This is a genomic window from Actinomycetospora sp. CA-101289, assembly GCF_050955895.1.
Taxonomy (GTDB): Bacteria; Actinomycetota; Actinomycetes; order Mycobacteriales; family Pseudonocardiaceae; genus Actinomycetospora.
Map to the genome: position 1 here is coordinate 3762778 of NZ_CP192093.1, position 54831 is coordinate 3817608.

59 protein-coding genes, 1 other RNA gene and 1 pseudogene (1 of these 61 only partly in view) are annotated in these 54831 nt (G+C 74.0%); 32 read left to right on the plus strand and 29 right to left on the minus strand.

The window, feature by feature from the left end:
- Positions 1-358, plus strand: the 3' portion of a protein-coding gene (locus tag ACQPX6_RS18710; protein WP_433781899.1) for a class I SAM-dependent methyltransferase. It extends 272 nt beyond the left edge of the window; only the last 358 of its 630 coding nucleotides appear in the window; the start codon falls outside the window, past its left edge; the stop codon is at positions 356-358.
- A gap of 1 nt (position 359) precedes the next feature.
- Here ACQPX6_RS18710 and ACQPX6_RS18715 read toward each other — a convergent pair whose 3' ends face one another.
- Positions 360-1019 (minus strand): heme oxygenase (biliverdin-producing), encoded by a 660-nt coding sequence (locus ACQPX6_RS18715; RefSeq protein ID WP_433781901.1) that lies wholly within the window; start codon positions 1017-1019, stop codon positions 360-362.
- Positions 1020-1152: 133 nt separating this feature from the next.
- Here ACQPX6_RS18715 and ACQPX6_RS18720 point away from each other — a divergent pair, with 133 nt between their 5' ends.
- Positions 1153-1644, plus strand: coding sequence for a pyridoxamine 5'-phosphate oxidase family protein (locus ACQPX6_RS18720; protein ID WP_433781903.1), 492 nt, complete (start codon positions 1153-1155; stop codon positions 1642-1644).
- Positions 1645-1653: 9 nt separating this feature from the next.
- Here the strand turns inward: ACQPX6_RS18720 and ACQPX6_RS18725 are convergent, their stop codons facing one another.
- Entirely contained in the window at positions 1654-2475 is an 822-nt protein-coding gene (locus ACQPX6_RS18725; protein ID WP_433781905.1) for a polysaccharide deacetylase family protein, read from the minus strand.
- 224 nt (positions 2476-2699) lie between these two features.
- Between ACQPX6_RS18725 and ACQPX6_RS18730 the strand changes: the two genes are divergently transcribed.
- The 4 genes from ACQPX6_RS18730 (at position 2700) to ACQPX6_RS18745 (ending at position 5347) form a co-directional block, all read left to right on the plus strand.
- Positions 2700-4340: a dihydroxyacetone kinase family protein gene (locus ACQPX6_RS18730; protein WP_433781907.1), complete on the plus strand. Its 1641-nt coding sequence runs from the start codon at positions 2700-2702 to the stop codon at positions 4338-4340.
- 5 nt (positions 4341-4345) lie between these two features.
- Entirely contained in the window at positions 4346-4669 is a 324-nt protein-coding gene (locus tag ACQPX6_RS18735; RefSeq protein ID WP_433781909.1) for a DMT family transporter, read from the plus strand.
- Between the two features lie 72 nt (positions 4670-4741).
- A complete protein-coding gene (locus ACQPX6_RS18740; protein ID WP_433781910.1) occupies positions 4742-5131 on the plus strand; it encodes a nuclear transport factor 2 family protein in 390 nt (129 codons plus the stop codon).
- Between the two features lie 45 nt (positions 5132-5176).
- Positions 5177-5347 carry a hypothetical protein gene (locus tag ACQPX6_RS18745; protein WP_433781912.1) on the plus strand — a complete coding sequence of 57 codons (171 nt, stop codon included), beginning with the start codon at positions 5177-5179 and terminating at the stop codon, positions 5345-5347.
- A gap of 3 nt (positions 5348-5350) precedes the next feature.
- On the opposite strand, the gene ACQPX6_RS18750 is transcribed toward ACQPX6_RS18745, so the two are convergent.
- The 4 genes from ACQPX6_RS18750 to ACQPX6_RS18765 form a co-directional block, all read right to left on the minus strand.
- Complete coding sequence (locus ACQPX6_RS18750; protein ID WP_433781913.1) at positions 5351-5620, minus strand: hypothetical protein; 270 nt, start codon at positions 5618-5620, stop codon at positions 5351-5353.
- 95 nt (positions 5621-5715) lie between these two features.
- A complete protein-coding gene (locus tag ACQPX6_RS18755) occupies positions 5716-6378 on the minus strand; it encodes a DUF4190 domain-containing protein (RefSeq protein WP_433781915.1) in 663 nt (220 codons plus the stop codon).
- Between the two features lie 76 nt (positions 6379-6454).
- Positions 6455-6772, minus strand: coding sequence for an SMR family transporter (locus tag ACQPX6_RS18760; RefSeq protein WP_433781917.1), 318 nt, complete (start codon positions 6770-6772; stop codon positions 6455-6457).
- Positions 6769-7101, minus strand: coding sequence for a DMT family transporter (locus ACQPX6_RS18765; protein WP_433781918.1), 333 nt, complete (start codon positions 7099-7101; stop codon positions 6769-6771). Before ACQPX6_RS18765 ends, ACQPX6_RS18760 begins: the two co-directional genes overlap by 4 nt.
- A gap of 117 nt (positions 7102-7218) precedes the next feature.
- Between ACQPX6_RS18765 and ACQPX6_RS18770 the strand changes: the two genes are divergently transcribed.
- Positions 7219-8145, plus strand: a complete 927-nt coding sequence (locus tag ACQPX6_RS18770) for a LysR family transcriptional regulator (RefSeq protein ID WP_433781920.1) — start codon at positions 7219-7221, stop codon at positions 8143-8145.
- A gap of 7 nt (positions 8146-8152) precedes the next feature.
- Here ACQPX6_RS18770 and ACQPX6_RS18775 read toward each other — a convergent pair whose 3' ends face one another.
- The 3 genes from ACQPX6_RS18775 to rnpB form a co-directional block, all read right to left on the minus strand.
- Complete coding sequence (locus ACQPX6_RS18775; RefSeq protein WP_433781922.1) at positions 8153-8893, minus strand: dienelactone hydrolase family protein; 741 nt, start codon at positions 8891-8893, stop codon at positions 8153-8155.
- A gap of 498 nt (positions 8894-9391) precedes the next feature.
- Entirely contained in the window at positions 9392-10378 is a 987-nt protein-coding gene (locus tag ACQPX6_RS18780; protein WP_433781925.1) for a hypothetical protein, read from the minus strand.
- Positions 10379-10673: 295 nt separating this feature from the next.
- Positions 10674-11082, minus strand: an RNA gene (gene rnpB / locus ACQPX6_RS18785) — RNase P RNA component class A.
- Between the two features lie 77 nt (positions 11083-11159).
- On the opposite strand from rnpB, the gene ACQPX6_RS18790 reads away from it, so the two are divergent.
- A complete protein-coding gene (locus tag ACQPX6_RS18790) occupies positions 11160-11918 on the plus strand; it encodes a sulfite exporter TauE/SafE family protein (protein ID WP_433781927.1) in 759 nt (252 codons plus the stop codon).
- Positions 11915-13156, plus strand: a complete 1242-nt coding sequence (locus ACQPX6_RS18795) for an SLC13 family permease (RefSeq protein WP_433781929.1) — start codon at positions 11915-11917, stop codon at positions 13154-13156. The genes ACQPX6_RS18790 and ACQPX6_RS18795 overlap by 4 nt, the downstream gene beginning before the upstream one ends.
- Here the strand turns inward: ACQPX6_RS18795 and ACQPX6_RS18800 are convergent.
- Positions 13110-13988: a helix-turn-helix domain-containing protein gene (locus ACQPX6_RS18800; RefSeq protein WP_433781931.1), complete on the minus strand. Its 879-nt coding sequence runs from the start codon at positions 13986-13988 to the stop codon at positions 13110-13112. The two genes, ACQPX6_RS18795 and ACQPX6_RS18800, sit on opposite strands and share 47 nt — an antisense overlap.
- 101 nt (positions 13989-14089) lie before the next feature.
- Here ACQPX6_RS18800 and ACQPX6_RS18805 point away from each other — a divergent pair, with 101 nt between their 5' ends.
- Positions 14090-14941, plus strand: coding sequence for an oxidoreductase (locus ACQPX6_RS18805; protein WP_433781933.1), 852 nt, complete (start codon positions 14090-14092; stop codon positions 14939-14941).
- A 56-nt stretch (positions 14942-14997) separates the two neighbouring features.
- Positions 14998-16116, plus strand: coding sequence for a DUF2332 domain-containing protein (locus ACQPX6_RS18810; protein ID WP_433781935.1), 1119 nt, complete (start codon positions 14998-15000; stop codon positions 16114-16116).
- 12 nt (positions 16117-16128) lie between these two features.
- Here ACQPX6_RS18810 and ACQPX6_RS18815 read toward each other — a convergent pair whose 3' ends face one another.
- Genes ACQPX6_RS18815 through ACQPX6_RS18825 form a run of 3 tightly spaced genes read right to left on the minus strand, consistent with a single transcriptional unit; the run spans position 16129 to position 18364 of the window.
- Entirely contained in the window at positions 16129-16794 is a 666-nt protein-coding gene (locus tag ACQPX6_RS18815; protein WP_433781936.1) for a histidine phosphatase family protein, read from the minus strand.
- Positions 16791-17528: a zinc ribbon domain-containing protein gene (locus ACQPX6_RS18820; protein WP_433781939.1), complete on the minus strand. Its 738-nt coding sequence runs from the start codon at positions 17526-17528 to the stop codon at positions 16791-16793. The genes ACQPX6_RS18815 and ACQPX6_RS18820 overlap by 4 nt, the downstream gene beginning before the upstream one ends.
- Entirely contained in the window at positions 17525-18364 is an 840-nt protein-coding gene (locus ACQPX6_RS18825; RefSeq protein WP_433781943.1) for a Nif3-like dinuclear metal center hexameric protein, read from the minus strand. The genes ACQPX6_RS18820 and ACQPX6_RS18825 overlap by 4 nt, the downstream gene beginning before the upstream one ends.
- Positions 18365-18426: 62 nt before the next feature.
- Here ACQPX6_RS18825 and ACQPX6_RS18830 point away from each other — a divergent pair, with 62 nt between their 5' ends.
- From ACQPX6_RS18830 to ACQPX6_RS18840, 3 genes are read left to right on the plus strand one after another with little or no spacing between them, the layout of a single operon-like run.
- Positions 18427-18876, plus strand: coding sequence for a low molecular weight protein-tyrosine-phosphatase (locus tag ACQPX6_RS18830; protein WP_433781945.1), 450 nt, complete (start codon positions 18427-18429; stop codon positions 18874-18876).
- 44 nt (positions 18877-18920) lie between these two features.
- Positions 18921-19688: a fructosamine kinase family protein gene (locus tag ACQPX6_RS18835; protein ID WP_433788302.1), complete on the plus strand. Its 768-nt coding sequence runs from the start codon at positions 18921-18923 to the stop codon at positions 19686-19688.
- Between the two features lie 31 nt (positions 19689-19719).
- Positions 19720-20556, plus strand: a complete 837-nt coding sequence (locus ACQPX6_RS18840) for an SURF1 family cytochrome oxidase biogenesis protein (protein ID WP_433781947.1) — start codon at positions 19720-19722, stop codon at positions 20554-20556.
- 68 nt (positions 20557-20624) lie between these two features.
- Here the strand turns inward: ACQPX6_RS18840 and ACQPX6_RS18845 are convergent.
- A pseudogene (locus ACQPX6_RS18845) lies at positions 20625-21596 on the minus strand (cobalamin biosynthesis protein); the annotation flags it as partial.
- A gap of 156 nt (positions 21597-21752) precedes the next feature.
- On the opposite strand from ACQPX6_RS18845, the gene tenA reads away from it, so the two are divergent.
- The gene (gene tenA / locus ACQPX6_RS18850) at positions 21753-22415 is read left to right on the plus strand and encodes a thiaminase II (RefSeq protein ID WP_433781949.1); all 663 of its coding nucleotides are present in this window, start codon (positions 21753-21755) and stop codon (positions 22413-22415) included.
- Positions 22416-22419: 4 nt separating this feature from the next.
- Here the strand turns inward: tenA and ACQPX6_RS18855 are convergent, their stop codons facing one another.
- Both ACQPX6_RS18855 and ACQPX6_RS18860 read right to left on the minus strand, forming a co-directional pair.
- Positions 22420-22743, minus strand: a complete 324-nt coding sequence (locus ACQPX6_RS18855; RefSeq protein ID WP_433781951.1) for a hypothetical protein — start codon at positions 22741-22743, stop codon at positions 22420-22422.
- A 50-nt stretch (positions 22744-22793) separates the two neighbouring features.
- Complete coding sequence (locus tag ACQPX6_RS18860; protein ID WP_433781953.1) at positions 22794-23171, minus strand: hypothetical protein; 378 nt, start codon at positions 23169-23171, stop codon at positions 22794-22796.
- 124 nt (positions 23172-23295) lie between these two features.
- Here ACQPX6_RS18860 and ACQPX6_RS18865 point away from each other — a divergent pair, with 124 nt between their 5' ends.
- From ACQPX6_RS18865 to ACQPX6_RS18880, 4 genes are all read left to right on the plus strand, one after another.
- Positions 23296-23535, plus strand: coding sequence for a hypothetical protein (locus tag ACQPX6_RS18865; protein ID WP_433781955.1), 240 nt, complete (start codon positions 23296-23298; stop codon positions 23533-23535).
- A 13-nt stretch (positions 23536-23548) separates the two neighbouring features.
- Positions 23549-24103, plus strand: a complete 555-nt coding sequence (locus ACQPX6_RS18870) for an N-acetyltransferase family protein (protein WP_433781956.1) — start codon at positions 23549-23551, stop codon at positions 24101-24103.
- 557 nt (positions 24104-24660) lie between these two features.
- Positions 24661-26073: an MFS transporter gene (locus ACQPX6_RS18875; protein ID WP_433781958.1), complete on the plus strand. Its 1413-nt coding sequence runs from the start codon at positions 24661-24663 to the stop codon at positions 26071-26073.
- A gap of 48 nt (positions 26074-26121) precedes the next feature.
- Positions 26122-27540, plus strand: a complete 1419-nt coding sequence (locus ACQPX6_RS18880) for a glucose-6-phosphate dehydrogenase (protein WP_433781959.1) — start codon at positions 26122-26124, stop codon at positions 27538-27540.
- 43 nt (positions 27541-27583) lie between these two features.
- On the opposite strand, the gene ACQPX6_RS18885 is transcribed toward ACQPX6_RS18880, so the two are convergent.
- The 3 genes from ACQPX6_RS18885 to ACQPX6_RS18895 form a co-directional block, all read right to left on the minus strand.
- Entirely contained in the window at positions 27584-28354 is a 771-nt protein-coding gene (locus ACQPX6_RS18885) for a hypothetical protein (protein ID WP_433781960.1), read from the minus strand.
- A gap of 62 nt (positions 28355-28416) precedes the next feature.
- A complete protein-coding gene (locus ACQPX6_RS18890) occupies positions 28417-30792 on the minus strand; it encodes a xanthine dehydrogenase family protein molybdopterin-binding subunit (protein ID WP_433781961.1) in 2376 nt (791 codons plus the stop codon).
- Positions 30789-31700 (minus strand): FAS1-like dehydratase domain-containing protein, encoded by a 912-nt coding sequence (locus ACQPX6_RS18895; RefSeq protein ID WP_433781962.1) that lies wholly within the window; start codon positions 31698-31700, stop codon positions 30789-30791. The genes ACQPX6_RS18890 and ACQPX6_RS18895 overlap by 4 nt, the downstream gene beginning before the upstream one ends.
- Positions 31701-31856: 156 nt before the next feature.
- On the opposite strand from ACQPX6_RS18895, the gene ACQPX6_RS18900 reads away from it, so the two are divergent.
- A complete protein-coding gene (locus tag ACQPX6_RS18900) occupies positions 31857-32705 on the plus strand; it encodes an SCO6745 family protein (RefSeq protein WP_433781964.1) in 849 nt (282 codons plus the stop codon).
- Between the two features lie 3 nt (positions 32706-32708).
- Here the strand turns inward: ACQPX6_RS18900 and ACQPX6_RS18905 are convergent, their stop codons facing one another.
- Both ACQPX6_RS18905 and ACQPX6_RS18910 read right to left on the minus strand, forming a co-directional pair.
- Entirely contained in the window at positions 32709-34763 is a 2055-nt protein-coding gene (locus ACQPX6_RS18905; protein WP_433781966.1) for an NAD(+) synthase, read from the minus strand.
- 65 nt (positions 34764-34828) lie between these two features.
- The gene (locus ACQPX6_RS18910) at positions 34829-35110 is read right to left on the minus strand and encodes a PspC domain-containing protein (RefSeq protein WP_433781967.1); all 282 of its coding nucleotides are present in this window, start codon (positions 35108-35110) and stop codon (positions 34829-34831) included.
- A gap of 239 nt (positions 35111-35349) precedes the next feature.
- Between ACQPX6_RS18910 and ACQPX6_RS18915 the strand changes: the two genes are divergently transcribed.
- The 5 genes from ACQPX6_RS18915 to ACQPX6_RS18935 all read left to right on the plus strand — a co-directional run bounded on the left by ACQPX6_RS18915 (position 35350) and on the right by ACQPX6_RS18935 (position 38706).
- Positions 35350-35745, plus strand: a complete 396-nt coding sequence (locus ACQPX6_RS18915) for a hypothetical protein (protein ID WP_433781968.1) — start codon at positions 35350-35352, stop codon at positions 35743-35745.
- Between the two features lie 181 nt (positions 35746-35926).
- Positions 35927-36382: a hypothetical protein gene (locus ACQPX6_RS18920; protein WP_433781969.1), complete on the plus strand. Its 456-nt coding sequence runs from the start codon at positions 35927-35929 to the stop codon at positions 36380-36382.
- A 69-nt stretch (positions 36383-36451) separates the two neighbouring features.
- Complete coding sequence (locus ACQPX6_RS18925) at positions 36452-37891, plus strand: multicopper oxidase family protein (RefSeq protein WP_433781971.1); 1440 nt, start codon at positions 36452-36454, stop codon at positions 37889-37891.
- 72 nt (positions 37892-37963) lie between these two features.
- Positions 37964-38302: a hypothetical protein gene (locus tag ACQPX6_RS18930; RefSeq protein WP_433781972.1), complete on the plus strand. Its 339-nt coding sequence runs from the start codon at positions 37964-37966 to the stop codon at positions 38300-38302.
- Positions 38303-38508: 206 nt separating this feature from the next.
- A complete protein-coding gene (locus tag ACQPX6_RS18935; protein ID WP_433781974.1) occupies positions 38509-38706 on the plus strand; it encodes a hypothetical protein in 198 nt (65 codons plus the stop codon).
- Between the two features lie 14 nt (positions 38707-38720).
- Here ACQPX6_RS18935 and ACQPX6_RS18940 read toward each other — a convergent pair whose 3' ends face one another.
- Positions 38721-40145: a serine/threonine-protein kinase gene (locus ACQPX6_RS18940; protein ID WP_433781976.1), complete on the minus strand. Its 1425-nt coding sequence runs from the start codon at positions 40143-40145 to the stop codon at positions 38721-38723.
- Positions 40146-40445: 300 nt separating this feature from the next.
- Between ACQPX6_RS18940 and ACQPX6_RS18945 the strand changes: the two genes are divergently transcribed.
- Positions 40446-41642 carry a fatty acid desaturase family protein gene (locus ACQPX6_RS18945; protein WP_433781978.1) on the plus strand — a complete coding sequence of 399 codons (1197 nt, stop codon included), beginning with the start codon at positions 40446-40448 and terminating at the stop codon, positions 41640-41642.
- Positions 41643-41697: 55 nt separating this feature from the next.
- On the opposite strand, the gene ACQPX6_RS18950 is transcribed toward ACQPX6_RS18945, so the two are convergent.
- The 3 genes from ACQPX6_RS18950 to ACQPX6_RS18960 form a co-directional block, all read right to left on the minus strand.
- Positions 41698-42714 (minus strand): NAD-dependent formate dehydrogenase, encoded by a 1017-nt coding sequence (locus ACQPX6_RS18950; protein ID WP_433781980.1) that lies wholly within the window; start codon positions 42712-42714, stop codon positions 41698-41700.
- A 47-nt stretch (positions 42715-42761) separates the two neighbouring features.
- Positions 42762-43625, minus strand: coding sequence for an SDR family oxidoreductase (locus ACQPX6_RS18955; RefSeq protein ID WP_433781981.1), 864 nt, complete (start codon positions 43623-43625; stop codon positions 42762-42764).
- A gap of 76 nt (positions 43626-43701) precedes the next feature.
- Positions 43702-44214: a hypothetical protein gene (locus tag ACQPX6_RS18960; RefSeq protein WP_433781982.1), complete on the minus strand. Its 513-nt coding sequence runs from the start codon at positions 44212-44214 to the stop codon at positions 43702-43704.
- A gap of 195 nt (positions 44215-44409) precedes the next feature.
- Here ACQPX6_RS18960 and ACQPX6_RS18965 point away from each other — a divergent pair, with 195 nt between their 5' ends.
- From ACQPX6_RS18965 to ACQPX6_RS18985, 5 genes are all read left to right on the plus strand, one after another.
- Positions 44410-46344: a molybdopterin oxidoreductase family protein gene (locus ACQPX6_RS18965; RefSeq protein WP_433781983.1), complete on the plus strand. Its 1935-nt coding sequence runs from the start codon at positions 44410-44412 to the stop codon at positions 46342-46344.
- A gap of 3 nt (positions 46345-46347) precedes the next feature.
- Positions 46348-48264: an NAD(P)H-dependent oxidoreductase subunit E gene (locus tag ACQPX6_RS18970; protein ID WP_433781984.1), complete on the plus strand. Its 1917-nt coding sequence runs from the start codon at positions 46348-46350 to the stop codon at positions 48262-48264.
- Entirely contained in the window at positions 48261-49475 is a 1215-nt protein-coding gene (locus ACQPX6_RS18975; protein WP_433781985.1) for a 2Fe-2S iron-sulfur cluster-binding protein, read from the plus strand. The genes ACQPX6_RS18970 and ACQPX6_RS18975 overlap by 4 nt, the downstream gene beginning before the upstream one ends.
- A 160-nt stretch (positions 49476-49635) precedes the next feature.
- The gene (locus ACQPX6_RS18980) at positions 49636-49866 is read left to right on the plus strand and encodes a hypothetical protein (RefSeq protein ID WP_433781986.1); all 231 of its coding nucleotides are present in this window, start codon (positions 49636-49638) and stop codon (positions 49864-49866) included.
- Between the two features lie 61 nt (positions 49867-49927).
- The gene (locus ACQPX6_RS18985; RefSeq protein ID WP_433781988.1) at positions 49928-50392 is read left to right on the plus strand and encodes a hypothetical protein; all 465 of its coding nucleotides are present in this window, start codon (positions 49928-49930) and stop codon (positions 50390-50392) included.
- A gap of 11 nt (positions 50393-50403) precedes the next feature.
- On the opposite strand, the gene ACQPX6_RS18990 is transcribed toward ACQPX6_RS18985, so the two are convergent.
- Together ACQPX6_RS18990 and ACQPX6_RS18995 are read right to left on the minus strand one after the other, a co-directional pair.
- Complete coding sequence (locus tag ACQPX6_RS18990) at positions 50404-51048, minus strand: hypothetical protein (protein WP_433781989.1); 645 nt, start codon at positions 51046-51048, stop codon at positions 50404-50406.
- 89 nt (positions 51049-51137) lie between these two features.
- Positions 51138-52139: a ferritin-like domain-containing protein gene (locus tag ACQPX6_RS18995; RefSeq protein WP_433781991.1), complete on the minus strand. Its 1002-nt coding sequence runs from the start codon at positions 52137-52139 to the stop codon at positions 51138-51140.
- A 141-nt stretch (positions 52140-52280) separates the two neighbouring features.
- Here ACQPX6_RS18995 and ACQPX6_RS19000 point away from each other — a divergent pair, with 141 nt between their 5' ends.
- On the plus strand, positions 52281-53000 hold the full coding sequence (locus tag ACQPX6_RS19000; protein ID WP_433781993.1) for a DUF4383 domain-containing protein: 720 nt from the start codon (positions 52281-52283) through the stop codon (positions 52998-53000).
- An 8-nt stretch (positions 53001-53008) separates the two neighbouring features.
- Here ACQPX6_RS19000 and ACQPX6_RS19005 read toward each other — a convergent pair whose 3' ends face one another.
- Both ACQPX6_RS19005 and ACQPX6_RS19010 read right to left on the minus strand, forming a co-directional pair.
- Entirely contained in the window at positions 53009-53938 is a 930-nt protein-coding gene (locus tag ACQPX6_RS19005; protein WP_433781994.1) for a DUF389 domain-containing protein, read from the minus strand.
- 10 nt (positions 53939-53948) lie between these two features.
- Positions 53949-54692, minus strand: a complete 744-nt coding sequence (locus ACQPX6_RS19010; protein WP_433781996.1) for a HemK2/MTQ2 family protein methyltransferase — start codon at positions 54690-54692, stop codon at positions 53949-53951.
- Positions 54693-54831 lie beyond the last annotated feature (139 nt).

The following is a 54831-nucleotide window of genomic DNA, read 5'->3' on the forward strand; positions in this document are numbered from 1 at the left end:
GGCCGACGCCCTGGACCCGACGGGCCTGCGCGGGTTCGACACCGTGCTCGACAGCGCGCTGTTCCACATCTTCGACGCCGACGACCAGGCCCGGTACGCCGACGCCCTGCGCGACGTCGTGGTCGACGGGGGCCGGATCGTGCTCCTGGGTCTCGCCCCGGGGCCGGCGTTCGGTCCCGAGGTCACCGACGACGCCATCCGCACCGCGTTCTCCCGGCCCGGCTGGGCGGTCGAGCAGCTGCGCGAGAGCACCTACCGTGGCCGCGTCCCCGACCAGGCGCAGGCCGACCTGCTGGGCGTGCCGGTCGGCGGGCACGTCGACCTGCCCGCGTGGCTGGCGGTCGCCCGCCGGAGCTGAATCAGGCCGCCAGGTGCTCCGGCGGCACCGTGCCGGCGAGCTCGACGAGCATCGCGATGTTGAGCTCGAAGGCCCGGCACGCCTCGTCGGCGATCCGCGCGCGCTCGACGTCGTCCCAGGCGGCGGCGTCGAGCAGCGCGCGGTAGTGCGCCCGGAAGGGCGGCACGGGCCCGAGGCCGCCGAAGTCGTAGAACCGCGAGCCGTCGCCGGAGACGCCGTAGGTGCGGCGCAGGAGCCCGCGCACGGCCTGGCCGCCGGCGAGGTCGCCGAGGTAGCGCGTGTAGTGGTGGGCCACCCAGCCCGCCGACCACTCCTCGACGGTCTCGCGGATGCGCTCCACGTAGGCCGCGGTGGCGGGCAGCGCCTCGAGGTCGTCGGCCCAGCCGGGGCCGCGGAGGAAGGCGAGGTCGGCGGCCAGGGCGTCCCGGCGCCGCAGGGCGTCGACGGCGAACCCGCCGACCACCGGGTCGGCGCCCAGCAGGTCGGCCCCGTCCTCGAGCGCGCCGTAGACGTGCCAGTACTGCACGACCAGCGTCGCGTAGTCGTCGAGCGCGAGGCGCCCGCCGAGCAGGGCGTCCATGTACGTGGAGTGGTGCGCACGCTCGTGGGCCTCGGCGGTGGCGCGGCGCAGGACCTGGGAGAAGGGCTGGTGCTCGCTCACGGTCCGCCTCCGGCGTCGCTGGGCTACCGGGGACGACACTAGGGTCCGGCGGCGGGTGAGGCTACCCTCACCCGCGACGACCTGAGCTCTCGCGACCGTCGCCGTTGTCGGGGGTCGGCCCTACCGTCCTCGCATGGCTCTCTGGACCGACTTCGCCGACGCCGCGCCCCGCATCGCCGAGGTCTTCACCCGCCGTCACGCCGCCGCCGGGAAGCTGTGCATGCTCGGGACGCTGCGGCCCGATGGCTGGCCGCGCATCAGCCCGATGGAGCCCCGGTTCCTCGAGGGCGACCTGTGGCTGGTCGGCATGCCGCACACCGCCAAGTTCGCCGATCTGGGTGCCGACCCCCGGTTCACGCTGCACACGGCCACGGTCGACACGCAGGTCACCGACGGCGACGCCAAGATCTGGGGCCGGGTCGAGGACGTCCGCGACACGGCGCTGCACCAACGCTTCGCCGAGTCGGTGTACGAGGACATCGGGCTCGACCTGCGGGGTCAGGAGTTCGACCAGTTCCTGCGCGCGGACATCGTCGGCGCGGCGTCGGTGGCCGTCGGCGACGACCACATGGACGTCACCACGTGGCGCGAGGGCGCCCCGGAGAAGGTGATCCGCAAGCACTGACCGCCGGGGTCAGTTCGGCAGCGTGAACTCGTACCCCTGCTCCTGCAGCCAGGGCAGCAGCTGGCGCACGGCCTCGACGGTCTGCTCGCGGGGTCCGCCGCCGTCGTGGAACAGGATGATCGCGCCGGGGTGCACCGACTGCTGCACGCTGGCGACGATCGCGGCGACGCCGGGCTGGGTCCAGTCGAGGGTGTCCACCGACCACCCCAGCGGGCGCATCCCGGTGCGCGCGGCCACCTCGTCGAGCTGCGGCGTCCACGCACCCTCCGGGGCGCGGAAGTAGTCCACCGGTGCGGGCGGCTGGAACACCGTCGCCAGCGACGAGTGGCTGGTGTCGAGCTGGCGGCTCATCAGCTCGGGGTCGTGCATGCCGACGGTGGCGTCGTGGGACATCGTGTGGTCACAGAGCCGGTGTCCCGCATCGACCACGCGGTGCACGAGGTCGGTGTGGACGGCGGCCTGGTTGCCGATCATGCAGAAGGTCGCTGGCGCCCGGTACTCGGCCAGCAGCTCGAGCACCTGCGGCGTGTACTGCGGCGTCGGCCCGTCGTCGAAGGTAAGCGCCACGGTCGGCCGCTCGGTGGTCGTCGACGTGACGGACAGCCGCGACGAGGTGATCGCCGGGCGTGCGACGCCGGGCATGCCGCGCACGGGGGCGTCCTCGGCGGTGCGCGCCCGCGGGCCGGCCGCCGACGCGGCCACCGCCGGGCCCTCGCTGGTCGCCAGCACCGTCGGCGCTCCCACGTCGGAGAGCACGACGGCGGCCACCCCGACGATCAGCCCGACCGTCGTGAGCAGGCCGGCCCAGCGGTAGATGTAGGGCGGACTCACGATCTGGCGCAGGATGACGCGTTGCCGAGGAGTGAGCATCCGCATCAACCGTCCCATTCGTCACATGAGCCACACACGTCACAGCCGTCGGCCACCATAGAGGCCCGTTCGTTCGATCCGGCAGTGACCCTCTAGGTCTGATCGAGTGAATGTGCGCTCGTGCGACGACCGGACCCGCGCGGGAGCCCCGTTCGTCCGGAGGCCCTGCGGGGAAGTCACCACGCGTGAAGAAGCTGATCAACGACGCCGGCCGCGTCGTCCAGGAGGCCCTGACCGGCGTCGCCCGGGTCACCGAGGGTGCCGCGTTCGTCGACGGCCACCACGTGCTCGTGCGCGCCGACCGGGAGGCGGGCCGGGTCGCCGTCCTCTCCGGCGGCGGGTCGGGCCACGAGCCGGCGTTCAGCGGCTACCTCGGCCCGGGGCACCTCGACGGCGCCGTCTGCGGCGAGGTCTTCGCGTCGCCGGGCGTCGATGCCGTGCTCGCGGGCATCCGCGCCGTCGACGACCCCACGCTGCTCGTGGTCATGAACTACACCGGCGACCGCCTCAACTTCGGTCTCGCCGCACAGCTCGCCCGCGCCGAGGGCCGCGAGTGCACGATGGTGACGGTCGCCGACGACGTCGCCCTCGACGCCGACGACGACGTCACCGCCGGGCGCCGCGGGCTCGCCGGCACCGTGCTCGTCACCAAGGTGGCGGGTGCCGCCGCGGCCGCGGGGTGGTCGCTGGAGAAGGTCACCGATGCGGCGCAGCGCGCGGCCGAGGCCGTCGGGACGATGGGGCTCGCCCTGACCCCGGCCACCGTCCCGGGCGGCGAGGCCGGCTTCTCCCTCGGCGAGGAGGAGATCGAGATCGGGCTCGGCATCCACGGCGAGCCCGGGGTGCGGCGCGAGTCGCTACGGCCCGCGGACGACCTGGTCGACGAGCTGGTGGAGAACGTCTGCGCCGACCGCGGCATCGGTGAGGGCGACCGGGTCGTCGTCCTCGTCAACGGCACGGGCGCGACGCCGCCGATGGAGCTGTCGATCGTGCTGAGGCGCGTCCTCGAGAACCTGGGCGAGCGCGGTGTGCGCGTCGAGCGCGGCTGGTCGGGCACGTTCCTGTCCTCGATCGACATGGCCGGCGTCTCGGTCGCCCTGCTGCCCGTGGACGACGAGCGCCTCGAGCTGATCGACGCGCCGGCACGGTCGGCGGGCTGGCCGTCGGGCTCGGGGCGGCTGTCGGGCCCGGCGTCCGAGCCCGTGCCGACCGTGGAGGTGCCGGAGGACGAGCAGGTCGTCTCGGGTGACGGCAGCGGGCGCCTGCGCGCGACCGTCGAGGCGGTGTGCCGCGCCGTGCAGGAGGCCGAGGACCACCTCACCGAGCTCGACACGGCCACCGGCGACGGCGACCTCGGGACGTCGCTGACCCGCGGGGCCTCCGGCGTGCTCGAGGGCCTCGACACCGCCGACCTCGACGACCCGGTCGCCACCCTGCGCTCGGTGGCGGCGTCCGTGCGCCGCGCCATCGGCGGCACCTCGGGCCCGCTGCTCGCCACCGCCCTGCTGCACGCCGCCGAGCACCTGGACGCCGGCGGCGCACCGGAGGAGGCGCTGCGGGCCGCGGCCGACGGGATCGCCGACCTCGGCGGCGCCCGCCGCGGCGACCGCACGCTGCTCGACGCGCTCTACCCCGCCGCCGACGAGCACGCCTCGTCCGGCTCCCTGTCGTCGGCCGCGTCGGCGGCGGCCGAGGGCGCGGAGGCGACGGCGGAGATGACGCCCCGCCGCGGCCGGTCGAGCTACCTCGGCGAGCGCGCGCACGGGCACCGCGACGCGGGCGCCGAGGCCGTGGTCGTCGTCCTGCGCGCGCTCGCGGAGGCCTGAGCCCGGTGGCCTGGGTCTACCTCGTCGTCGCGGGCCTGCTCGAGGCGGTGTGGGCCGCGGCGCTCGAGGCCTCGCGGGGCTTCAGCCGGCTCGTCCCGTCGATCGTGTTCGTCGTGGCGCTCGTGCTGAGCATGCTCGGCCTGGCCATCGCGCTGCGCGACCTGCCGCTGGGCACGGGCTACGCGGTGTGGGTCGGGATCGGCGCGGTCGGCACGGTGATCTACGGGGTGGTCGCGCTCCAGGAGCCGCTGGGCGTGGCCCGGATGGCGTGCCTGCTGGCGATCGTCGCCGGGGTCGTCGGCCTGCGACTGGTGGGCGGCGGGCACTGAGCCGTCCCGCGCAGCCGTCGAGGAGGGCTACCGTCAGCACGCGGGACGGGGGCAGATTTCGGAGGCCGCGTGATGAGCGATCCCGGTGGTGCATCGGTCGAGACGTTGCGGGCGATGGCCGACGCGTTCAACGCCCACGATCTGGACGCGATCATGGAGTTCTTCGCCGACGACTGCTCCCTGGACATGCCGAGGGGACCAGAGCCCTGGGGTACCCGCCTCGAAGGCCGGGCGGCGGTGCGCGAGGGCCTGGCCGCGCGCTTCGCGGGCCTGCCGGACGTCCACTACGGGGACGGCCGGCACTGGGTCAGCGGCGACCTCGGTGTCTCCGAGTGGCTCCTGACGGGCACGCGGCCCGACGGCGAGCACGTGCGCGTGCGGGGGTGCGACCACTGGGAGTTCCGGGACGGCGAGATCGTCCGCAAGGACTCGTACTGGAAGATCGTGGAACATCCCTCGTGAAGGCGCGGACCGATTGTCCGGGCGACCAGACGGGCAGCCCCCACCATGACCGGACCGAAGAGCGATTCCTCCACCCAGCACGAAGGTTCGACCGCGCGCGGCGAGGCCGCACCCGAGGCCACCTCCCCGATGAGCGACGGCCAGGGCGAGCAGGCCGACCAGGAAGGTCGCCACGTCGAGCGCGACGTCGAGGACAACGCCGACCTCGACGGTTGAGCCTCAGAGCGTCGTGAAGTACCGGACGACGGGCAGCGCGGTGAAGCCGCACTCTTCGTAGAGCCGGCGCGCGGGCTCGTGCCCGGGGTCTCCCCCGGTCTCGACCACCACCGCGCGCTGGTCGGCGCGCCCATCCGGATGCTGGCGCTCGAAGACGCCCGACCCCGCCAGCTGGCGCTCGATCGACGCGAACACCGGCGCCCAGACCCGCAGCGCGAGGTCGACCAGCGGGGCGAGGTCGCGCGCTTCGAGCGGCCTGATCACGGGGTCCACGGCGCCGGATGGTGGCAGGGCGCGCGGCGGCGCGACCACGTCTTTCCGTGGCGGATGCTTCGAGGACCGAAGCATCCGTCACTTCATCGCTCGACCTAGGACGTCGGGGCCCAGGTGCAGTCGCCGGTGAACTCGACGAGACCGTCGCTCGCCCTCACGGTGATGTAGGCGGGCCCGTTGTTGGTCGTCTCGGGCATGCCGATCGACGAGCCGTCGGCACTCTGGCGCGCGGCCATGCACAGCGGGAAGACGCTGTCGTCGGGCGCACCGTCGGTGCGATAACGGCCGGGCGCGATCTCCGAGCCCACCGTGTACGTGCCCTGCCCGAAGCTGCCCGCCGGAGTGGTGGCGGACTCGGCCGCCGCGGACTGCGTGGGCGCCGAGTACGACGGCGCCGAGTACGTGCTGCTGGTGGTGGAACCGCTCGTCGCCGCGGCCATGGCACTCACCCACAGGAAGCAGATCAGGAGCCCGACCACACCGAGCACGATCCCGGCGACGGCGAGGCCGCGGCCGGTGCCCTGGCGCCGACCCGCGGCGGTCATCCCGACGATCGACAGCACGAGCCCGACGGGACTGATCACCCACGCGACGATCCCGAGGAACGGGACGAGGGCGAGGACGGCCCCGACGAGGGCGACCACGAAGCCGGCGGTGGCCAGCCCGTTGCTCGGCGGCGGGTAGGGAGGCGGCGGCCCGTAGGGACCCGGCCCCGGGTACTGGTTGAACGGCTGCGGCGACTGGTACTGCTGCGTCATCGTGATCCCCCGACGGTCGTACTGGACGACCGTGTTTCGCCACCGACCGAACGCCCGTTACGACGAAGTGCCGCCCTCACCCTCCGTACACGAGCAGCACGCCGCCGAGCACCAGCGCCAGTCCGACGACGTGGACGCGCGCGAGGCGGTCGCCGAAGACCAGGGAGCCGGTCGCCGCGGCGAGCCCGATGCCCGCGCCGCTCCAGACCCCGTAGCCGACGGCCAGGGACATGCCCGCGTCCAGGGCCCGGGCCATGAGCAGCACCGACGTCCCCATCGCGGCGAAGGCCACGACGACCCAGGCGACCCGTCGCAGCCCGTCCGAGGCGCGCATCGCCCCGAGCGACAGACCCTGCGCGACCACCGCGCCGGCCAGGAGCACGGTCTCGGTCACGCCGGCACCCCGCGGGCGATCCCGCGGCGCTGCAGCAGCAGCGCGCCGCCGACGATCAGCGCGAGGCCCGCCCCCTGGACGAGGCTGAGCTGCTGGCCGAGCACGACCGCCCCGAGCACCGTCGCGGACGCCAGCCCGAAGCCGGTCAGCGTGCCGTAGGCGATCCCGAGCGTGAGCCCGTGGCGCAGCGCGCGGGTGAACAGCACGATCGCCGCCGCGTACCCGACGACCACGCCCAGGCTCGCGAGCGGCCGCGTCAGCCCGTCCGACGCGGGCAGCGACACCGTCCCGACGACCTCGCTGACGATGGCGGCGCCCAGCAGCACCACGCTCCACGACCTCTGACCACGCACCTCGCGACCTCCTCCTCGATGTGCCTCCATCGTCAGCGCGCCGGGTCGTCAGCGGTAATGGTTTCTGCTCGACCTGTGCGTCACCATGACTGAATGCCCTCGGTCGACCCGCACCGTCTGCTCGTGCTGCGCGCGGTGCACCGCACGGGCAGCGTCCAGGCCGCCGCCGCGGCTCTGCACCTCACGGCGTCGGGGGTGTCCCAGCACCTCACCCGGCTCGAAGCCGAGACCGGGCTCGCCCTGCTCGACCGCACGCGGCGGGGCGGTGGACGATCGGCCCAGCTCACGACGGCCGGCGTGGCCCTCGCGGGCCGGGCCGACGACGTCGCCCTCGCCCTGGCCGAGGCCCAGCGGGAGGCCGACCGGCTGCGCGAGGGCGCCGAGGGCACCGTCCGCGTCGGCGCGTTCTCCACCGCGCTCGGCCGGCTGGTGGTGCCTGCGCTGCTCGAGCTCGTGATCAACGACCCGGCGCTGCAGGTCCAGGTGCGCGAGGTGTCCGCCGACGAGGGCGTCGCCCTGCTGCGGGCCGGCGACCTCGACCTCCTGGTCGGCGAGCGCTACTCCGAGGCCACGGCGCCGGGGGCCGGCCCGGCGCCCGGGCTGGTCGAGGACGACCTGTGCCGCGACCACTTCCGCATCGTCGTGCCCCGCGTGTGGGCGGTGCCCGCGTCGCTCGAGGCCCTGCTCGCTGGGCCGTGGGTGACCTCGCCGGTGCGGCACGGAGCGCGGCGAATCCTCCAGCAGCTCAGCGTCCGGCACGGCGTGGAGACCGGGCACCAGCACGTCTGCACGGAGTCGCAGACCATGCTCGCCCTCGTCGCCGCCGGCGTCGGGGCGGCGATCCTGCCGGACCTGACGTTGTCGTACGTCCCGACCGACGGCGTCGTCACCTACGGCACGGCCGAGGACATCGGCTCGCGGGTCCTGACGGTCACGGGTCCGGACCACCGCACGGCCGCGAGCGACCGCTTCGAGAACGTGCTGCGAGAGATCGCCCTGGGCGGGCGGGCCGCGCCGTGAACTGCGGTCAGGGCGCGAGGTGCGTCGTCAGGAAGGTCGTCAACGTGTCGAAGTGGCGCTGGTCGGCCGCGGGATCGTGGGTGGGGTTGTCCGGGACGGCGAAGCCGTGGGCGGCGGGGTAGGTCTCGATCTCCGCGCGCACCCCCGCCGCGTCGAAGGCCTCGCGGAGCCGCCGCTGCTGGTCGGCGTCGAAGACGGCGTCGTCGGTGGCGCCGGCGACGTATACCGCGCCCCGGATGTGCTCGACGACGAGGTGCGGGCTGTCGGGGTTGTCGACGACCGCGAGGTTCCCGCCGTGGAACGTGGCCGTCACGGCCAACGTCTCCGGGTGGTTCCCGGCCGCGCGCAGCGCCATCCCGCCGCCGAGGCAGTACCCGACGGTACCGAGCCGCGAGTGCGCGACTTCGGGCCGGCCGGCGAGCGCCGCGAGGTAGGCCCTCGCGTCGTCGTCGGCCCTCTCGGGCGTCACGGTCTGCGCCAGGGCACCCAATCGCGCGAACTCCTCGGGGTCGGTGAAGAGGGTCGAGGTGTCGAACGGCGCGTAGGGGGTGCGGTAGTAGATGTCGGGAAGCAGGACGGCAAAGCCTTGGTCGGCGAGCCGGACGGCCATCGTCGCGAAGGTCTCCCGCACCCCGCCGGCGTCCGGGTAGTAGAGGACGCCGGGACGAGGCTGGTCGCCGTCGGGGGTGTGCAGGGTCGCGCGGCAGACCCCGTCGTTCGTCGGGATGTCGAGCTCGGTACGCGCCATGGTTCTCCTCGGTGTCCGACCGCCGGAGGTGATCGTGCCGCGGTGGCGCGCGCCGTTGGCGTAATCTCGCTCGTCGCTGAATGGTCGAGCGCAGACCTCGGATGACGACGCTGACGCCGGGCAGTCCTGGACTACCCGATCGCCCGCCGTCGACCGGACCGCCGAGCTCCCCTATCGGGCCCGAGACCAGCTACAGATCGTGCGCGGCCAGCGTCGACGCCGCGGCGCGGTTCGTCGCAGCTGAGTTCGACCTCATCCTCTCCAGCGAGGTCCTCGAGCACGTCATGGACATGAGGACCTCATGAGAGCCACCGTATAGCCGGTTCGACCGACGATTCCGCGAGCATCTATTCTTGTCATTCGCTTAGTACCCGCGCGGGGCCCTCCACCGCGTCGAGCGGAACCACCTGCACTGTTTGCGTCGGACGCCGTGGGACCAGATGCTGCGACACGACGTAGGACGTGACACCGGACGGGCTGCCGCTCCCGCAGATGGCTCTAGCTCCTTTGGCCCGCCAGTATCTCGTTCACAGCCTTGGTGCCCTCTGGGGCTATCTTGTCGAATCGATCCACCAGCGTGTCCAAAACACTGTCTATCGAATACCCGACAAATAAGAGGAACACACCGCTGAGTGCACCGTTGATGATGGTGAACACGTACGCGGCGATAGGTATAGCAACGGCATAGAAGGCTAGTGACCGCTCGTGTACATGGACCCACATCGAGGGATTTCCCAAGGCGGTGAAAGGGGTTCCGGCATCTGCCGATTTCTGACGGCGCTGCCGTACAGCTGCGAGTAGGACATGGAGCAGTCCTCCTGCATAGGCCGTGAGCACGCCAACGAACCAGAGGCGTCCTTGCGCTCCGAGCAATGCAGGGGGCAGGTTGATGCCCAACAGGGGCAACCACTGAGGAGTAAATCCTGCGAGCACCAGAAATCCAACGGGCGGAATTAGTATAAGGACCCAACTCCACGCTCTACGGAACGGATTCTCTGAAGCAGAGACGATCACTCCTCGCGGCACGTCCACGATGCCATTGATCTCTGAGCTACGGCTTAGTTCCTCGAGGATTGCAACTCGGGCGGTCTTTCCGGGTAGTTCGTCCTTGAAGATTTTGTGAAAGTTCAACTCCAGCCCCACCCGCAATTTTGCCAACCTATTGTTGACAGAGGCCGGCACCGTGACGACTCCGATCGCTCGTATGCAATCGTCGAGCGCATAGGCCAGAGAGACCGTTGGAGCGTTCGAGCGGGCGTGAGTGTCCTCTACTCTATTCCACGAATTTTCGATTCGAGTTATCTCGCTGGCATAATTCATATAGAGGAGCTGGTCCGAGTTCAGCACTCGCTCCGCGCGAGCGAGTGCTTCACCAATACCCACCCGCTCTCGCTCGAATAGAGAGTTAAACGCTTCTCGTTTCTGGCGATCGCTCTTCTCTGCATCATCTAGTGACTCACGTAACTGAACGAGTTCGGTGGCCACCTTCCGAAGGTCACCCAGTACGCGCGGAAGACCCTCAGGAACTACATCGGTTGTCATGGTCGCTCCCCCCTTCGCCGAAAGGAGCTGTCACTCCTTTCGTCGCCACTACGTTACTGCGGGGAGCGGTAGAGGGGGACCCCCATTCGGCTAGTCAGCTCGGCCTAATGCCGATGTCCAGGGCGTAGGGATCGGGCGAGGATGCTGAGCTCTCCTGCAAGTTCGAAGGCCGACGCTCGTGCACCCAGGCGGGCTTCGAGGAGATCGGAGTGATTCCGGGGCAGGCAAGAGTGCGGGGCGGACGAGCCGGCCTGTAAGCCGGATCCTGTCCCCACGGGCCCTCGCGGTCCCGTGGGTGGCGACCATCCATCTCGGCCCACCGTTGCCGGCGGGCTCCAGCGGTCTACCCGCAGGTCTCGGGCGGGCAGCCCTCGAACGACCTGCGCAGTGCCCCGCGAGCGGGACACCTTCTTGACCTTGCTCCGGGTGGGGTTTACCGAGCCGTCCTGGTCACCCAGGACGCTGGTGGTCTCTTACACCACCGTTTCACCCTCACCACCGGACACGAGGCCCGGTGGCGGTCTGTTCTCTGTGGCACTGTCCCGCGGGTCACCCCGGGTTGCTGTTGGCAACCACCCTGCCCTGTGGAGTCCGGACTTTCCTCGACGCACCCTCGTGGGGTCCGCCGCGGTCGCCCGGCCGACTCGTCCGCGTCGAGAAGCCTACCGCGGGCCCGACCCGTGTCCTCAGGACACCGTTCCCCCCGACCGTTAGCGTCGCGCACGTGTCGGACCCGTCGGTGCTCCAGATCGTCCTGCTGGGCGTGCTCGGGCTGGTGGCCGGCGCGGTCAACGCGGTGGCCGGCGGCGGGTCGCTGATCGTCTTCCCCGCCCTGCTCGCGACGGGGATGGCGCCGCTGCCCGCCAACGTCACCAACTCGGTGGCCCAGTGGCCGGGCTACGCGGGCTCGACGCTCAACGCCCGCGACGACCTGCAGGGACAGCGCCGCCGCCTCGTCACCACGAGCATCGTCGCCGCCCTCGGCTCCGCCGTCGGCTGCGCGCTGCTGCTGACCCTGCCCCAGTCGGTGTTCGACGCCGTCGTCCCGGTCCTCGTGCTGCTCGCGAGCCTCACCCTCGGCGCCCAGCCCTGGATCAAGCGCTGGACCAGCAGCGGCGAGCGCACCGCCGACAACCCGAAGGTCCTGCTCCCGACGATCTTCCTCGCCGCCGTCTACGGCGGGTACTTCGGCGGCGCGCTCGGGGTGGTGCTGATCGCCGTGCTCTCGCTGCTCGCCCACGACACGCTCCAGCGGCTCAACGCGGTCAAGGTGCTGCTGTCGCTGGTGACGAGCACGGTGACGGTGCTGCTCTTCGCGTTCTTCGCGCCCGTCGACTGGCTCGCGGTGCTCCTGCTCGCCCCGACCACGCTCGCCGGCGGCTACCTCGGCATGGCCGTCGCCAAGAAGCTGCCCGACGGCGTGCTGCGCTGGAGCGTCGTGGTGCTGGGCGTCGGGGTGGCGATCTACCTGTTCCTGCGGTGACCGCGCTCGCGGTCGGCCTCCTCGCCGCCGTCCTCGTCGTCGCGGTCACCCGCCCGCGCGGGCTGCCCGAGGCGTCCGCCGCCGTCCCCGCGGCCCTCGTCGTCCTCGTTACCGGCCTGCTGACGACCGACGCCGCGTGGACCGAGGTCCGCGAGCTCGCGCCCACGGTCGGCTTCCTCGCCGCCGTGCTCGTGCTCGCCCACCTCGCCGACGCCGAGGGCGTGTTCCACTGGGCCGGCAGCGCGCTGGCGCGGCGGTCGCACGGGCGGCCGCGGCGCCTGTTCGCGCTGGTCGTGGTCGCGGCGGCGCTGACGACGGCCGTCCTCAGCCTCGACGCGACCGTCGTCCTGCTGACCCCCGTAGTACTCGACACCGCCCGGCGCCTCGGCGCGCGCCCGGCCCCGCACGCCTTCGCCTGCGCGCATCTGGCCAACAGCGCGTCGCTGCTCCTGCCCGTCGCCAACCTGACCAATCTGCTCGCGCTGCAGTCCACCGGGCTGTCGTTCCTCGGCTTCGCCGGGCTCATGGCGCTGCCGCAGCTCGCGGTGATCGCCGTCGAGTACGTCGGCCTGCGGTGGACGTTCCGCACCGACCTCGCCACCGACCCGACCGGCGACCCGGCCGACGAGGAGGCGCACCTCCCCCGGTTCGCCGTCGCGGTGCTGGCCGCGACGCTCGCCGGCTTCGCGGTCGCCTCGCCGCTGGGCGTCGAGCCGGTGTGGGTGGCGGTCGCCGGGGCGGTGGTGCTGGCGACGCGGACGCTGCTCACCGGACACACCCGCCCGCGCGACGTCCTCGCCGCCGCGTCGCCGTGGTTCTGCCTCTTCGTCCTCGCCCTGGGCGTGGTGGTGGCGGCGGTGACGCAGCACGGTCTCGGCGACCTCGTCGCCGGCCTCCTGCCCACCGGCACGTCGTTCGTCGCCCTGCTCACGGTCGCCGCGCTCGCCGCGGTGCTGGCCAACCTCGTTAACAACCTGCCCGCGACCCTCGTCCTGCTCGCCGCACTCGGGCCGACGCCGCCGGTGGGTCTCGTGCTGGCGATGCTGATCGGGGTGAACGTCGGCCCGAACCTCACCCCGGTCGGCTCGCTCGCGACGCTGCTGTGGCGCCGGGTGCTGGCGGCGCGCGGGGTGCCGGCGCCGCTGCGGACGTACACGCTCGCCGGGCTCGTCACCGTCCCGGCCGGCGTGCTCAGCGCGACGGCGGCGCTGTGGCTGGTGCTGGCTCTGACGGACTGACGCCCATCGCCTGCGTCCCCAGCGTCGCGAGCAGGTCGAGCCGGCCGCGCGCGTCGCTGCCGGGCGCCGGGGTGAACACGAGCAGGCGCAGGTCGTCCTCGGCGGTGGTGAGGGTGTCGCAGAGGATGTCCACCTCGCCGACCTCGGGGTGGACGATCGTCTTGCGGCTCTGGTGGTGCTCGGCCACGTCGCCGGAGTCCCACAGCGCGCCGAACGCGGGACCGGTGGCGGCGAGGTCGTCGACGAGCGCGGCGAGGTCCGGGTCGTGGGGGTAGCGGCTGGTGCTGCCGCGGAGATCGGCGACCAGGGAGCGGGTGAGCGCGTCGAGCTCCTCACGCGTGTGCCGCACTCGGGGGTTCGGCTCGCCGGTGACGAAGAGGCGCCACAGCGTGTTGCGCTCGCGGTCGGGGAGCGCGCTCGGGTCGCCCATGAGCGCCGCGTAGAGCGGGTTCCAGGCGATCAGCGTCCAGGTCGCGTCGAGGACGCCGACGGGGCTGTCGTGCAGGGCCTTGAGAATCCGGCGCACGCCGACCGGGAGGCGCCGCGAGATGCGCCCGCGATCCGGGGCGTGGCCGGCGAGGCGGAACAGGTGGGCCTGCTCGGCGTCGGAGAGCCGCAGTGCGCGGGCGAGCGACGCGCAGACCTGCGCCGACGGCGTGCTCATGCGGCCCTGCTCGAGGCGCACGACGTAGTCGATCGAGATGCCGGCGAGCAGGGCGAGCTCCTCGCGGCGCAGGCCGGGCGCGCGCCGCGGCGCGTTGACCGCCATCCCGACCTCGGCCGGATCGGTGCGGTCGCGCCAGGTGCGCAGGGCGGAGGCCAGCTCACTCACGCCCCGATCGTGCCCGTCGTTCCCGGGTCGTGGGGGGTACGGGATGTACCAGGACGATCCGTCGCTCCCGCGTCGGACCGGCGTGGCGCAGGCTGGACACCATGACCACCTCGGTACTCAGCGACCGTCTCGCCCTCGCCGACGACCTCGTCCTCACCCGCATGGGCTTCGGCGCCATGCAGCTCGCCGGCCCCCACGTCTTCGGGCCCCCGCGCGACCGCGACGAGGCGATTGCCGTGCTCCGCGAGGCCGTCGACCGCGGCGTCACGCACATCGACACCGCCGACTTCTACGGCCCGTTCGTCACCAACGAGATCCTCCGCGAGGCCCTGCACCCCTACCCCGAGGACCTGCGGATCGTCACCAAGGTCGGCTGCCGGCGTGGGGACGACGGGTCGTGGAACCTCGACACGTCGCGCGAGGAGCTGGTGCGGGAGGTGCACGAGAACCTCGACCGGCTCGGGCTCGACGCCCTCGACGTCGTCAACCTGCGGGTCGCCGACGACCCCGACGCCTCGATCGCCGAGCCGTTCGGGGTGCTGGCCGAGCTGCGCGAGCAGGGCCTCGTCCGCCACCTCGGGGTCAGCACCGTCTCCGCCGCGCAGGTCGAGGAGGCCCGGGCGATCGCCCCGGTCGTGACCGTGCAGAACCACTACAACCTCGTGCACCGCGCGGGCGACGCGCTCGTCGACACCTGCGCGGCGGCAGGCATCGGCTTCACTCCGTACTTCCCGCTGGGCGGGTTCACCCCCCTGCAGTCCGAGGTGCTCGAGGGCGTCGCCGCGCGGATCGGCGCGACCCCGCAGCAGACCGCGCTGGCCTGGCTGCTGCAGCGCTCCCCGACGATGCTGCTGATCCCCGGGACGTCGTCGCGGGCGCACCTGCGGGAGAACCTCGCCGCGGCCGACCTCGTGCTCCCGCCCGACGCGGTGGCCGAGCTGGACGCCATCTGAGGCGAGCCGGGCCGGCCCGTTGCGCGGCCGGCCCGGGTCTCGGCACGCTACGGCCCGTGACGTCCCCCGAGGCCGAGTCCCGTGCCCACGTCCGGGAGCAAGCCCTCGGCATCGCGGCGGGCTGGTCGCCGGCCGACGCGCCCCCGTCGTGGGCGCTCACCGCCGAGCTGTTCCGGGCGATCGCCGCCGAGCCCGAGCTGCTGGCGATCGGCGCCCGCGTCCCGGCCGACCGGCTCCCGCCCCTGCTGCTCAGCGCAGCGATCCGCTCCCTCGTCGCCCGCCGCCGGCCCGAGCCGCTGGCCGGGTACTTCCCGACGCCCGGGTCCGGCCAGCCGGCACTCGACCGCGGGTTCCGCCCGGCGCTGACGGCCTTCGCGCGCGAGCACGCCGACGAGCTCGCCGCCCTGTGCGCCGAGCACCGCTACCAGATGAACGAGGTCGCCCGCAGCGCCGACGTCCTGGCCGTGCTCGGACTCCTCGACCCCGGGCGCCCGATCGCGCTCGTCGACCTGGGCACCGGCGCGGGCCTCGGGCTGCACCTCGACCGCTACCGCTACGTGTTCGGCGAGCGCGCGGTGGGCGACCCCGACGCCGCGGTGACGATCGCGCCCGAGCTGCGCGGACGTCCCGCCCCGATGCCCGCGACCATGCCGGTGATCGCCGACCGGCTCGGGGTCGACGCCGAGCCCCTGGACCTCGGCGACGAGCGCGTGCGCAACTGGCTGGCGGCCTGCATCCCGCCCGAGACGGGCGCGGTCGACCGGTTCGCGGCCGCCTCGGAGGTGGCCCGGGCCCACCCCGCGCCGATGCGCCGAGGCGACGCCGTCGAGGACCTCCTCGAGCTCTGCGGCGGCATGGACCCGGACGCGCTGCTGGTGCTCGTCGACACGTACGTCCACGTGTTCCTCACCGACGAGCAGCGCGCTGCGTTCCGCCGCCGGCTGCCCGAGCTGGGCCGCGAGGTCGCGTGGATCTCGGTGGACCCGCTGACCCCGCTCGGCCCCGAAGGGTCGACGAGCGTTCAGGACCTGCCCGTGCCGCCCCGCGCGCTGCAGGCGTCGCGCGCCGGGGTGACCGGGGTCGTCGGCCACCTGACGGTGGGCCGCGACGGCCGCACGAGCGGCGAGGTCGTCGGCCTCGCCCATCCGGGCGGCGCGTGGCTGGAGTGGTTCTAGCGCTGTGCCGCGTCAGGCCAGGTACGAGGTGTCGTTGACCAGCCGCACCGACGCCCCGCCGTCGGGCCAGAACTCGACCACCGACAGGCACGCCAGGTCGAGGTGCAGGCGGTAGAGCATCTGCGGCCCGGCGTCGAGCGCGCGGCGCAGGATCAGCTTGATCGGCGTCACGTGGCTGACGAGCACGACGGTCTGCCCCGGGTGGTGGCGCAGCAGGTCGTCGAGCCCGGCGTCGACGCGGCGGGCGACGACGTCGAAGCTCTCGCCCTGCGGCGGGCTCACCGCGCTGTCGCCGAGCCAGGCCCGGTGCACCTCGGGGTCGCGCTGCGCGGCCTCGGAGAAGGTCAGCCCCTCCCAGGTGCCGAAGTCGGTCTCGGTGAACCGCTCGTCGACGGTGACACCGAGCCCGAGCACGCCCGCCACCGGCTCGGCGGTCTGGCGCGCCCGCAGCAGCGGTGAGCTGACGACGGCGCGGATGTTGCCGTCGGTCCCGATGTGGCGGGCGGCGAGCGCCGTCGCGGCGGCCGCGGCCTGCTCGAGGCCCTCGCGGGTCAGCTCGGGGTCGCCGCGCCCGGAGTAGCGCTTCTCGACCGACAGCGGGCTCTGCCCGTGGCGCAGCAGCAGCACGCGGGTGGGCACGGTGGCGCCCCGCCCCGTCCAGGATCCCGCCGTCGTCACGCCGCCCCCTTGCCCGTGCGCACCACGATCGCCCCGCACTGCTCGCACCGCACGACCTCGTCGGGGGCGGCCGCGGCGATGTCGCGGACCTCGCTGCGGTCCATCTCCATCCGGCACGCCCCGCAGCGCCCGCCGACCAGCTCGCCGGCGCCGTGGCCGGTGCGGGCGCGCAGCTGGTCGTAGAGGGCGAGGAGGTCCGCGGGCAGCGAGGCCGCGAGCTCCCGCCGCTCGGCGCCGCGCCGCGTCTCGATCACCGCGATGTCGCCGAGCACCCCGTCGCGGCGCTCCACGGCGTCGGCGAGCGTGACCTCGGCCGCGTCGAGGGCGGCCTGCTCGTGGGCAAGGTCGGTCTCGGCGGCGTCGAGGCGCTCCATGGCCTCGAGCTGGGAGTCCTCGAGCACGGCGCGGCGGCGGGCCAGGGTGTCGAGCTCGTGGGACAGGTCGGCGACCTGCTTCGACGACACGCTGCCGGAGTCCACGAGCCCCCGGTCGCGCTGCTCGCGGGCGCTGACCTGGGCGACCTCCTGCTCGAGCTTCGCGACGTCGCGCCCGAGGTCGCTGACCGAGGTGCGGGCGCGCACGACCGCGTCGCGGCAGGTGCGCAGGACGCCCTCGGCCTCCTCGACGGCGGTCTGCTCGGGCATCGTGTGGCGGCGGTGCTCGGCGCGCGACAGCTCGGCGTCGAGGGCGGCGAGGTCGAGCAGCTTGCGTTGGACGGTCGGGTCGGCCTTCACGAGATCACGGCTCCTGCTCCAGCGGGGTCGGGAGAGTCCTGGCCGAGGCTCCACGGGTCGGTGCGCGCCGTGGACACCGCGACCTCGAGCGCGGTGTCGAGCGCGGTCAGCACGGCGGCGGCCTGGGCGCACCAGGGGTGCTCGGAGGCCCAGTGGGCGACGTCGACCAGCGCGGGCGCGCCGGCCTCGGCGAGGTGGTCGGTGGCGGGGTGGTGGCGCAGGTCGGCGGTGACGTAGACGTCGACGCCCGCGGCGCGGGCGAGGTGCAGCATCGAGTCCCCGGCGCCGCCGGAGACGGCGACGCGCCGCACGGTGCGCTGCGGGTCGCCGCCGGCGCGCACGCCCCACGCGGTGGCGGGGAGCGCGTCGGCGACGCGGCGGGTGAAGGCGGCAAGGGTCTCGGGGGTCGCCAGGGTGCCGATGCGGCCGATGCCGACCGTCCCGTCGCCCTGGGGGGCCAGCGGACGGTCGACGGTGACGCCGAGGACCGCGGCCAGCGCGTCGGAGACACCGGGGTCGGCGGCGTCGGCGTTGGTGTGGGCGCTGAACAGGGCGACGCCGTGGCGGATGAGCCGGTGGACCGCCGAGCCCTTCGGCGCCGTCGTGGCCACGGCGTGCACCCCGCGCAGCAGCAGCGGGTGGTGGGTGACCAGCAGGTCCACCCCGGTGGCGATCGCCTCGTCGAGCACGGCGGGCAGGGGGTCGACGGCGACGAGCACGCGCCGGACGGGGGCGTCCGGGTCGCCGACGCTCAGCCCGACCGCGTCCCAGTCCTGCGCCAGCTCCGGGGGGTACGCCGCCTCGAGGGCGGCGACGGCGTCGGCGACGGTGAGCATGGCCCCCCATTCTGCCCACCCCGTCGCCGACGCACCGGTGGGGCGGGCGGGACGATGGCGGCGTGCACGTCGTCTTCGTCTGCTCGGGCAACATCTGCCGCTCCCCCGTCGCCGAGAAGGTGTTCCGCACCCGGCTCGCCGAGGCCGGGCTGGAGGACGCGGTCACGGTCTCCAGCGCGGGCACCGGCAGCTGGCACGTCGGCGAGCCGATGGACCGGCGCGCCGCGGGCACCCTGCGCGACCGGGGCCACGACACCACCCACACCGCGCGCCGGATCGACGCCGACCAGCTCGACGCCGACCTCCTGGTGGCCGCGACCGAGGACCACGTCCGCGACCTCGTCGCCGCCGGTGCCGACCCCGCGCGCGTCGTGCTGCTGCGCTCGTTCGACCCCGACGCGCCCGAGGGCGCCGAGGTGCCCGACCCGTACTACGGCGGGCCCGGCGGGTTCGACGAGGTGATCGACATGGTCGAGGCCGCGATGCCGGGGCTCGTGGAGCGGGTGCGGTGAGCTCGGTCGCGGCGCTGCTGGCGGAGTCGGGCTCCGGCGTCCGGATGGCCACGCTCGACGACGGCACCGAGGTCGTCGTCAAGGCCGGCGAGCCGTCGGCGATCGCCGCGGAGGCGGCCGGGCTGCGGTGGCTCGCCGAGCCCGGCGTCGTCCGGGTGCCCGAGGTCCTCGGGACCGACGAGGGACGGATGGTGTCGACGCGTGTGCCCGCGGGGCGGGCGGGGGACGACGCCGCGGAGCGCTTCGGCCGCGAGCTCGCCGCCCTGCACGCCGCGGGCGCCCCGGCGTTCGGGTCGCCGCCGCCCGACGGGCCAGTGCACGCGTGGATCGGCGGTGCGCGGATGGTCAACGAGACCGGGGACGACTGGCCGTCCTGGTACGCCGAGCACCGCGTGCTGCCCTACGCCCGGCAGGCGCGCGAGCAGGGGACGTTCTCGGTGGACGACGTCACTGTGGTCGAGCGAGCCTGCGCGCGGTTCGACGCCGTCGCCGGCCCGCCCGAGGCCCCCGCCCGTCTGCACGGCGACCTGTGGACGGGCAACGTGCTCTGGGCGGGCGACAGCGCCTGGGTGATCGACCCCGCAGCGCACGGCGGGCACCGCGAGACCGACCTGGCGATGCTCGCGCTGTTCGGCGCCCCGGGGCTCGAGACGATCCTCGCCGCCTACGACGAGGCCGACCCGCTCGCCGACGCCTGGCGCGACCGCGTGGGGCTGCACCAGCTCTTCCCGCTGCTCGTGCACACGGTGCTGTTCGGGGGCGGGTACGGGGGGCGGGCGCTCGCGATATGTGAGCAGTTGTCGACCGCATAGGGGCGGAAAGTGCTCACGTAGATTGGGCGTCGTGCGGTTCCTGCTCCGGCCCGGGTGGATCGCGCTGACGCTCGTCGTGGTCGCGTTCGCCTTCGCCTGCTACTACCTGCTCGCGCCCTGGCAGTTCCACCGCAGCGACGAGCGCGACGGCGTCAACGCCGCGCTCACCCGGGGCGTGGCCACCGCGCCCGTGCCGCGCGGCGAGCTCGTCGCGCCGGGCGCGGCGCCGGCGGCGGACGTGGCCTGGCGCCAGGTCGTCGTCACCGGCGCCTACCGCCCCGAGGGCGAGGTGCTGGTGCGCCTGCGCAGCATCGAGAGCCACCCGGCCGTCGAGGTCATGACCCCGCTGACCACCACCGGCGGCGAGACCGTGCTGATCGACCGCGGGTACGTGCGCGCCGACGACGCCGGCGCGCTGCCGCCCGTCGCGCCCGCCCCGGGCGGGGTCGTGACCGTCGCCGGGTACCAGCGCCTGGACGAGGGCGCGCCGAGCCGGCCCACCGTGGTCGCCGAGGGACGGCGCCAGGTCTACGCCGCCGACGCCCCCACCGTCGTCGCGGCCGGCGGGGTGCCGACCAGCCCGGGCTATGTACAGCTCCTGCCCGCCCAGCCGGGCGTGCTCACCGCGGTGCCCCTCCCCCCGCCCGACCCCAACCCGTCGTACTCCTACGCCTGGCAGTGGCTGATCTTCGGGCTGATGGCGATCGGCGGGTGGATCTACTTCGTACGGCTCGAGTACCGGCGGGCGCACGGCCTCGAGCCGCGACGCGACGACCAGGATCCGCGCGACGCCGCCGACGGGACGCCGTGGGACGCCCGGGCGGCGAGCACGGAGCAGAAGCTCGCGGACCGGTACGGGCGGCGCTGAGTCCTCGGCGAGCGGGGGGCTTTCCTCGCGGTGCGGCGTCCTGGCCGAGCTGGGGCCTTTCCTGGCGTTCAACGGCTGTATCCGGCCTCCGGCGCGGCAGCTCCGCTGCGCTGCGTGCCGCCGCGTGGCCCCCAGGCTGAGACACACGCAACGGCCAGCACCGCCGTCGCGAGCCCGACGAGGCGGGACAGGCGTACGGCGCGGGCGAGGTCCGGCACGATCGGGGCGCGGCCGTCGCCCAGTACCGGGCGGTCCTGGACGCCGTAGGGGTACACCGTGCGCCCGCCGAGGCGCAGGCCCAGTGCGCCGGCGAACGACGCCTCCACGGGCCCGGCGTTGGGGCTCGGGTGGGCGCGGGCGTCGCGGCGCCAGGCCCGCCACGCCCCGCTCAACCGTCCGCCGACCACCGGGGCGCACGCCGCCGTGACCAGCGCCGACACGCGCGCCGGCACCACGCCCGCGACGTCGTCGGCGCGCGCCGAGGCCCAGCCGAAGCGCTCGTAGCGCGGCGAGCGGTGGCCCACCATGGCGTCGAGGGTGTTCACCGCGCGGTGCCCCAGAAGGCCCGGCACACCCGCCAGCGCGCCCCACACCAGCGGCGCGACCACGGCGTCGGCGGTGTTCTCCGCGACCGACTCCAGCGCCGCGCGCGCGAGCCCGTCGACGTCGAGGGCCGAGGGGTCGCGCCCGCACAGGTGCGGCAGCCGGGCCCGGGCGGCGGCGAGGTCGCCGCGCTCCAAGGACGCCGCCATCGCCGCGCCCTCGGCGGCCAGCGAGGTCCCGCCGAGCACCGCCCAGGTGGCGGCGGCGGTCAGCCCGGCGTGCACCGCGGGGCGCCGGGCGCGCTCGGCGACGACGCCCAGGCCCACCGCGCCGCCGACGAGCACCGCGGCGTACGCGACCCCGGGGGCGCGCCGGTCGGCCCACAGGCGCCGCTCCAGCCACGTCGCCGCGGCCCCGAAGCCCGCGACGGGGTGCCGGCGGCGCGGGTCCCCGAACACCGCGTCGGCGAGCACCCCCAGCGCGAGCCCGGCGGCCCGCGTCGCCGCCCGAGGTTCATGGCGACGGGCGCCCCTGGCCCGCCTGTTCGAGCGGAGGTGCCCTTCGCTCGGAACGGGGACGGGGACAGGCGGCGGCACCCGGCGATCATCGCAGGGCGGCCGCGCGGAGCCGGCCGGCGTGACAGGGTGATCGTCGTGGGTCTCAGCGACGAGCTCAGGGACGCGGGCGCCGATGTCTACGGCGCGGTGCGCGCGCACCCGTTCCTCACCGGCCTGTCCGACGGGACGCTGCCCCACGCGGCGTTCCGGCACTTCGTCGTCCAGGACGCGCACTACCTGCGCGGCTACGCCCGGGCGCTGTCCCTGCTCGCCGCCCGCGCACCGGACGCCGCCGACACGGTGATGTTCAGCCAGCACGCCGCCGGGGCCATCGCCGCCGAGCAGGACATGCACGCCGAGCTCGCCGACGCGCTCGGCCTCACCGCGGCGCAGGCGGCCGCCGAGCCCCTCGCGCCGACGACGACGGCGTACACCAGCTACCTGCTCGCCACCTGCCACGGCGGCTCCTTCGCCGAGGGGCTGGGCGCGGTCCTGCCGTGCTACTGGATCTACGCGCAGGTCGGCGAGGAGCTGCTCGCCGCGTCGTCGCCCGACCCGCTCTACGCCCGCTGGATCGCCATGTACGGCGGGGACGAGTTCCGGGCCGTCGTCGACGCGGTACTGGCGGTGACCGACCGCGTCGGGGCGACCCTCGCCGACGCCGAACGCGCCCGCGTGCACACCCACCACGCGACGACGTGCCGCTACGAGTGGATGTTCTGGGACGCCGCGTGGCGGCAGGAGACCTGGCCCGTCTGAGGACCTACTCGGCGAGCCGGCGCAGCACGAAGCGGGTCTCGACGACGTGGTGCGCGGTGCCCGGCGCGCGGCCCGGCGCGCTGGGCACCAGCGCGTTCTGCGGCCCGGCGAGCGCGACGAGCTCCCAGCCCTGGCGCCCGAGCCGGTTGAGCTGCTCGGCGTACACGCGCGCCCACGCCACCCGGTAGGGCCGGTACTCCTCGAGGATCAGCTCGCCGGACGGGCCGATCGCGTAGATCTGCCACTCGGCGGCGTCGCCCCCGGGCGGGTCGCCGTCGAGGCCCACCGCGGAGATCTCCAGCGTCGCGTACTCCCACACGGCGGCCACCGGCCGACCCTAGGACGACGCCTCACGAGCCCCGTCGCCGGACCCGAGGGTCAGGACGCGCGCCGACCCCGTCCCGAGGGGCGCGCGGCCGGCGTCCCCTGCAGGGCGGCGGCGCGGGCGGCGTCGGTGGCGCGCGCCGTGGCCCGGGCGGCGCGGGCGGTTCGGGCGCGACGCAGGGCCGAGGTGCGGCCCGACGTGGCGCTGCCGCGAGCGGCCGATGCCGTGCCCAGCGTCGTCACCGTGCGTCCCGAGCCGGCGGGCGGCGTCGGTCCGGTGTCGCCGGCGAGCAGGCCGGCCGCCTTGACCAGGAGCCCGGCGACGATGAGGGCGGGCCCGACCACGAGCCCCCCGGGCACGCCGAGCGCGATCACCGCGATGCCGGCTCCGAGCAGCACCATGCCGCCGAGCAGGAAGAGGGCGGGCCGCACACGACCACGCTACGTGGCGCTCACGGATTCAGCAGTCGGCCGATCGGGGCAACGCCGCGGTACCGGCGGCGGTGACGACCGCGCGGCGGGGTCGTAGGGTGGCGCGAACCGTCTGGGAGGACACATGGAGTTCGCCGTCCGCTACGTCAACGGCCCGCTGCAGGGCACGGGGGCGATCACCGTCCCCGACGCCGCCGGGGAGGAGCCGCCGTTGCTCCAGCGGATCCCGCTGCCGAACCAGGGGCACGGGCTGCAGCGCACGGTGTCCGACGCGGTCGGCGGGCAGCAGCACGCCGTCTACGAGCGGACCGGCTTCAACGAGCCGAGCGGCGAGTGGGAGTTCTCGCTGGTGCGGGTCGAGTAGGACACTCGGGGTCGTGTCCATCGATCGCACCGCCGCGAGCACCGGGAGCGGCCCGGGCATCCTGCGGCCCGCTGTGGCGTCGGACGCCGAGCGGGTCTCGGCGATCTTCGCCGGCTACGTCCTGCACTCGATCGCGACGTTCGTCGAGGAGCCGCCGTCCGACGAGGTGTGGCGCGAGCGCATCGCGGCGGCGGGCCGCGGCATGCCGTTCCTCGTCGCGGAGATCGACGGCGAGGTCGAGGGCTTCGCCTACATCACGCGGTTCCGGCCGCACGCGGCGTACCGCTACACGGTCGAGGACTCGATCTACATCGCGCCCGAGGCGGCGGGGCGCGGCCTGGGGTCTCGCCTGCTCGCCGGCCTGCTCGACGCGCTGCGCGGCACCGAGGTGCGCCAGGTCGTCGCGGTGATCGCCGCGCTCGCGGGGGCGCGGCACGACACCCCGTCGACGGTGCTGCACCGCCGCCTGGGGTTCACCGAGGTCGGGCGGATGCCGTCGGTGGGCTACAAGAACGGCCAGTGGGCCGACACCGTGCTGATGCAGACCGACCTGCGCCCCGACGGCTAGGACCCCGCCCCCGCCGCACGACGAACGGGCCGCCCCGCGGTGTGCGGGACGGCCCGTTCGTGGTTCTCGTTCTGTGCGGTGATCGAAGTACCGATACGGACGTCGGACGTCAGGAAAGGCACTTCACTGACACCGGGGATCAGGCCTCGGCGGTCGCCGGGCGCCGGGCCCAGTTGCGCTGCGCGTACCGGACGAGGGCGGTGGCCGCCCCGACGCCCGCTCCCGCACTCACGATCATGCCCATGAACACTGCCGCCATGACGGCTCCTCCTCACCACCTGCACGCGCCGGCCCCGGCGACCGGGTCCCGCTGACCCGACATGGGCGCGAACGCTTGCGAATCGGTGGGTGCTGTCTGCACCCATCCCTAGGACGCGTCGATCTCGGGGTGTGTTCCATCGCGGAGCCTCTGGACCGGATGATCCCACTCACAGCGACCGCCCGTGTTCGGGGTGTGTGTCCGCGACCTGCGCAGTAGTGTCTCCGGAGCGGGCGAAGTAAACGGGCGTTAACGACTTTCCGGGCTGTTCCGGTCGAATCGGACGAGCGGGGACGAGATGACTCAGACCGATGCGAGCGGGGAGGGAACGCCCGCGGGCGTGACCGTCACCGACACCGCGACCATGAAGCGCGCCGTCGGCGCGGCCGCGGTCGGCAACATCACCGAGTGGTTCGACTTCGGCGTCTACGCCTACCTGGCGACCACCATCGAGGAGCAGTTCTTCCCGCCCGACAACCCCGCGCTCGCGCAGGTCGGGGTGTTCGCCGGGTTCGCGGTGTCGTTCCTGGTCCGCCCGCTCGGCGGCCTGTTCTTCGGCCCGCTGGGCGACCGCATCGGCCGCACCAAGGTCCTGTCGATCACCGTCATCATGATGGCGATCGGCACGTTCCTGCTCGGCTTCATCCCGCCCTACTCGGCGATCGGCATCTGGGCGCCGATCCTGCTGGTGGTCTGCCGCGTCGTGCAGGGCTTCTCCACCGGCGGCGAGTACGCGGGCGCGATGACGTTCATCGCCGAGTACTCCCCCGACCGCCGACGCGGGTTCTTCGGCAGTTTCCTCGAGTGCGGGACGTTCATCGGGTACGCGCTCGGCGCCACCGTCGCGACGGTCATCCCGCTCGTGTCCACCCCCGAGTTCGCGTCCACCTGGGCCTGGCGCATCCCGTTCTTCATCGCCCTGCCGCTGGGCATCGTCGGGGTCTACCTGCGCGTGAAGCTCGAGGAGACGCCGGCCTTCCAGACGCTGCTCTCGGAGTCCGAGGAGCGCGAGGGCACCCAGGCCGGGGCCGGCATCAAGAAGCTGTTCACCGACTACTGGCCCGCGATGCTCACCGCGGGCGGGCTCGTCGTGGCCTGGAACGTGCCCAACTACATGCTCACCAGCTACATGCCGACCTACCTCGAGGAGAACGTCCAGGACGTCGGCGGCGTCGCCATCGACAGCACGACCTCGCAGATCCTGCAGATCGGCGTGCTCTGGATCGCCGTGCTCGTCATCCCGTTCGTCGGGCGCCTCTCCGATCGAGTCGGGCGCAAGCCGATCCTGTGGGCGGGGGCGATCGGCACGATCGTGCTCGCCTTCCCGATGATCCTGGTGCTCAAGAGCGGGTCGGTGCCGCTCGTGGCCCTCGGGCTCGCCGTCATGGCCGCGCTGCTCATCTGCTTCTCGGGCACCTGCCCGTCGACCCTGCCGGCGCTGTTCCCCACCGAGATCCGCTACGGCGGCCTGTCGATCTCGTTCAACATCTTCGTGTCGGCCTTCGCCGGGACGACGTCGCTGATCATGACGGCGGTCGTGCTGGGCACGGGGTGGGCGTACTGGCCCGCGGTCTACCTGATCATCTTCGCGATCGCCGGGGCCGCGGTCCTGGTCAAGCTCCGCGACCCGGCCGGCAAGCCCCTGCCGGGGTCCAACCCCGCCGTCTCGACCGAGGAGGAAGCCCGGGAGCTGGCGGCGTCCCGGAGCTGACCGGCCGTCGCTGGTGTCGGGCGCGCGGCGCGGGGATACGTTGCGCGCGTGGCCGCACCCGAAGCACCCGACCCCATCGTCTTCGTCCTGTTCGGGGCGACCGGCGACCTGGCCAAGCGCCTGGTGCTGCCGTCGTTCTTCCGTCTCGCGCAAGAGGGCCTGCTGCCCGCGGAGTGGCGCCTGATCGGCAGCGGGCGCCGCAGCAAGACCGACGACGAGTTCCGCGACGACGTGCACGCCGCGGTCGACGAGTTCGGCGCGGTCAAGCCCGCCGACGGGCCGTGGGACGCGTTCGCGGAGCGGCTGCTCTTCGCCGGCGGCGGCTTCACCGCCGACGACCCGGGCGAGCTCCTCGATCGGATCGGCGAGGCCCGCGACGCCGTCGGAACGGACGCCCGGCTCGTGCACTACCTCGGCCTGCCGCCGCAGGCGTTCGCCGACTACACCCGCGCGATCGGGGCGCACGGCCTCGCCGAGGGCGCCCGCGTCGTCTACGAGAAGCCGTTCGGCACGTCGCTGGAGAGCTTCAAGTCCCTCGACGAGGTCGTGCACCAGGTGCTCGACGAGTCCCAGGTGTTCCGCATCGACCACTTCCTCGGCAAGGAGGCGACCCAGGAGCTGCGGGCGCTGCGCTTCGCGAACGGCCTGTTCGGCAGCTCGTGGGACCGCCACCACGTCGCCGCCGTCCAGATCGACGTGCCCGAGACCCTCGACGTCAGCGACCGCGCGCAGTTCTACGACGCCACCGGCGCGGTGCTCGACATGCTCGTCACCCACCTGTTCCAGGTCGCCGCCGAGGTGGCCATGGAGCCGCCCGCCTCGCTCGCCGCCGACGACGTCGCCGAGGCCCGGGCCGCGGCCGTGCGCGCGTTCCGGCCCCTCGACCGCGACGAGGTGGTCCGCGGGCAGTTCGACGGCTACCTGGACATCGACCACGTCGCGGCCGACTCGACCACGGAGACGTTCGTCGCGGCCCGGCTGTGGATCGACAGCGACCGCTGGCGCGGGGTGCCTTTCCTGCTGCGCACCGGCAAGCGGATGGCCGAGAGCCACCAGAAGGTCAACCTGGTGTTCCGCGACCCGGAGAACACGCCGGTGCCCGCCGACGGGCTGCCGCACCGGGGCAACGTGCTGTGCTTCGACCTCGCCGGCGACGGCGCGCTGGCGCTGTCGATGAACGTCAAGACCCCGGGCGCGTCGATGGAGCTGGGCTCGACGTGGACGCAGATCCCGCTCGACGGCCTGTCCGGCGGCGACCCGCTGCCGCCGTACACGCGGCTGATCCACGACGTGCTGGTCGGCGACCGCGCGCTGTTCACCCGCCCCGACGGGCTCGAGGAGGTGTGGACGGCGGCCGCCGCGGTGCTCGACGACCACGACCGCCCCGAGTCCTACGCGCCCGGCACCTGGGGTCCCGACGACGCCGAGCGCCTCGCCGACCCGGTCGGCTGGGTGCTCCCCGGCTGAGCCCCACGTGAGCGATCTTGGGGCCTATAGGCCCCAGGATCGCTCACGTGGGGCGCACCTGGAGGAGCAGCTCGGGCGAGATCGCGAAGTACCCCGCGAACGGCGCGGCCTGGGCACACAGCAGGGTCATCGCCAGCGCCATCGCGGTGGCGAGCAGGCCCGTCGCGACGGCCGCGCGGCGCAGGCGGTCGGCCTGGACGCAGCCGGTCGCGGCGAGGGTGACCACGGCGACGAGGTAGAGCGCGCCGAGGCGCAGCGGGTCGATCGCCGACGTGCTGAGCACCAGGCGGGTGCGCCGGGCCTCCAGCGCCCGGTCGACCGCGTCGACCACGTGTTCCTGGGCGACCCGCTGGCCCTCGGTCGCCACGGGCAGGTCCAGCGCGATCCGCTGCACGGCGACGAGGCCGGCGGGCGCGACCGAGAGCGTCGCCCCGCCGTCGCCCATCTGCGCCCACTCGTCGTCGACGTAGTCGTCGATCTGCTCGCGGAGCAGCGCCTGCACCCGCTCGTGCTCGGCGGGGAACGTCGCCATGAGGAGGTCGACGTCGCGCAGGGCGCTCGCCTCGCGGCTGGTCGCGGCGGAGGCGTCGCCCTGGTCGGACCACACGTCGGCGACGAGGAAGCCGACGAGCAGGCCGAAGATCAGGCCCATCGGGGCGAGGATGCCGGGGCTCAGCGGACCGAGGGTCTCGGCGTGCCCGAGCCGGCTCACCGTCCGCAGCACGACGAGCACCAGCGCCGCGGCGAGGTAGAGCGCGAGGAACACCACCGCCGCCAGCAGGGGCAGCGGAGCGTGAGCCAGCCACTCGACCATCGCCGCAGCCTACGTGCGTGATCTTCTGAGCTATAGCTCAGAAGATCACGCACGTGGAAGGGTCAGTGCTGCGACGCCGGCTCGCCCGCGTACTCCGGGCCCGCGGCCTGGCGCTTGGCCGGGTCCTCGGCGGACGCGCCCTGGATCGCGCGCCACACCGCCTCCGGGGTCAGCGGCATGTCGATGTGCCGCACGCCGAGGTGCGACAGCGCGTCGATCACCGCGTTGTGCACCGCCGGCGTCGACCCGATCGTCCCCGACTCCCCGATGCCCTTGGCGCCGATGGGGTTGAGGTGGGTCGGGGTCTCGGTGTTCGACACCTCGAACGAGCAGAGGTCGGCCGCCGACGGGATGACGTACGAGGCGAGGTTGCCCGAGGTCGGGTTGCCGTCCTCGTCGAACGTCACCCGCTCGAAGAGCGCCTGGGAGATGCCCTGCGCGATGCCGCCGTGCTGCTGGCCGGCGACGAGCATCGGGTTGAGGATGCGGCCCGCGTCGTCGACGGCGACGTGACGGCGCTGGCGCACCATGCCGGTGTCCAGGTCGACCTCGACCACCGCGATGTGCGAGCCGAACGGGAAGCTCGACTGGCCCTGCTTGAAGTCCAGCTCCTGGATCAGCGGGCCGACCTCCCCGCTCTCGGAGCCCGAGCCGTCCTCGGCCGCCGTGGCCACCTGCGACCAGGTGATCTCGCGGTCAGCGATGCCCCGCACGCCGAAGCCGCCGTCGGTCTGCTCTATGTCGTCGACGGACGCCTCGAGCAGGTGCGCGGCGATCTCGCGGGCGCGGGCGACGAGCTGCTCGGAGGCGTTGTGGATCGCGCTGCCGCCGGTCTGCAGCGACCGCGAACCCAGCGTGCCCGCGCCGCTGCGCACCAGCGCGGTGTCGGACTGGACGACCTTGATCTTCTCCATCGGCACCCCGAGCACGCCCGCCGCGAGCTGCGCGTAGGCGGTCTCGTGGCCCTGGCCGTGCGCGCTCGTGCCGGCCATGACGGTGAACGTGCCGTCGGGGTGCGCCTGCGCGGAGCCGAACTCGCCGTCGAGGCCGAGCGGGGCGGTGACCTCGACGTACGAGGCGACGCCGATGCCCAGGGCGGTGTGGCTGCCCTCGGCGCGCCGGCGCTCCTGCTCGGCGCGCAGGTCGTCGTAACCCGCCGCGACCTTGACCGCGTCGAGCGCCTTCTCGTGCTCGGCGTTGTCGTACTCGGCGCCGGTGAGGCTGGTCATCGGGAACGCGTCGGGCTGCAGGAAGTTCATGCGGCGCATCTCGAGCGGGTCGACGCCGATCTCGTCGGCGGCGATGTCGATGATGCGCTCGAGGAGCTGCGTGGCCTCCGGGCGCCCGGCGCCGCGGTACGCGCCGGTGGTCGTGGTGTTGGTGGTGACGCAGCTCCACGTGAAGTCGATGGCGGGGATGTCGTAGACGCCCTGGGCCATCAGCTGCGTGAGGCTCGGCAGGATCGTGCCGACCGACGGGTAGGCCCCGCCGTCGCCGACCACCGTGCCGCGCAGGCCGACGATGCGGCCGTCGTTGCGCACGCCGAGCTCGATGTCCTGCACCTGCGCGCGGCCGTGCACCATCGAGAGCATGTTCTCCGAGCGCGTCTCGGTCCAGCGCACGGGGTGCCCGAGTACCATCGCGGCGCGCGCGGCGATCGAGTACTCGGGGTACGCGGTGGCCTTCGGACCGAAGCCGCCGCCGACGCGCGGGGCGATGACACGGACCTGCTCGGCGTCGAGGCCGAGGTCGCCGGCCAGCGCGTCCCGGGCGCCGTGCGGGGTCTGCACCGAGAGCCACAGCGTGACGCCGCCGTGGGGCTCGCCGGGCACCGCGACGCAGGCGTTGGGCTCCATCGGGACGCCCGCGAGGCGCTGGTTGTAGAAGCGCTCCTTCACCACGACGTCGGCGCTGTCGAAGATGCCCTCGACCGCGCCGGTGCCGGCGCCCGCGATGACGTTGGAGCCGTGCTCCTCGTACACCAGCGGGCCGCCGTCGGCCTGCGCCTCCTCGATGCCGACGACCGGGGGCAGCGGGTCGATGTCGGGGAACACCGACTCGGCGGCGTCGAGCGCCTGGCCCGCGGTCTCGGCGACCACGGCCGCGACGATGTCGCCGACGAAGCGCACCCGGCCGCGGGCCAGCGGCGGGCGCGACATGATCTCGGGGACGACGCCGGGCAGGCCGGGGCGGTCCGCGATCTCGAGGTCGCCGTCGGTGTAGACCCCCACGACGCCCGGACGCGAGCGGGCCTCCTCGACGTCGATCGAGTTCAGCGTGCCGTGCGCGATGGGCGAGCGCACGAAGACCACGTGGTACGAGCCCTCGACCGGCAGGTCCCCGGTGTACTTCTCGGCGCCGGTGATCAGGCCCTGGTCCTCGGTGCGCTTGACCGAGTGGCCGAAGATCGAACCTGAACGGGACGGGGTGATGGTCATCGCCGGTGCTCCTGGGGGTCGAGGGTGATCGTGGCGGTGATCGAGGGAGGCGCCCCGGGGACGCCGCACGCGACCCGGAGGGCGGCGGCAGCGTCGTCGGTGGCGTCGGACGGGGCGGGGTCGGCGAGGTGGTCGGCGCGGACCCGCGCCCCCACGAACACCGGCCGCGCGAGGCGGTAGTCGCACCGGGCGAGGCCCCGACCGGCACGGTGTCGGCGGGGAATCTCGGCCAGCATGAGCGCGAGCAGCGGGCCGTGCACGACGAGACCCGGGTAGCCCTCCACGCCCGTGGTGTACGGGGCGTCGTAGTGGATGCGGTGCGGGTTGTGGGTCAGCGCGCTGAAGCGGAAGAGCAGCGTCTCCGAGGTGGCGAGCTCCACGGCCTCCGGACCCGGCTCCGGCGCCTCGCCGGGAGCTTCGGGGGCGGCGATGCCGCGGGCGCTGCCGGGGGGCTGCGAGCGGTAGACGATGTCCTGCTCCTCGACGACGAGCACGTCGTCATCACGCGCGAACTCGTGGCGCAGGGTCACCAGCAGCATCGCGCCGCTGCGTCCGTGCTTGACGTCCCGGCCGGCGAGCGACGTGGTGCGGCGCAGCGTCTCCCCCACGCGCATCGGCGCGCGCACCTCGAGGCGTCCGCCCGCGATCATGCGGCGTCGGTGCGGCACCGGCGGCAGGAACGTGCCCGCCGCGGGGTGGCCGTCGTCGCCGAGCTCGTCCTGGCGCGGGTGGTCGAGGAAGCCGAACCAGTGCCAGAAGGGCGGCAGCTCCTCGCCCTCGCCGGCGACCGGCGGCAGGTCGAGCAGGCCGGAGAACGCGGCCACCGCCCAGGCCGTCGTCCCGCCCGTCGTCGACTCCGGCGCGGGCGACCAGTCGGCCGTCGCCGCCGCGAGATCGACCTCGCCCACACGTCCTCCTCGTCGCCCGACGGTCGCCCGACCCGGCGAGGTCAGAAGATCAGACCGGGCCGGTGCGCGTCGAGGCCGGGTTCCGGTGGACGGGACGGGCAGGACGGGAGGGGCACCGATTGGACGGGCCACCCCCGCGCGACGACGATCCGCCCCGTGGACACCGACGTCTCCCCGGCCCGCCGGCTGCGCGGCGCGATCGAGCCCCTCGCGATGGTCACCGTGTGGAGCGACGCCGCCGCCCGCGAGCGCGAGGCGGCCGGGCTCGACTTCCTCGCGGGCTACGTCGGCGGCCGCGCCTCGGTGCTCGGCGACGTCGAGGGCGCGGTGGTGGCGGCGACGTTCGGGGTGTTCGCGCCCGGCTTCCTCCAGGACCTGTGGGCGCGGGCGCGCGCGGCGCGGTCGGTCGCCGAGCTGCGCGACGCCCGGGTGCGGGCGGGCGCGCGGGCCCTGCACGACGCCCTCGACGGCGTCGACACCGACGACGTCGAGGCGGTCGTCGGCACGCTGCGCTCGGCGCTGACCGGGGCCGGCGTGCTGGGCCGCCCGCTGTTCGCCGGGCAGGCCGCCCTGCCCTGGCCCGCCGATCCGCACGCACGTCTGTGGCACGCGACGAGCCTGCTGCGCGAGCACCGCGGCGACTCCCACCTCGGCGCCTGCGTCGCCGCCGGGCTGGACGCGATCGAGGTCAACGTGCTCACCGAGCTGTGGGTCGGCTACGGCCTGCTCGAGTACACCGCGACGCGCGGCTGGTCCCCGGACGCGATGGAGGGCGCGGTCGCGCGCCTGCGCGAGCGCGGGCTGCTCGACGGCGGCGCCCTGTCCGACCAGGGCCGGCGGGTGCGCGACGGCGTCGAGGAGGCCACCGACCGCGCGCAGCGGCCGGTGGTCGAGGCCCTCGGCACCGCGCTCGAGCCCCTCGTCACCACGCTCGACGGGTGGTCGGACGCGGTGGTCGCGCGCGGCTGGTTCCCCGACGACCGGGCCAAGCGCGCCGCGGGCTGACCGTCAGGACTCCGGGACGTGGTCCTCGATCTCCTGCAGCCAGATCGTCGCCGACGAGTCCGACGGGGCACGCCAGTCGCCGCGGGGCGAGAGCGAGCCGCCGTGGACGACCTTCGGCCCGTTGGGCTGCGCCGAGCGCTTGAACTGTGCGAACCCGAAGAACCGCTGCGTGAACACCTGCAGCCACCGCCGGATCTCGGCGAGGTCGTAGGCCGCCCGGTCGCCCTCGGGGTAGCCCGGGGGCCAGTGGCCGGCGTCGAGGTCGTGCCACGCGTGCCAGGACAGGAACGCGATGCGCGAGGGCACGAAGCCGTGGCGCAGCACCCAGTAGAGGGTGAAGTCCTGCAGGTCGTAGGGCCCGATCTTCTCCTGGCTCGACTGGATCTCCTGGTCGGAGTCCGCGGGCACGAGCTCCGGGCTGATCTCGGTGTCGAGGACGTCCTGGAGCACCTCGGCGACGTCCTGCTCGAACTGCTCCGAGCTGATCACCCAGCGGATGAGGTGCTGCACCAGCGTCTTGGGCACGCCCGCGTTGACCGTGTAGTGCGACATCTGGTCACCGACGCCGTAGGTCGACCAACCGAGCGCCGCCTCCGAGAGGTCGCCGGTGCCCAGCACGATCCCGCCGCGCTGGTTGGCGGCGCGGAACAGGTAGTCGGTGCGCAGCCCCGCCTGGACGTTCTCGAACGTCACGTCGTACTGGGGCTCGCCCTGGGAGAACGGGTGCCCGAGCTCGCGCAGCATGATCCGCGCCGACTCGGTGATGTCGATCGTCTCGAACGTGCAGCCCAGGGCCTCGGACAGGCGCTGCGCGTTGGACTTGGTGCGCTCGCCCGTCGCGAACCCGGGCAGCGTGAAGGCGAGGATGTCGGAGCGGGGGCGCCCGGCGCGGTCCATCGCGCGGGCGGCGACGATCAGCGCGTGGGTGGAGTCGAGCCCGCCCGACACCCCGATGACGATCTTCGGTCCGCCGATGGCCCGCATCCGCTGCTGGAGGCCCGAGACCTGGATGTTGTAGGCCTCGAAGCAGTCCTGCTCGAGACGGGCGGGGTCGTTGGGCACGAACGGGAAGCGCTCGACGACGCGGCGGAAGCCGATGTCGCCGGTGGGCGGGTCGAGGACGAACTCGACGGTGCGGAACGAGGTCCCGGACGCCTGCTCGTGGCGGCGCCGGTTGTCGTCGAACGTGCCCATGCGCAGGCGCTCGGAGCGGATCAGGCGCAGGTCGACGTCGGCGACGGCGTGCTGCTCGCCGTCCGGGAACCGCTCGGTCTCCGCCAGCAGCACCCCGTTCTCGTGGATGCTGGTCTGGCCGTCCCACGAGACCTCGGTGGTCGACTCCCCCTCGCCCGCCGCGGCGTAGACGTAGGCCGCCGAGCACCGCGCCGACGCCGACTTCGCCAGCAGCTGGCGGTCGTCGGCCCGCCCGACGGTGATGGGGCTGCCCGAGATGTTGGCCAGCACGGTGGCCCCGGCCAGCGCCGCCTCGGCGCTCGGCGGGATGGGGACGAACATGTCCTCGCAGACCTCGACGTGCAGCACCAGGCCGTCGACGTCGCTCGCCGCGAAGAGCAGGTCCGCGCCGAAGGGCACGTCCTCGCCGAGCAACCGGATCGTGCCGGACTCGCCCGCGCCGGACGCCATCTGGCGCGGCTCGTAGAACTCGCGGTAGTTCGGCAGGTAGGTCTTGGGGACGACGCCGAGGACGCGGCCGCGGTGCACGACGACCGCGCAGTTGTAGATGCGGTGGCGGTGGCGCAGGGGCGCGCCGAGCACCAGCACCGGGGTCAGCTCGGCCGACGCGGACACGACGTCGCGCAGGGCGTCGACGACGGCGTCGAGCAGCGTGTCCTGCAGCAGCAGGTCCTCGATCGAGTAGCCCGAGAGCGTCAGCTCGGGGAACACGGCGACGCCCACCCCGTCGTCGTGGCACTGCCGCGCCACCGACAGCAGCGACGCCGCGTTGGCGGCGGGCTCGACGATCGTGGTGCGCAGCGTCGCGGCGGCGACCCGCACGAAGCCCTGGTGGTACACCGAGGTGAAGGGCGGGTGGGGCACGGGCATCCTCCTGGCGTGGCGGCGCGGGCGAGCGTAGATCGCCCGCCCGCGCCGGTCCGCCGGGGTCAGACCGTGCTCGGCGGCTCCGCGGACGGGGCCACCGGGCCGGCGGCGACGCCGTCGGCGCCCTCCTCGGGCACCAGTGCCCACGCGGCCAGGTAGGCGATCAGACCCACCAGGTGCCCGAACACGGCCAGGAGTACCGCGAGGACGCGCACGAGGTTCGGGTCGAGGCCGGTGCGCGCGGCGACGCCGCCGCAGACACCGGCGATCCAGCGGTCGCCGCGGCTGCGGCGGAAGCCGAGGTCGGCGACGGACGCGGCGGGCGTGGACTGCGGTGTGGTCATGGTGTCGAGCCTGCCGCCGGCGCCGGCCCCAGACCTCCGGGTCCGACCCCCGTCCCCCCCCGGATCCCGACCCCGATCCGGGTCCGGGGTCTCCTCGGGGTCGGTCCGGCCCGGTTCGGCGGCCGGAGCCGGGGCACCCTGCGGGACCGAGCCCGTCCCCGCCGCGTCCCGGGAGTTCCGTGTCCCCCTCGTCGAGCCCCCCGAGCCCACCGCGCCCGTCCCCCCGCCGCCTCGCCGTCGTGCCGCCCCCCGCGGACGACGCGGTCGCGCGGTCCGCCGACACGGGCAGGGGCGACCGGCCGGAGCCGTCGTCGCTGGTCCGCGCCGTGGTCGACGAGCTGGTCGAGACCGCGGTGACCATCGGCGAGGACGTCGAACTGGTCCTCGAGGACACCGTCGGCGAGGTCCTCGCCGCCGGGGAGCGGTCGCTGCGCGTGCTGCGCACCGCGACGGAGCGCCTCGAAGCGGGCCACCCGCCGCTCGTGACCGCGGGCGAGACGCTCGCCGCGCTCGGCAGCGAGGCCGCACGGGCCGCCGCCGCCGTGGCCGTCACGTCGGGCTACGCGGGACGCCACGCGGGGCAGCGGGCGGGCACCGCGGTCGGCCGGATCGCGCTGACCTTCGTCCGACCGTGACGGAAGGTCACCCCATCCGGGACATCGATCGACTACTCACTCCTACGGACTAGCCTCCTGCTCCTGATCTGACTTACAGTGAGCGCCTCCGCCGGGACCCCCCGGCGGCCACCACAGATCACGCGGGGCGGAGCGGCGCCGTGGCGCCGAACCCTGTCGACCCCGCAGGAAGGGGGTCGCTGTGCGTACGACCTATCGGGTCCTGGCGTGGATCCTCGCCCTGGAGGTGGTCGTCCAGGCCGCCGCCATCGCGTGGGCCGTCTTCGGCCTGACCGCGTGGATCATGAGCGGCGGGGTCCTCGACGCCGCGGCGATCGAGAGCGAGGGCACCCAGTTCGACGGTGTCGTCGGCTTCATGGTGCACGGCATGAACGGCCAGATGATCGTGCCGGCGGTGGCCCTGCTGCTGCTCCTCGTCTCGTTCTTCGCGAAGCTCCCCCGTGGCGTGGCCTACGCCGGGGCCCTGTTCCTCATGGTCGCCGCGCAGGTGGCCCTGGGGATCTTCGCGCACTCCGTGCCGTCGCTGGGCATGCTGCACGGCGCGCTGGCGCTGGCCATCCTCGTCACCGCCGTGCTCTCGGCCCGCCTCACCGCCACGCCGCGGGCGGCGGCACGCGAGCCGGTCGCGATGGCGTGATCGGGACCTGACGCGATGCTGCGGGCGAGGCGACGGCGGTGGCGCACCGGGGTCCGGACACGGACCCTGGTGGCCGTCGTCGCCGCGCTCGCGGTGCTGGTGCCCGTCGGCTGGATGTGGGCCGACAGCCTCGTGGCCACGCCCTACTCGGTGATGGACATGGGCACGCCGGACCTCGGCGGCGGGCCCGGGGAGCACGCCGCCGGGCACGACATGGCCGGGATGGGCACCCCGGTCGACGCCCTGCGCGAGCCGCCGGGGCCCGCCGACGTCGAGGTGACGCTGGAGGCGCGCGTCGGCCGGGTCACGCTCCCCTCGGGCCGCGTCGTCGAGGGCTACAGCCTCAACGGCACCACGCCCGGGCCGGAGATCCGCGCGGTCCAGGGCCAGGTGGTGCAGGTGCGCCTGGTCAACGCGGACGTGCCCGAGGGCGTCACGCTGCACTGGCACGGCTACGACGTGCCCGCGGGCGACGACGGCGTCGCCGGGGTGACCCAGGACGCCGTGCCCGTGGGCGGCTCGTTCGTCTATCGGTTCCGCGCCGACCAGGCCGGGACGTTCTGGTACCACTCGCACCAGGTGGCCGACCCGCAGGTGCGCGGCGGGCTGTTCGGCGCGCTGGTGGTCACCCCCCGTGCGGGCCTCGGTGCCACCGGCGACGTGCTGGCCGTGGCCCACCTGTACGAGGGCCGCCGGACGGTCAACGGGCTCGACGGCGACGTGGCGGCCCCCGGGGCGCCCGGGTCGCGGGTGCGCGTGCGGGTCGTCAACACCGACAACGGGCCGCTCCAGGCCTGGGTCGGCGGCGCGCCGTACCGCCTGGTAGCGATCGACGGCGTCGACGTCGTCGGTCCGACCCCCACCACCGACGCGCTGTCGGTCACCGCGGGCGCCCGGGCGGACCTCGAGATCGACCTGCCCGCCGACGGGGCGGGCGTGCGCGTGGACCTCGGGGGGTCCGCGGTCACCTTCGGCCGGGCGCTGCCCCCGACGCCACGGCCCGCCGGCCAGCTCGACCCGCTGCACTACGGCACGCCCGCCGCGCTCGGGTTCGACCCGGACGCCGCCGACCGCCGCTTCGACTACGTCATCGGCCGCCGCCCCGGCTTCGTCGACGGCTGGCCCGGGCTGTACTGGACGGTGAACGGCCACCTCTGGCCCGACGTGCCGATGTACGTCGTGCGCGAGGGCGACGTCGTGCGGATGCGCATCGACAACCACAGCGGCGACCTGCACCCGATGCACCTGCACGGCCACCACGCCGTGGTGCTCGCCCGCGACGGCGTGCCGGCGACGGGCAGCCCGTGGTGGGTGGACAGCCTCGACGCCCAGGACGGCCACACGTATGACATCGCGTTCGTCGCCGACAACCCCGGCCTGTGGATGGACCACTGCCACAACCTCGCCCACCCGGCCGAGGGGCTGATGGCGCACCTCGTCTACGAGGGGGTGACGACGCCCTACCGCGTCGGCGAGACGGGTGGCCACACCCACAACGACCCGGAGTGAGACCACCGCCGGACGGCGGGATACTGGCGGGTAACCACGCGGTCCTCCCGGACCGCCGGGAGGTGACCGACCATGACCGCGAGCACCGTGACCATTCCGTCCGACCCGTCCTGCCCGTCCTGGGCGCCCTGGCTGCTCCCCCACGCCACGGCGTGCGCGGAGGCCGTCGCGACGGCCCTGGACCTGCTCGACACGGACGACGTGCGCACCGAGCCCGACGGCGACGGCTTCACCCTGCGCGTCGAGGCCGACCCGCCGCGGGCGGTGCGGGCGCTGCGCTGGTCGCCGGACGCGGGGTGGGAGGCCACCGCCGATCCCGCGCGCCGGCGGGCGCCGCACTGGTGGGCGCTGCCGGTCGAGGTCGACGCCGACCCGCTGGTGCTGTGCGAGGTGCTGCGGGCGTCGGCTTAGCGGTCCGGCCGCACCGGGCCCTCGCCGGTGCGAGCCCCTCGTCCGCACCGGCGGCCCCGGATCCCGGAACGTACCGGCCGGTCACCCCGGCGTGAACCCGGTTGCCGGAGCGCGTGTACGCACAAAGACGTACAGCGCCGCCTCCTGCGCCGGTCCTAGCCTTGCGAGCGGGACGTCCGACGTCGCCGGACGCACGGGAGGGCACCATGCCGGGCCGAGCCGAGGACCACCTCATCCAGGAGCCACGCATCCGCCGGATCGTCCGGCGGCCGCTGTCGCCCTCGGTGCCCGCGCCGCGGCGCGAGGAGACGCCGGCCCCGCGCGTGCCCGCCCCGCGCTCACCGCGGCGGGAGGGCCACCTGGGACACACCCCGGTCGCCGCCCGGCACCACCGGGACGCCTGAGCCCGGGGCTCGTGTCAGCGGCCGTGGCCGCGGGCGCGCCCGTGGGCCCGGCCGGCGCCGTGGTCGTCGCGGTCGTGACCGCGGTCGCGCGCGCGGGCCTGGTCACGCCAGCGCTCCACCCAGCGGTCCCACGACGCCGAGGCCCGGCGCGACGCCTCGCCGTCCCGCCGCGCCCCGGACTCGGACGCGACCTCCTCCACGGGCGTCGACGTCGCCGTCGTCCGCGAGGTGGTGCGCGCCGCGGCGGACGAGGGCGCCGCGGGGATCACGGGCGGTCCGGCCACGGGGACGGGCAGGGCGGCCAAGGGGATGCCGGCCTCGGGGGCGGCGATCGGTGTGGGCTCGACGGTGCCTGCCGGTGAGGCGAGCACCCCGGCGACGCCGGCCGCGCCGAGCACGCCGACCAGCCCGGCACCCACCGCGAGCGCCCGGCGTCCGGGGCGCCACCCGCGGGCGTCGGCGGCGGACGTGGAGGTGGACGGGGAGGCGGACGTGACCGGCCGGGTGCGGGGCGGGGTCGCACGCGCCGCGAGCGCGATCGGCCCGGTGCAGGGCTCGGGGTCGACGACGGCCGGGAGCTCGTCCTCGCCCGCGAGCAGCCGCGCGGCCTCGGCGGCGGCGGGCCGGCGGGCGGGGTCGGCGTCGAGCAGGGTCTGCAGCAGCGGCGTCAGGTGCCCGGCCCGCTGCGTCGGCTGGACCACGCCGGTGGCGACGCGGGAGAGCACCTCGAGGGCGTTGCCGCCCCCGCCCGAGGGCGGCCGGCCCTCGAGCGCGGTGTAGAGCGTGGCACCGAGGGAGAACACGTCGGCCGCGGCGGTGGCGACGCCGCCGCGCGCGAGCTCCGGGGCCATGAAGTGCGGCGTCCCGGCCACGAGCTGGTCGGCGGTGCCCGGGTCGGCGTCGACGACGGCGATGCCGAAGTCGGTGACGGTCACGACGTCGTCCCCGCCGATCATGACGTTGGCGGGCTTCACGTCGCGGTGGACGATCCCGCGGTCGTGCATCGCCGCGAGGCCCTCGGCGATCTGGGCGCCGATGGCGGCGACCCGCGCGGGCGCCAGCGGCCCCTCGCGGTCGAGCAGGTCGGCCAGCGACGGCGCCGCGACGTACTCCATGACGAGGCAGATCTCGCCGTCGAGCTCGACCATGTCGAAGATCGCGGCCAGCCGCGGGTGGTGCAGGCGGGCGGCGACCCGGCCCTCGCGGTGCGCCCGGTCGCGGACCTGGCGGGCGCGGGCGGCGTCGAGGGCCCGCCCGCCGTGCAGGCGCTTGATCGCGACGTCCCGGTCGAGCAGCTCGTCGTGGGCGCGCCACACCGAGCCCGAGCCACCGCGGCCCACCGGCGCGAGCAGGAGGTAGCGCCCCGCCACCCGGCGTCCGGGCTCGATGGTGGCCCGCCCGTCGTCGAGGGCGTTCGGCACCGAGGTCGGTGTCGACATGCCCCTCCTTCCCGCTCGGCCGTGCTCGATCTCGCTCCGTGCACGGCGCGGTCCGCTCCGTGACGGCCTATCGCGGGCCGTGACCGTTCCGTTACCGAGTTCTCACGGCATCCTCGCCGACTCGTCCCGACGGGGGACGGGCGACCCCACCCGGACCCGCGGTGACCGGCGCCACCTCACGGGCGGTGCGCGGGGACACAGCGATCACCGACCCCGCGCGGCCATCGACGCGGTACCGTCGGTATCGGGTACTTCAGGTACTCACAACATCTTCACCCCCCGCTGGAGGGAACCACCGTCATGGCCATCTCGGACGTCAAGGAGTTCACGCACCTGAGCGACGCGGACGTCGCCGCGATCGGGCGCGAGTTCGACGCGATCCGCCGCGACGTCGAGGCGTCGCGCGGCGAGGACGACGCGGCCTACATCAAGGGCGTCATCGCCCTGCAGCGCCGGCTGGAGATCGGCGCGCGGGTGGCGCTCGTGGGCAGCATCCTGCCGCCGCTGTGGATCGCCGGGACCGCCGCCCTGGCCGCCTCCAAGATCATCGAGAACATGGAGATCGGCCACAACGTCATGCACGGCCAGTGGGACTGGATGAACGATCCGGAGATCCACTCGGCCCAGTGGGAGTGGGACAACGTCTGCCCCGCCGAGCAGTGGAAGCACTCCCACAACTACCTGCACCACACGTACACGAACGTCATCGGCAAGGACAAGGACGTCGGGTACGAGATCCTCCGCGTCAGCTCCGACCAGCCGTGGCACCCCTACTACCTGGGCCAGCCGCTCTACAACGCGCTGCTGATGTTCCTGTTCCAGTGGGGCGTCGCGCTGCACGACCTCGACATCGAGGGTGCGGCCAAGATGGACACCGACCCCGAGGAGATGAAGGCCAAGCTGCGCCAGATCGGGCGCAAGGCCGGCAAGCAGGCGCTGAAGGACTACGTGTTCTTCCCGGCCCTGTCCGGCCCGTTCTTCCCGGCGACCATCGCCGCGAACGCGACGGCCAACTTCGCCCGCAACGTCTGGTCCTACGCGATCATCTTCTGCGGGCACTTCCCCGACGGCGCCGAGGTGTTCACCGAGGAGGAGCTCGAGGGTGAGACCTGGGGCGAGTGGTACCTGCGCCAGCTCCTGGGCTCGGCCAACTTCACCGGCGGCAACCTCATGCACCTCATGAGCGGCAACCTCGGCTACCAGATCGAGCACCACCTGTTCCCCGACCTGCCGTCGAACCGGTACCCGGAGATCGCGGTGAAGGTGCGCGAGGTCTGCGAGCGCTGGGACCTGCCCTACACCACCGGGCCGTTCCCGAAGCAGTTCTGGCAGTCGACGCGGTCCATCTGGAAGCTGTCGCTCCCGGTGGCCGGCGAGCTCAAGCGCTTCGTCGACCGCCTGACCGGCCGCGAGAAGACCGTGGCCCCCGCCGACGTCCCGGCCCCCCGCACCGAGACCCCGGCCGAGGCCCGGGTCGCGGAGCCGGTGGCCGCCTGACGCTCTCCACGTGCGTGATCTTCTGAGCTATAGCTCAGAAGATCACGCACGTGTGTCAGGAGGCGGACGGGTCGACGACGAGGAAGTCGTCGGCCAGGGGCCGACCGTCGAGGTGGGCCTCGAGCATCTCGCGCACACCCTCGGCGATCTTGTCCTGCGCCTCGAGCGTCATGCCCGAACAGTGGATCGTCATGGCCTCGCGACCCTCGGGCAGCGAGCGCCACGGGTGGTCGGCCGGGGCGGGCTGGGGGTACCAGGTGTCCCCCGCGTAGCCCGCGAGGTGCCCGGACTCCAGGGCCTCCACCAGCGCGTCGCGGTCGACGATCGCGCCGCGGGCGGTGTTCACCAACCAGGCACCCGGCTTCATCGCCTTCAGCCGCTCCGGGCCGAACAGCGCCTGGCTGCCCTCCATCAGCGGCAGCGCCAGGCAGATGACGTCCGACTCGGCGACCAGCGTGTCGAGCCGCGCGTAGCGCACGCCCAGCGAGGCCTCCTCGCCGGCGGAGCGGCGGTGGTTGGCGTAGTAGAGCATCCGCACGTCGAAGCCCTTGAGCCGCAGCGCGGTGCGCGCGCCGATCGCCCCGAGCCCGACGATGCCGACGGTCTTGCCCTCGAGGTCGTGCGATCCGGCGGCGATCCGCGCGACGTCCCACCCCCCGTCACGGGCCTCGGTGTGGGCGGGGACGAAGTTGCGGACGAGCGCGAGGATCTGGAGCACGTTGTGCTCGGCGACGCTGACGACGTTGCTGCCGGTGACCTCGGCGACCGTGATCCCGTGCTGCTGCGCGGTCTCGGGGTCGGTGTGGTCCGAGCCGATCCCGGCCGTGATCACCAGCTTGAGGTTCGACGCCTTCGAGACCCGGTCCTCGTCGAGGTACACGGGCCAGAACGGCGTCGTGATGAGCACCTCGGCGTCGCTGAGCTCGGCGTCGAGGCCCTCGCCGGTGTCGGTGGTCGTGACGAGCTCGTGGCCGCGCTCGGCGAGGAAGTCGTGCAGGCCGAGCGCGTTGTCGGCGCTCGCGGGCACGTCGCCAGCGTCGGACGGCGGGTAGGACACGTAGACGACCTTCATGCGGGCGGCTACCCGACCCGCCGCGCCGCCGACACGGTGACGTGGTCTCAGCCGGGCAGCGTTTCGCCGCCGGTCGGCGCGAGCACCTCGCCGCTGTAGTACGACGAGAGCCGGTCGGACGCGAAGAACACGTACGACGGCGCGATCTCGTCGGGCGAGGCGGCGCGGCCGATCGGGGCCTGCGTCCCGAACGAGTCGACCTTGTCCTCGGGCATCGTCGCCGGGATGAGTGGTGTCCACACCGGCCCCGGTGCCACGCAGTTGACGCGGATGCCGCGCGGGAGCAGCTGCTGGGACAGCGACATGGTCAGCGCGTGCACCGCGCCCTTGGCCGCCGAGTAGTCCAGCAGCGACTTGTTGCCGCGCAGGCCGTTGACCGACCCGGTGTTGATGATCGCCGAGCCCTCGCCGAGGTGGGGCAGGGCGTCCTTGGTGATCCAGAAGAAGCTGGAGACGTTGACGGCGAAGGTGCGCTCCCACTGCTCGTCGGAGAGCTCGTCGGGGCCGCTCACCGGCGTCTGCACCGCCGCGTTGTTGACCACGATGTCCAGCCCGCCGAGCTCGTCGACGGTCTGCTGCACGAGACGCCGGCAGTGCTCGCGGTCGGCGATGTCCCCGGGGAGCAGGACGCAGCGCCGGCCCTTGGCCTCGACGAGGCCCCGGGTGTGGGCCGCGTCGTCACCCTCGGAGCCCTCGGAGAGGTAGCTGATCGCGACGTCGGCGCCCTCCGCGGCGAAGGCGACCGCCACGGCGCGCCCGATGCCCGAGTCGCCGCCGGTGATCAGCGCCCGGCGCCCGGCCAGCAGGTCGCGGCCGACGTAGCCGCGCATCTCGTCGTTCGGCTCGGGGTCCATCGCCCCGGTGCTGCCGGGGTAGGTCTGTTCCTGCGGGGGAGGCTGCTCGGAGGTCATGGCGCAGGGTGCGCGATGCGCAGGTGAGCAGAAACCAGTGCACCAGCACCGATTTCTGCTCACCTGCCGAAGGCACCTAGCGGAGAGACTGAATCTTGTCGAGGACCGTCTTGCGGTTCTTCGTCCGGCGCTCGTAGGCGTCGACCTTGCCGAGGTCGGTGTCGGAGAGCCCATCGAGCTTCGCGACGACGTCGGCGGCGTTGAGGTCGTCGTAGCCCTGGATCGGCAGGTCGTCCTCCACCGAGACCGCGCCCTTGGCCTCGCCCTCGGCCGTGGCCACGCCGGGCACGCGGCGCGCCTGGTCGGCGGCGGCGCCGGCCGCCCCGCCCACGCGCGAGCCCAGGCGCTGCAGCAGCGCCGGGAAGGCCTCGGCGAGCTCGCGGGTGAACTGCGCCTGGGCGCGGGCGAACGCCTGCACCCACTCGGCGGTGCGGTTGCCGGCGGCCTCCTCGGCCTCGGCGACGTTCTCCAGCAGCTCCTTGTAGGCGCGCAGCGACTCCTCGCCGCCCTGGCGGGCCCGGCTGACGATCTGCTCGTTCAGGCTCCGGACCTGCTCGACCACCTGCTCGACCCTCGGGTTGCCCGCCATCTGCTCCTCCTCGATCGGTGCTGCACTGCACTCCGGGTGCTCGTCCTTTCCCGGACGATCGGGCCTCCAAACAGGTGAAGACCGTCTGCTCCGGATGGTTGTGCGCCACCGACGTCGTTCCACTTGTGTGACGCCTGTCGCAACGGCACCTACGATGGTGACCGCAGCAACACCGAGCGATACGAGGTCGACACCATGCGCAAGCCCCGGCACGTCCGACTCACCGAGCCCCTGGTCCGCGAGAACGGCGAGCTGCGGCCGGCCACGTGGGACGAGGCGCTCGCCCGCGCCGCGGCCGGGCTGCGCGGCGTCCCCGCCGACGCGTTCGGGATGTTCAGCTGCTCGAAGGCCACCAACGAGATGAACTACGCCGCGGAGAAGTTCTCGCGGGTGGTGATGGGCAGCAACAACGTCGACAGCTGCAACCGCACTTGACACGCTCCCAGCGTCGTCGGTCTGACGACGGTGTTCGGTGCCGGCGGCGGCACCTCCGCCTACGTGGAGGCGGAGCACGCCGACCTGCTCGTGCTGTGGGGCTCCAACGCGCGCGAAACGCACCCGATCTTCTTCCACCACGTGCTGCAGGGCCTGCGCAACGGCGCCCGGATGTACTCGGTCGACCCGCGGCACACCTCCACGGCGCGCTGGGCCGACGCCTGGCTCGGGCTCGACGTGGGCACCGACATCGCGCTGGCCAACGCCGTCGGCCGCGAGATCATCCACGCGGGCCTGGTCAACCGGGCGTTCGTCGACCGCGCCACCTCCGGCTTCGACGAGTACGCCGCCACCGTGGAGCCCTACACGCTCGAGCGCGCCGAGGACATCACCGGCGTGCCCGCCGCGACGATCCGCAAGCTCGCGCACGCCTACGCCCGCGCCGACCGCGCGCAGATCTGCTGGACGCTCGGCATCACCGAGCACCACAACGCCGCCGACTACGTGTTCGCGCTGATCAACCTGGCGCTGCTCACCGGGCACGTCGGCCGCTACGGCTCCGGCCTCGTGCCGCTGCGCGGGCAGAACAACGTCCAGGGCGGCGGCGACATGGGCGCCATCCCGGCCAAGTTGCCCGGCGGCTACGACGTCGGTGACGAGCAGGCCCGCGCGCGCTACGCGCAGGTGTGGGGCACCGACGACTACCCGCGCGAGCCCGGCATGCACCTCTCGCAGATGTTCGAGGCGATGGAGCGCGGCGAGCTCAAGGCCCTGTACTGCATCGGCGAGAACCCGGCCGAGTCCGAGGCCAACGCCACCCACGCGCGGCACCTGCTCGGCAGCCTGGACACGCTGATCGTCCAGGACATCTTCCGCACGGCCACCGCGGAGCTCGCCGACGTCGTGTTCCCCGCGACGGCCGACTGGTGCGAGTACGAGGGCACGGTCACCAACTCCGAGCGGCGCGTCCAGCGCGTCCGCAAGGCGATCGAGCCGCCGGGCCAGGCGCGCCCGGACACGCTCATCATCAGCGCGCTGGCGAACGAGATGGGCCACGACTGGGGCCAGCCCACCGCCGAGCAGGTGTGGGACGAGCTGCGCTCGGTGTCGCTCAACTGGCACGCCGGCATGAGCTACGCCCGCCTCGACGCGCTCGGCGGGCTGCAGTGGCCGTGCCCGGCGGAGGACCATCCCGGCACGCCGCTGATGCACGCGCGGCTGTGGTCCGACGACCCCGACGAGCGGGGGCGGCTCGCGCCGTTCACGCCCGTGGAGCACGTCGCGCCCGTCGACGCGCTCGACGAGGACTACCCGATCCGCCTCACCACGGTCCGGCTGCTCGACGCCTACAACTCCGGCGTGCAGACCGGGGGCTACTCGTCCCCGCTGCGCGTGCGCGAGTCGCTGCGCATCGACGCCGCGGACGCCGACCGCCTCGGCATCGCCGACGGCGAGCGGGTGCGCGTGGTGTCGCGCCGCGGGGCGGTGGAGGCGCCGGTGGGGATCGATCCCTCGCTGCGGCCGGGCCTCGCGTCGTTCACCCCGCACTTCACCGAGGAGGTCGACGTCAACGTGCTGACCAACGACGCCTGGGACCCCAAGTCGGGGACCTCGGAGTTCAAGGCGACCGCGATCCGGGTCGAGAAGCTCGCGGCCGAGGTCCAGAGCCGCCCGATGCCGGTGGCGGGGGCCTGACGCGTGGACCTGCACCTCTCCGGCGCGCAGCCCACCGACCTCGAGCGCGAGACGATCGACGCGGCGTTCGCCCGCGCCGTCCCGTCCCCGCTGTCGACCAACGGCGACCGGCCGATGCGCTCGCACCACGCCGGCCACGACGCCCGGGCCCGGCGGCACCTGCTGCTGCCGGTGCTGCACGCCGTGTCCGACGCGGTCGGCTGGATCTCCCCCGGCGCGCTGGACCACATCGCGGTCACGCTCTCCGTGCCGCCCGCAGAGATCTACGGCGTGGCGTCGTTCTACGCGATGTTCGCCGTCGAGCCCCGGCCGCCGCGGGTGGTGCACGTCTGCGACGACGTCGCCTGCGGGCCGTTCGGCGGCGAGGAGATCGCCGCGCGGCTCACCGAGGAGCTGGGCGAGGAAGGGGAAGGGCAGGAGGCCTGCTGGGTGCGCAGCCCCTGCCTCGGACTGTGCGAGCGCGCCCCCGCGGTGCTCCACCAGCGCGTCGCCGAGCCCGACCTCAGCCAGGCCCCGGCCCGCCCCGACGACGTGGTCGCGGCGACGCGGTCCCACGACCCGGCGCTGGCCGACGACGCCGACGCGGCGTTCGCCGACACCCGCGTCAGCGCGCCGCAGACCGGGCCCGGCGCGACCCTGCCCGGCGGCGCTCCGCTGCGCCTCATGCGCCGCATCGGCGTCGTCGACCCCACGAGCCTCGACGACTACCGCGCCCACGGCGGGTACGCCGCGCTGCGCCGCGCGGTGGACCTCGGTCCGACGCGTGTGATCACCGAGCTCGAGGACTCCTCGCTGACCGGCCGCGGCGGTGCCGCCTTCCCCACGGGCGTGAAGTGGAAGGGCGTCGCCGGCGCCCCCGAGCGCCCGCACTACCTGGTGTGCAACGCCGACGAGTCCGAGCCGGGCACGTTCAAGGACCGCGTGCTCATGGAGGGCGACCCGTTCGCGCTCATCGAGTCGATGACCATCGCCGGGTACGTCACCGGCGCCGAGGTGGGCTACCTCTACCTGCGCGGCGAGTACCCGCTGGTCACCCGCCGGCTGGAGAACGCGATCGCGGCCGCCCGCGCCCGGGGCTTCCTCGGCGCCGACGTCATGGGCGAGGGCTTCACGTTCGACGTCGAGCTGCGCCGCGGCGCCGGGGCCTACATCTGCGGCGAGGAGACCGCGATGCTGGAGTCCATCGAGGGCTTCCGCGGCGAGCCCCGCAACAAGCCGCCGTTCCCCAGCGTGGCCGGGCTGTTCGGCAAGCCGACCGCGATCAACAACGTCGAGACGCTCTACAACGTGCTCGGCGTCCTCGACGTCGGCGGGCAGGCGTTCGCGGAGGTCGGCGGCGGGCGCTCCACCGGCACCAAACTCTTCTGCGTCTCCGGCGCCGTCGGCACGCCCGGGGTGTACGAGGTCGAGTTCGGGGCGACGCTGCGCGACCTGCTCGACCTCGCCGGCGGCCTCCGGGGCGACCTGCGCACCGTGCTGCTCGGCGGGGCGGCGGGCGGGTTCGTCATGCCCGCGGACCTCGACGTCGTGCTCACCCTGGAGGGCGCGCGGGACATCGGGGCGACGCTGGGCTCCGGCGTCGTGCTCGTGTTCGACGACCACGCCGACCTCACCGGCACCCTGCGGCGCATCGCGGCGTTCTTCCGCGACGAGTCGTGCGGGCAGTGCGTGCCCTGCCGCGTCGGCACGGTGCGCCAGGAGGAGGCGCTGGCGCGGCTCGAGCGCGACGCGCCGATCGGCTCGCGCGCGACCGAGCTCGCGCTGCTCGACGACCTGGCGCGCGTGATGCGCGACGCCTCGATCTGCGGCCTCGGCCAAACCGCGCCCGCCGCGGTGACCTCGGCCCTGGAGCTCGGCCTGCTCGACCGGCCGCGCTCCCCCAACGGCCAGCACGACAGCGGAAGGGTGCCCACGGCATGACGGAGACCCGGCGCTCGGAGACCCCGGCGGACCCTGTCTCGGGCAAGGGGCCGGCCGGCGACGGCGGCGGCTCGGCGGGTCCGCCCGACGGCCAGCCGCTCGACGGCGCCAGCGAGGCCGCCGAGGGGGCCGCGGTCCCCGGCGCCGGGACGTCCGGGCCCCCGCCCGGCGAGCGCACCGACGGCGACACCCACCCGGCCACGCCCGTCGGGCCCACCGTGATCGACCCGGTGGCCCCCGCGCGGGGCCCCGAGGAGCGCCTGAGCACCGGGGCGGTGATGCTCGGGACGATCCGCCGCCGGGTCTCGCTGAGCCTCGACGGCCGCGAGGTCCGGGTGCCCGAGGGCGCCACGATCCTCGACGCGCTGCACGACGAGGGCACGCCCGCGCAGGCGGACACCCCGACCATCTGCTGGGCGCCGAACATGGACCCGATCAACGCGTGCCGGGTGTGCGTGGTCGAGGTCGAGGGCTCCCGGACGCTCGTCCCGTCGTGCGCGCGGAAGTGCGAGGACGGGATGGAGGTCAAGACCGACACCGAGAAGGTCCGCCACAGCCGGCGGATGGTACTGGAGCTGCTCGGCTCCTCGGTGGCCATGGACCGGGCGAGCAGCGACGTGCAGCGCTGGATGACCGACTACGGCGTCGACACGGCGCGCTACGGGCCCCCCGCGGCGCCGGCCGCGGCGGGCGAGCGCGACCGTCGCCACCCGGGCCACCACCACGCCCCCGACGGGGCCACGGCGGCCACCGTGCACCAGCCGGTCAAGGTCGACAACGACCTCTACGTGCGCGACTACTCGCGCTGCGTCCTCTGCTACAAGTGCGTCAACGCCTGTGGCAGCGACGCGCAGTTCACGTTCGCGATCACCGCGGCCGGGCGTGGGTTCGACGCCCGCATCGCCACCGAGTACGACGTCACGCTGCCGGACTCGGCGTGCGTCTACTGCGGCAACTGCATCGGCGTGTGCCCCACGGGCGCGCTGATCTCCCGCAGCGAGTACGAGCTGCGCGAGGCCGGCGAGTGGCACCCCGAGGAGGAGACGGTGACCACCACGATCTGCTCGTTCTGCGGGGTCGGCTGCAACCTCGAGCTGCACGTCCAGGAGAACCAGATCGTCAACGTCACGAGCCCCGCCGACCACTCGGTGACCCACGGGCACCTGTGCATCAAGGGCCGGTTCGGCTTCCAGCACGTCCAGAACCTGTGAGCCACGCGGCGGCGATCGCGTGGCCGTCCGGCCGAACCCCCGCGGCCGTCGGACGCCACTGCGGGCGCGGCGCTTCTCCTCCGGCCGTCACCCCTGGTTGGGTCCGGGGACGCCGTGTGTCCACCGACCGCGACGACGACGACGACGAAGGAGGCGTGCCGTGGCGAAGACATCGCAGGGCGGCGACCGGACCGACCAGGTCCTGGAGGGCCTGCACCAGCTCGTCGAGGCCGGCCGGGTGGAGGACGTCGAGGCCGTGCTCACCACGCTGATCGAGAGCGAGCCCGCGTCCGACCCCACCGTCGAGGACCGCGAGACGCGCTCGTACGCGGAGGGCATGCGCGACGGGATCGCGCTGGCCCGGGCCGCGACCGGCTCGGACGACGGCTGAGCAGCACCGTCGTCTGCGCGGTCCACCACAGGGCCGCGACCACCACACGAGGAGCAATCAGATGACCGCGGCCGTGGCCGACGACCGTCCCGCCGCACCGCCTCTCGCGGAAGCCGCTCCGGGCAGCGCAGCGACGAGCCCCGCGCCGCCGTCGGCCGGGGACCGTCTGCGGGCGGTGGCGGTGGCGATGGTCGACCGCCTGGCCGCGGCGGCCACCGCGAAGGTGGAGGAGGTGTCCGACCGGCTCGGTGACATGGCCGCGGACGCCGCGAAGGGCGCGCTCGGCGGCGCGGGTGCGGGCAAGGGCGTCTTCGCCAACGCCGCGCTGCAGGGCGGGCTGGCGAAGCTGCAGGGGAAGAACCCCGTGTGGGCCGCGATCAAGGGCGGGGTGTCGGCGATGGGCCCGGGCACCAAGGTGCTGGTGGGCCTCCTGCTAATCCTGCTCGCGGTGCTCTCGCCGGTGGCGCTGATCGTGCTGGCGCTGGTGCTGCTGGTCGCGGCGATCGCGGGCGCGTTCAGCGGCTGACCCCGGAGACCTCAGGTCCCGTCGGCCGAGCCTGCCGAGGCGCCCGCCCGCGCGGGCTCCCCGGTCGGCTCCGGCGACCCGCCGAGGGCGCCGCCGAGGTCGGTGGACTCGCCGGCCTGGTCGTGCGCGTGCTGGTCCGGGCGCGGCGGCGGGCGCAGGCCCTCGTAGATCGCGGGTTGGACGTCCCAGGTGTTCCAGTAGGACACACCCGGCAGGTCGGTGTAGTGCACGGTGACCTGGAAGTCCTCGCCCTCCAGGCCGTTCTTGCGCAGGAACGTCAGCTGGTCGTCGAGGTGGTCCCACCAGCACGTGATGCGCGCCCCGGGCGACAGCGACGTCAGCCCGATGGAGAACACCGGCAGCCCGGAGATCACCACGCCGTCGGAGCTCTCGATCGGCCGGGAGAACGCGAAGCTGATGTTCTTCGCCGGGCCCTGCCCGACGTTCTCGACCGCGAGGCTGAGCGCGCGCGTCCCGTGGTCGTACTCGTCGTGGACGGCGACGACGGGCCGCCCGCCGGCGAGGAACTCCTGCCGGACCTCGCGCACCGACTCGCGCGCGGCGCGCAGCTGGAACCAGATCACGACGATGAACGCCGCGTAGAGGATCGGCGAGAGCGTCTGGGCGACGGTCGAGACCACGTCGAGCACCTGCACGTGCCACCTCCTGCGGGGACGCGTCCCGCGGACGCGAAACGGCCGGGTCCCCATTCGGGGACTCGGCCGAATCGTCGTGCCGTGTCGGCTCAGCGGATGCCGACGACCTCCTGCGCGAGCGCGGCGTGGCGCGTCTGGGCGGCGGAGATGATGCCGGTCCGGTTCTTGTTGGCCTCTTCGTAGACGATGACCTTGTTGAGGTCCTCGACGTCGTCGAGCTGCTTGATCTTCGCGACGGCGTCGTTGACCCCGAGCTCGTCGTACCGGGCGATCGGCAGCTCCGAGGAGTGCAGGGCACCGAGACGGGCGCGGGCCTCGTGCAGGGCCGCGGCCGTGCCCGTGGCACCCTCGCGCCGGCTGACGCGCTCGGCGCGGTCGAGGGCGGCGTCGCGACCGGTGGTCACGACCTCGCGGGCGTCCTCACCGAGGCGTGCGGCGCGCGTGGCGGTGTCGGTGACCGCGGCGCGGACCTGGTCGCCGGTCTCGGCGACCGCGGCGCGCACCTGGTCGCCGCCCTGCTGGGCGCGGGCGGCCCAGCGGCTGATCTGCTCGCGGGCGAAGTTCACGGGCAGCCGCACGGCGCGGGTGGCGCCGCCGACGACCATCTGCACCGGGGTCGGCTTGAGGGCCGGCGGGCCGCCGAGCGCGTGCTCCGCGAGCACGGTGGTCAGCCACTCGATGGTGGCCGCGTGGGCCTCCTCGAGGCGGTCGGCCAGACGGCGGGTCTCGGCGTCCTTCGTGGTCTCGGCGAGGGCGCGCAGGTAGACGGCGCGGTCGCGCAGCTGGTGTTCGAGGGTGAGGTCGCCGAGCAGCGCCTCGTCCACGGGCCCGGCCTGCTCGACGGTGGCCTTGACGACGGCGCCGACGCGCCCGACCAGCGGGGACACGATGTCGGCGACGCCACCGAGGCGCTGCAGCTCGCGGGTGATCTCCGCGGTGCGGCGCTCGGCGTTCTGCGCGTTCTCGGTCAGCTCGCGGCGGACGGCGTCCGTGCGGGCCTGGGAGACGCGGATACGGGCGACCTGGACCTCGGTCTGGGTCAGCTGCAGCATCGAACGCAGCTGGGCGATGACGTGGGCCTGGGTGCTCACACTTCTCCTTCGTATCTACTTCGGTTGCGTGCGTGTGCTCGGCCTCTCGGCCGCTCGTATCTTGGTTACCCACGGGTCACCGGACCGTATGCGTCGCTGTGACGCGTGTGATCCGTGCCGGGCGATCGGGAATACCGAGCCATGTCCCAGCCGAAGAACCGCCACGCGGAACCACCGAACCCCGACGAGAACGACACGCCGTCCCAGCACGACGGCCAGGGTCGTGGTTCGGGCCCCTACGCCCCGCCCGGCCGCGACGACCAGGGCAACCCGATCCCGTCGGTGCCCCACGAGGGGCTGCTGGGCCGGATCGGGTCCTCGATCATCGCCGGCGAGGCGGTGGTGCTCGCCGTCGTCGGCGCCGCCGGCCTCGTGATGACGTGGGGCGCGGGCCTCACCGAGCAGACGCCGGACAGCTTCCTGGCCCTGCGTCTGAACCCGCTGCACAGCATCCTGCTGCTGGTCACCGCCGTGCTGGGTGCCGTCAGCCTGCGCAAGAGGACCTGGCTGCGGATCTTCGCCGGCGGCCAGGCCCTCGTCTACCTGCTGCTGTTCGCCTTCGGGGCCGCGTACAGCCTCAACACCGGCTCCGCGACGTTCCTGGCGCTCAACACCCCGGACCACGTCCTGCACGGGGTCCTCGCGCTGCTCGGGTTCATCGTCGTCATGATCTCCAGCGCCCGCATCATCGAGCCGCCGCCCGGGTCGCTGCCCTACCCGGGCTCGCTCCCCCAGACCGGCGAGGAGCCCCCGCAGGGGCCCACGCCGGACTCCCCCGAGCCGAGCCGCGACTCCGACGTCAACAAGGGCCGGACCGAGCCGCACCCCGAGGACCGCGAGGACCGCGGCATCCGCGGCTGACCCGTGGCTCAGGCCAGCGGGCGGCGGCCGTGGTGCACGAAGCGGTCCTTGAAGAGCACCACGGCCCCGCCCAGCACCACGACCAGTCCCATGTCGGCGGCCGTGCGCTTGAGCCCGCCGAGGGCGAGCGTCCAGTCGCCCGAGACCACGCCGATGCCGAACAGGGCCGCGGCCGGCACGAGCGCCAGCGCGATGAGGGCGCCGGCGAGGACGGCCTCGCGGAACGAGGTGATGATGATCAGCCCGGCCAGCGCCCCGCCCGCGCCGACGAGCCAGTCGGCCGCGGTGGGGTCGACCACCATGTGCACGCCCTCGCTGGAGGCCAGCACGCCGGGCTTGGCGAGGCCGAGCGCGCGCAGCACGAGGAACGCGACGGCGCCGGTCGCGGCGAGGATGAGGTAGCCCACGAGCATCGAGGTCAGCGCGCGCCCGGTGCGCTCGAGGTTGCCGCGCAGCAGGGCCACGCCGAACTTCGCCACCGGCTCGAACGCCGGCGCGATGATGGCCGAGGCGGCCAGCGCCAGCGCCTGCGGCACGGGCGGCGAGAGCAGGCCGGCGACCGCGATCGCGCCGCCGAGGCCCATGAGCATCAGGTAGTTGATGCTCATGCGCCCGTGGTGGCGCAGGGTGCGCTCGAACTCCTCCCACGGCGACTCGTCGGCGTCCTTCTCGATCGCGTCCTGGGCGCCGGTGGCGATGACGCTCTCCGTGCGCACGGTGGCGACGGTGATCGGGCCGTGCTCCCGGGCGCGCTCGACGGTGCTCAGCACCGAGTCGATCGAGCGGTTGAGCACGTGCAGCGACAGCACGTCGCCGGCGGGCTTCACCGACCCGCCGCGCTGCAGGGTCACGGCGAGCACGCCCTCGTGCTTCTCCAGATCCGGGAGCACCTCGTCGGTGGCGTCGGCCGGGATCGTCACGTCGATCTGGTGGTGCACGGGGGACTCCTCAGCTCCTCGGGCGGGTGGGCCGGACGGCGCGCACGACGACCAGCTCCTCGGTGGTCTGGTCCTCGGCGACGAGTCCGCGCTCGCGCAGCATCGCGGCGCGGGCGGTGAGCACGGGACCGAACGGGTGCTCGTGGCGCGCCACGACCTCGGCGTCCATGCCCTGCTCGCGCAGCCGCGCGATGGTCACCGCGGGGTCGTTGAACGCGGAGTGCACCACGAGGAGCCGTCCGCCCGGCCGGAGCACCCGCGGCGCCTCGGCGCACACGCGGTCGAGCACGAGGCGCCCGTCGCGGCCGCCGTCGAAGGCGCGCGCGAGGCCGTGCTCGGGCAGGTCGTCGGTCGCGGTCGGGACGTAGGGCGGGTTGGACACGACGACGTCGAAGCGCTCGCCGGCCACCGGGGCCGTGAGGTCGCCGCGCCGCGTCCGCACGCGCCGCCCGTGCCGCGCGGCGTTGATCCGCGTCGAGAGCAGGGCGCGCCGGGAGAGGTCGACCGCGGTGACGTCGGTGTTCGCCACGCCCGCCGCCACGACCGACAGCGCACCCGCGCCGGCGCCGAGCTCGAGCACGCGGCAGGGCCGGTCGGCGCCGCAGCCGTGGTCGGTGAGCTCGTCGCGCAGGACGTCGGCGAGCAGCCAGGTGTCGCGCTGCACGGGGTAGACGCCCGGGACCCGGAACACCCGGTGGTGGGGGCGGACACCGGGCGCCGGTGTGTGGCGGGGATCCGGGGCGACGGTCGTCATGGGCTCCTCGGCTCTGCTGGGGGCGAGTCGGGTCGCCGGGGTGCCGGGCTGGCACCGATCGGTCCGCGCGAACGGCAGAGGCGTCGTCGACCCGGCGAAGGCGTTACCCGGACAGAGCGGACCATCCATCCCCCGCGGC

What these genes read in the sequence shown, in the direction of transcription:
- ACQPX6_RS18720 (WP_433781903.1), top strand. Translation starts at nt 1,153, where the DNA reads ATGGCTCTCTGGACCGACTTCGCCGACGCCGCGCCCCGCATCGCCGAG.
- ACQPX6_RS18740 (WP_433781910.1), top strand. Translation starts at nt 4,742, where the DNA reads ATGAGCGATCCCGGTGGTGCATCGGTCGAGACGTTGCGGGCGATGGCC.
- ACQPX6_RS18745 (WP_433781912.1), top strand. Translation starts at nt 5,177, where the DNA reads ATGACCGGACCGAAGAGCGATTCCTCCACCCAGCACGAAGGTTCGACC.
- ACQPX6_RS18755 (WP_433781915.1), bottom strand. Translation starts at nt 6,378, where the DNA reads ATGACGCAGCAGTACCAGTCGCCGCAGCCGTTCAACCAGTACCCGGGG.
- ACQPX6_RS18770 (WP_433781920.1), top strand. Translation starts at nt 7,219, where the DNA reads ATGCCCTCGGTCGACCCGCACCGTCTGCTCGTGCTGCGCGCGGTGCAC.
- ACQPX6_RS18775 (WP_433781922.1), bottom strand. Translation starts at nt 8,893, where the DNA reads ATGGCGCGTACCGAGCTCGACATCCCGACGAACGACGGGGTCTGCCGC.
- ACQPX6_RS18805 (WP_433781933.1), top strand. Translation starts at nt 14,090, where the DNA reads ATGACCACCTCGGTACTCAGCGACCGTCTCGCCCTCGCCGACGACCTC.
- ACQPX6_RS18825 (WP_433781943.1), bottom strand. Translation starts at nt 18,364, where the DNA reads ATGCTCACCGTCGCCGACGCCGTCGCCGCCCTCGAGGCGGCGTACCCC.
- ACQPX6_RS18835 (WP_433788302.1), top strand. Translation starts at nt 18,921, where the DNA reads ATGGCCACGCTCGACGACGGCACCGAGGTCGTCGTCAAGGCCGGCGAG.
- ACQPX6_RS18865 (WP_433781955.1), top strand. Translation starts at nt 23,296, where the DNA reads ATGGAGTTCGCCGTCCGCTACGTCAACGGCCCGCTGCAGGGCACGGGG.
- ACQPX6_RS18875 (WP_433781958.1), top strand. Translation starts at nt 24,661, where the DNA reads ATGACTCAGACCGATGCGAGCGGGGAGGGAACGCCCGCGGGCGTGACC.
- ACQPX6_RS18885 (WP_433781960.1), bottom strand. Translation starts at nt 28,354, where the DNA reads ATGGTCGAGTGGCTGGCTCACGCTCCGCTGCCCCTGCTGGCGGCGGTG.
- ACQPX6_RS18890 (WP_433781961.1), bottom strand. Translation starts at nt 30,792, where the DNA reads ATGACCATCACCCCGTCCCGTTCAGGTTCGATCTTCGGCCACTCGGTC.
- ACQPX6_RS18910 (WP_433781967.1), bottom strand. Translation starts at nt 35,110, where the DNA reads ATGACCACACCGCAGTCCACGCCCGCCGCGTCCGTCGCCGACCTCGGC.
- ACQPX6_RS18930 (WP_433781972.1), top strand. Translation starts at nt 37,964, where the DNA reads ATGACCGCGAGCACCGTGACCATTCCGTCCGACCCGTCCTGCCCGTCC.
- ACQPX6_RS18935 (WP_433781974.1), top strand. Translation starts at nt 38,509, where the DNA reads ATGCCGGGCCGAGCCGAGGACCACCTCATCCAGGAGCCACGCATCCGC.
- ACQPX6_RS18940 (WP_433781976.1), bottom strand. Translation starts at nt 40,145, where the DNA reads ATGTCGACACCGACCTCGGTGCCGAACGCCCTCGACGACGGGCGGGCC.
- ACQPX6_RS18945 (WP_433781978.1), top strand. Translation starts at nt 40,446, where the DNA reads ATGGCCATCTCGGACGTCAAGGAGTTCACGCACCTGAGCGACGCGGAC.
- ACQPX6_RS18950 (WP_433781980.1), bottom strand. Translation starts at nt 42,714, where the DNA reads ATGAAGGTCGTCTACGTGTCCTACCCGCCGTCCGACGCTGGCGACGTG.
- ACQPX6_RS18955 (WP_433781981.1), bottom strand. Translation starts at nt 43,625, where the DNA reads ATGACCTCCGAGCAGCCTCCCCCGCAGGAACAGACCTACCCCGGCAGC.
- ACQPX6_RS18960 (WP_433781982.1), bottom strand. Translation starts at nt 44,214, where the DNA reads ATGGCGGGCAACCCGAGGGTCGAGCAGGTGGTCGAGCAGGTCCGGAGC.
- ACQPX6_RS18975 (WP_433781985.1), top strand. Translation starts at nt 48,261, where the DNA reads ATGACGGAGACCCGGCGCTCGGAGACCCCGGCGGACCCTGTCTCGGGC.
- ACQPX6_RS18985 (WP_433781988.1), top strand. Translation starts at nt 49,928, where the DNA reads ATGACCGCGGCCGTGGCCGACGACCGTCCCGCCGCACCGCCTCTCGCG.
- ACQPX6_RS19000 (WP_433781993.1), top strand. Translation starts at nt 52,281, where the DNA reads ATGTCCCAGCCGAAGAACCGCCACGCGGAACCACCGAACCCCGACGAG.
- ACQPX6_RS19010 (WP_433781996.1), bottom strand. Translation starts at nt 54,692, where the DNA reads ATGACGACCGTCGCCCCGGATCCCCGCCACACACCGGCGCCCGGTGTC.